The organism is Methylobacterium sp. Leaf85 (assembly GCF_001422125.1).
GTDB classification, from domain to species: Bacteria; Pseudomonadota; Alphaproteobacteria; order Rhizobiales; family Beijerinckiaceae; genus Methylobacterium; species Methylobacterium bullatum.
The window spans coordinates 281,644-338,676 of the sequence record NZ_LMME01000001.1 but is presented as its reverse complement, the minus strand read 5'-3'; the positions used below and the strand labels follow the sequence as shown (position 1 = coordinate 338,676).

The window sequence follows — 57,033 nt, the reverse complement described above, 5'->3', positions numbered from 1 at the left end:
TGCGGCAGGCGATAGAGGATTTCCCGCAGGCCCTGAGTCGTGAGGCTCATGGCCGAGACGGCGATCCCGGCGATGGTTCCAACGCAGGCGGCCAGGATCACGAGGCCGAACTCGCTGCCGCGCACCAGGGCGCGCAATCGGCCGGGCACGTGAACCAGCATCTCGCCAGCGGGAAATCCACGGCGCGGCACGCTTCTTGGCTTCATCGACCGATGGGAAAGAGTGAGACGAAAGGGGTGGGAAACAGCCGCCACCTTAGGGGGCAAAGGCCGGAGGCGTCGACCGGTTTCCGGTGCGAGCCCGCCTGCGCGCGACAATGAGTTTTCCCCATTCTGCATTCCCTGCGCCGCAGGCGCTTGAAATGCCCGCGGCCTCGGGATACATCGCAGCCCGAGTGCCGCTGTAGCTCAGTTGGTTAGAGCGCTTGATTGTGGATCAAGAGGTCCCCCGTTCGAGCCGGGGCAGTGGTACCATTCGACCTTCCGGGCGCGTATGACGACGCCCGGCAAGGCATCGGGCACGGGTTCGCGTCACGGACTTCCATGAGGTCCGACGGCCGAGACGCCATCCCTCCATCGAAAGTCTGGAATCGGCGATGTCGTAAGTGTCCGATGGACACGGAGCGGGTCCGATCGAGCGCGCGATAGCGCGGCCGTTGCCTCGACTTACGGCCAAGCTGCCTCAAAGCGGCCATCGACGCCACGGGATGAGCACAAGCCTAGCCGTTTTGTCGCCACAACTGTCCTCGTAAATGCCGATGTGCGCCACCACACGGAGACGAGTCGATCAGATGCGGGTTCAGAAGGTCGGATCATCACGAATTTCCCCTCCCTCGCGCCGCTTCGGCGCTGGCGGTGACGTCGCGACATCGTCCGATGCTCTGACCCTCAAGAATCGCGTCGGCCGCGATCATGGCAGCCGCCCCGCGCTCACGCGCTCCGTTATCGCGATGATGCTGGTCGCCGGCGGCCTCAGCGCCGTCGTCCTCAACGGCACGGGCACGAGCGGCTTTGGCGCCGTGGTGCAGTCGGCTCAGGCGATGACCGAGCCGTCGATGCCCAAGCCCAGGATTCAATCGTCGGTACCGGCGGTCCTCGATGCGGCGCCCACCGTGCTCACGGCGTCCTCGGCCTTCGCTGCCGTCCACGACCTCGACACCGAGATCGGCTCCAATGCGGTCGACCGGGTGTCTTACGATTATCTGCTCACCGAGAGCGCCGTCGGCGACCCGAACGACATCCTCGAATTCGGGCCGATGAAGATCCGGCGCCACCTCGTGCAGAAGATCGTCCGCGCGGCACAGGCCGTCCAGACCGACCCTGTCCTGCTGATGGCGGTGGCCGACAAGGAATCGAGCTTCATCACCGAAGTGCAGGCCAAGACCTCCTCTGCCACCGGTCTGTTCCAGTTCATCGAGCGGACCTGGCTCGGCGTCGTGCGCGATTTCGGACCGAAATACGGGCTGACGCAGGAAGCGGCCCTCGTGGTCTCCGGCGACAATGGCAAGCCGAGCGTCGCCGATGCCGCCGAGCGGACCCGCATCCTCGAATTGCGGCGCGATCCCTACCTCGCTGCCCTGATGGCGGGCGAGATGCTCAAGCGCGACGCGGCGCGAATCTCCCTGCGCATCGGTCGCGAACTCACCCTCGGCGAGGTCTACCTCGCGCACTTCCTCGGGCCGGACGATGCCGAGGAATTCCTCGCCAGCGTGGTCGACAAGCCGAAATCCGCCGCGGCACAGATGCTGCCCGGCCCGGCACGCGCCAACCGTACCATCTTCTTCGCGGCGCAGCGCGGTCGTCGCAAGGCCGCAAGCCTGTCGGTGGCCGAGGTTCACGAGAAGTTCGAGACCATGATGAGCACCCGCGGCGCCCGCTACCGCGATGTCCGCTCGCTTTCGGGCGTGATGGCCTATGCCGACGCGTCGGCCGAGTAGGCGCACGACACCGATTTCCATCTTCATGCTGTCCGTCGCCGGCACGGATCACGCGCCTTGCGGCCGCGTTCGCCGCATGCCGGCCCCTCTTGTTGTCCATTGGGGCAACTGACGCCGAACTCCCGACGTTGAGCTTGCAGTCGCGCATGTCGTGCGGGGGCGGATTACGAAAGTCGGAGGGATGACGTGCTCGATCCAAAAGGCCCGTTGAAGGATCGGTCCCCCACGCCGTTCAAGGCCGCTCCCGCCAAGCGCGCCGGTCACGATACGCTCGCGCCCAGCCTCGCTCTGGATCAGATCGGCGAAGCGCTCGCTTCCTTCTATGACGACCTGATCGCCGAGGGCATCCCCGAGAATCTGGCCGCCCTCGTTCGTCAGGTACCTTCGCCGGACGCTGCGGCCGAGCCGGAGCCCGTCGTCTCCGCACCGGTGCGCAAGTCCGGTCGCCTCGCTTTGGTGGTGGAAGACGACGCGTCGACGCAAGGTCTGGCGGTCGCCCTTCTCGATGAGACCGAACTCGACACGATCGGCTGCAGCTCGGCGGAAGAGGCGCTCGCCGTGATGCGGGATCGGGGTGGGGACGTCGCTCTCGTCTTTGCCGATATCCAGCTCTCCGGTGTCATGGACGGCCTGCAGCTCGCACGGGCCGTGGCCATGCTGTGGCCCACGGCCCGCATGGTCGTCACCTCCGGCCGGCGCGCCCCGCGACCGGATGCGTTACCCGAGAGAGTGGTGTTCATCCCTAAACCCTGGCGACCGCAGGACGTTCTGGTGGAGGCCGAGCACGCCACGAGCAATCCTCCGCCGGCCGTACCCTGATCGACGGCTGCGCACCGAGACATCGACTCGGGCCGCACGGTCCTTCATCCAAAAACATCCCTGTCGAGCAGGCTCGCCGACCATTGCCCCGGCGATGATATCCAGGACAATGCTGCGCAGGCGTGGCAGCGGAATCCTGCTCCGCCACGGAGTTGGGCGCACCTCTTGCATTGCGTCGATCCAAGAGAGTGGTACCGACCGGTGCCGCGGAGCCCGTCAACGTGCCGATACTGTCCGTCCGACACATCACCACGTACCGCTACCGCCAGCCCGTCGGGTTGGGCGAGCATCGAATCATGTTCCGGCCTCGCGACAGCTACGACCAGCGCTTGCTCGCCGCGACGTTGAAGATCACGCCGGAGCCCTCGTCCCTGCGCTGGCTTCACGACGTGTTCGGCAATTGCGTCGCGGTGGCCACCTTTCAGGGGCGGGCCTCGTCCCTCATCTTCGATTGCTCGATCACCCTCGACCACACGCCTGAACTGGCGCCGGAATTCCCCATCGCGCCGCATGCGGCCTTCTACCCCTTCGGCTACGGCGCCGACGACATGCCCGATCTCAGCCGTTCCATCGAGCGCGAGCATCGCGACCCGAAGAACGAGGTCGATGCCTGGGCGCGCAGCTTCGTCCCGCCCGCCGGCCGCGTCGGCACGCAGGAATTGCTGGCCGACATGACGCGCCATGTCCGACGCAATTTCGCTTATCTCGCCCGCTCGGAAAAAGGCGTTCAGGATCCCGTCACCACCCTGCGCCTCAAGCGCGGAAGCTGCCGCGATTTCGCGGTGCTGATGATCGAGGCCGTGCGCGCTCTCGGAATGGCCGCCCGCTTCGTCTCCGGCTACCTCTACAACCCGCGCGGGGACCGCAACCGCCATGTGGGCGGCGGCTCGACCCATGCCTGGGTCCAGGTCTACCTGCCGGGCGCGGGCTGGATCGAGTTCGACCCCACCAACGGCATCGTCGGCAACCGCGACCTCATCCGCGTCGCCGTCGCGCGCGACCCGCGCCAGGCGGTGCCGTTGCACGGCTCCTTCTTCGGGTTTCCCGCGGACGATCTCGGCATGTCGGTGAGTGTCGAGGTCGACGAAGTCGAACCGGGTTCCATCGAGCAGCGCACACCGGATCCGATCCTCGTGCGTTGACGACGATCACGCCCCTGTCGTCGGACGACGACCGGGTTCAGACCAGATTTTTACAGACATGGGGCCATTACGATGAAGATCAGGACTGGGTTCGACATCGCCTTCGAATCGGTTCAGCCGACGCCCATGATCCTCGAACTGAGCGTGCACCCGTCACGCATGCCGGATGTGATGACGCCGCATGTCATCAGCTTCAATCCGCCCATCCCCTTCCAGGAATACCGGGACGTCTACGACAACATCTGCACCCGCATCGTCACGCCGGTGGGGCGTCTCGACATCTCGGCCGACTTCACTGTCTATGACACGGGAATGCCGGACGAATACGCTCCCTACGCACAGCAGATCGATGTCCAGAACCTGCCGAGCGACGTGCTGGTCTACCTTCTCGGCAGCCGCTACTGCGACACCGACAAGCTCTCGGAGACCGCATGGTCGTTGTTCGGCGGGACGATGCCGGGCTGGTCACGGGTCCAGGCGATCTGCGACTACGTCCATGACCGCATCCGCTTCGACTATATGCTCGCCGACGCCACGCGCACCGCATGGGACGGCTTCATGCAGAGGCAGGGCGTGTGCCGCGATTTCGCGCATCTCGCCGTCGCCTTCTGCCGCTGCATGAACATTCCCGCGCGCTACTGCACCGGCTATCTCGGCGATATCGGCATCCCGCCCGTCCCCGACCCGATGGATTTCTCGGCCTGGTTCGAAGTCTATCTCGACGGGCGCTGGTACACGTTCGACGCCCGCCACAACACGCCGCGCATCGGCCGCATCGTCATGGCGCGGGGTCGCGACGCCACCGACGTCGCGATCACCACCAACTTCGGATACTCGCACCTCGCCCGCTTCGACGTGCATACCGACGAGGTGTACTGATTTTGGAAGCTCACGTTAACGAGATGTGAAATCTGCATCGGGGGGTGGAACCACCGGCCTACGCTTACGCTTGTATAGCAAAGGTTACCGTACAGCCAAGGCATCCGACCATGAAGACGTTGGCGACCGCTCTTGCAGGCATCATGGGTGCTTGCATCCTCGCTTCCACCCCCGCCCTCGCCGCCTCCTCCTACGATCCGTTCGGAACGGGTGGCGACGATTACTACCCCGAGACCGAGTACGCTCAGCCCTCCTACGATCCCTATGGCTATCAGGGCACCGTCGGTCAGGGCGCTCAGGCCGCTCCCCAGGCCCAGGTCGCGCCGATCCCGCGCGAGATCGTCGGCTTCAACGGCGCATACAAGCCGGGAACCATCGTCGTCTCGACCGCCGAGCGGCGTCTCTACTTCGTCCTGCCGAACGGCGAAGCCATCCGCTACGGCGTCGGTGTCGGCCGCCCAGGCTTCACCTGGTCGGGCACCAAGACTGTCACCGCCAAGCGCGAGTGGCCGTCATGGACTCCCCCGGCCGCGATGATCGCTCGTCGCCCCGACCTGCCGCGCTACATGGCCGGTGGTGTAGAGAACCCGCTTGGCGCACGTGCCATGTATATCGGCAACACCGAGTACCGGATCCACGGCTCGAACGAGCCCGACACGATCGGTCAGGCCGTTTCCTCCGGCTGCATCCGCATGACCAACGACGACGTCACCGATCTCTACGAGCGTGTGAAGGTCGGCGCCAAGGTCGTCGTCCTCAACTGAACGACATCCGGCTCAAGATACAACGCCGCGTCATCGCAGGATGGCGCGGCGCTCTTCGTCGTCGGCTCGACCCTTACGGGACGACGCGCCCCACTGCCGTCTGAGGTGCGCTGAAGGACGCGATTGGCATGTCGCAGAAGCAGCGGGCGCCGAGCGGACGTGGCCCCGGCAGGGGACAGGAATAAGGCTGCGGCCCGGTGATGCCCGATTGAACCGCATCGCAGTTCAGGCCCACGGCCCGGCGGGGCGGGGGGCCGCGATCGTCGTAGTAATCACGGCGCGGCGGCGGACGGTAATAGCCCTCGTCATCGTATTGCGCGCTGGCGGCGCCAGCGGAGAGCACACCAGCCAGAGTGAGGGCCAACAGGCCGAAACGCTGGGCGGAGCGCGAAAAACCAGGTCGCATGGAGGATCGCCCTCTTCGACGAGCCCGAAATCCGGGCGGGGCGCCAGGGTTAGGAGACCGCTCGCCGCGGTGCAAGCGCCGTGTCGCACGTCGTTCGCTGCCGTCGCCGACGGGACTACGGCACCGGCGATCGCGCGCCTTTCAAAGAACCGTGAGGGAGGCGATCGGCAGCCACGCTTCCAGTTCGTCGCCGTCGACGTCGCCATCCACGAACCAGCGGCACAGGGCCTTGTCGTCCACGATTTCGACGACGGTCATGGTCGCCTCGTTGTCGTCCGACCCTACGTAATCACCCGGCTTGATGGTCATCGATCCCCATTCCCCCGATCTGCGCCGCCTGTCGATCCTGAGCTTTAGTCTAGAGGCTCTCGAGCAAGGCTCCCGCACCGCACCGGGCATGGCCTCTGGAGCGATGCGGGAGTTTCTTATGCCGTGCCGGCTCGTCTGAGAACCTGCCTCAGCCTTCGTTGGCTCGATCCGGATCGTCCTTCCGGACATCTGATGTTTGTAGGCCGGGGCGGGCGTCAGGCTGATCTAACCAGGAACCCGACGATCCGGCGGACCAGGGGCAGGACCAGCAGAAGCGTCGGGAACGCCACCACCCAGGACAAAGCCCAGGCCGGCGGCCAATGGTCGAGGAAAGCCGCGTCGGCCCCCAAGGTCTTGTAGGTGGAGATCGCCGAGACGACGAGCGTCATCAGCAGCGAAAGTACCAGCGGCATGATGAGCCACTGACTGCTCTGTGGCAGGCATCCGCGGAGACGGAACGATTGCAGGCGGTTCATGATAACCCGACGTCTGGACCGTAATCCGGGGCAGCACTGACACCGACCGGATGACGGATCGGAAAATGCGTTGCTTGACGTCAGACGCTTACGGCACGCGCTCGGCGCGGCGAAACTTGACTAGGACAGCTTGGCCGGGACCGTCAACAACCGAATATCGAGCCGGATCATCGAGCCCGTCTTCCGAAAAACAGCGAGGCCCGCCTCACCGTGCGGGCGGGGCGGGCCTCTATCGTCGGACGGATCAGATCCGTCGCATTTCGAAACTATCAGGAATTAGCGTTGCGAATGGCCTGCTCGGCATCGGCGCCGGCCTTGCGAGCGGCTTCCGTACCCTGTTCCATCGCCTTGCGGGTGTTCTCGGCAGTCTCCTGCATAGCGGCCTTGGCCTTCTCGGCACCCTGCTGCATGGCGCTCTGCGCCAAGCCACCGAACTCCTTGGCCTGGGCCTGGATCGCAGCGAACTGGCTGCGGACGAACTCGGCCTGATGCTGCATGGCCTCCTGCAGGTCGCGCGAGCGAACCAGCTTCTGGGCGAGGTCGAAGGCGGCATTCACGTTCTGCTCGGCGAACTCGAAGCCGCGAGCGGAGACGTCATGCGCGCTCGTGCGGGCCGTATCGGCCGAGCCATGAACCGTGTCGGCGGTGCGGCGGGCCGCACCGATGAACGAATCGAAAGCCTTGCGGGCCTGATCGACGCTCTTTTCGGCAAAATCGCGCATTTCAGCAGGCACTTCATAGTTCGGGGTGTTGCTCATGTCCGTCTCCTCTGAACTTGCTTGTTGATCGTTTGTTGTGCGCTGCACAATAACACATCGCCTGCCCTATGCCACCCTCGTGCGTGGCATTAAGGATGACAAAAGGTAAACGCGCACCGGCAGCGCTTGGTGTCTATATCGGCGGCGCGTTGCGGGTAAAAAAGGGCGCGAATCACTTACATGCCAGGCGAAACGGGTACGGATGTTCGAAAAAGGGGCTGAAGAACCGACGTCCGGCCCCGAACCGGACCTCGGCGACCTCGTCAGACACTGGAGTGGTGATTCGCGGTTCGGGCTTCGCCTGAGCGCCCCGGATGCCGTTTGGCTCGTGCTGGACGGGACAGCGGAGCGAGTCCTGCTGGCTTCGACGGCGGCGGACGGCCTCGGCCGCGCGATCGGCACCGACGAATCGGGCCGGGTCGATGCAATTCGCCTGTGCGACCAGGTTCGCCCGCGCCGTCTCCCATTGGATCGGCCGACGCTGATGAAGCTTCGGTTCGAAACGCGCCGTCTCGGAGCGGCCACGACCTGCCTCGTATTGCGGACGAAGGACAAGTCGGGGCGCAACCTGCTGATCGTGGCGCTTCTCGACCGCTTGCCGAACCACCGCGCATCGCCACAGAAAGCCATCGTGGAGCCCGCCCTCCCGCAGGCCGCGGAGGCGCCAGATCCCGCGGGCCTGTCCCCGGTCGCGGAAGGCGTGCCTTCGCCGCAGGACACTCCTTCGATGCAGACCGGCCGCCTGGTATGGCGCAGCGATGCCGACGACAGGCTCACCGACATTTCCGGCGCTGCCGCCGCGTCGGTCAAACCGGCGATGCTCGGCCGGACATGGTCCGCCCTGTCACAGACCCGTACGCTCCTCGATGCGGAGGGGCTCCTGCTCGCCCTCGCCCAGCGCCGCACCTTCCGGGCGATCTCCGTCACCCTGCAGCCGGACGGGGCGCCGGATGCGATGGATCTCGACATCTCCGGTACGCCGACCCGGCGCGCCGGAGACGAGTTCTCCGGATTCAACGGCTTCGCCATGGTCCGCCCCTCCGTGTCCCCCTCGGCACAGGATGTCGTGGCGAGCACGGACGATGTGGAAGCGTCCCCCGATCAGTCTCCGAGCGAGCGACCCGTCCCGGAGGCGGCAGGCGGTATCGGCACCTTTGCCGATCCGGCCGAGGTGACGGCCCCCGTCACCTCTCTGTCCAAGAGTACCGGATCGCCCGTTTCCTCCGGGGTTCCGGCAATCGAGGCGGCGGCGCTCCCGCCCGTCGCCGAACCCTCCCCCTTTCTCATCGCAGACGCGGCGAGCCCGGTGGTGGAGGCGGATGCTCCCCCTGCCCCGCCGCCGCTCGTTTCGGAATCCGACGCGCCGCCCGAACAGGTCGAGTTCGCCACCGAGCCTTCGTCCGACGCCCAGAGCGGTTGGCCGACGCTCCAGGACTCTCATCTGTCGAGCCACGAGCATGCGGCGTTCCGCGAGATCGCCCGCGCCCTGGGCGCGCGCTTTGCCGGCGATTCCGAATCCGATGAAGAGGTCACGACGGACGACGAACGCCCGGCCAGTGGATCGGTGACCCAGTTCCCCTCCGCGATGGCGCGCAATGTAGAACCGGCTCCGGAAGGCCCGAACGCCGCCGTGGCGGCGACGCTCGAACGGTTGCCAGGCGGCGTGATGATCTATCGCGACGACAGCGTCCTGTTCGCCAATGGTCGCCTGCTGACCATGGCCGGGTTCGCCGATCTCGCCGAGCTCACCGCGTCGGGTGGCCTCGACAGGCTGTTCGGAGGGCTCATCCCACACGAGCGGTCGGCGGATGGCGCGCCCGCTCTGCTCACCACCCGGGCCGGTGACCGCCTGAGCGTCGATATCCAGGCGTCCGAAGTCGACTGGACCGGCGCGCCGGCCCAGCTGCTCCTCGTCCGCGATGCGGTCGCGGGGGAGCCGGCCCGCGAGCGCGCGGCGATGCAGATCGCCGACGCCTTCGCCGGCGCCCGCGCCGCCGACGCGCAGGCCGTGCTCGACAGCCTGGAAGACGGCGTCGTCACCCTCGACCGGAATGCCCGGATCATCGGGCTCAACCGTAGCGCGGCGGCGACGTTCGGTCTCGACCCGCGCGAGGTCGTCGGTGCCGGCATTCTCAGCCTGTTCGCGCCGGAAAGCGCCGTGGCCGTGCTCGCCAGCGTCCATGGCATCGCCGGCCCGGCACAGGCGGCTCAGTCGCAACCGGTGCCCGATGTCATCGCCCGGGCGGCCGCCGGCATGCTGCCGATGCTGATCCAGGTGGCGCCTCTCGCCGGGCGGGACGACGGCCGCATGGTGATGACCGTCCGGGACGTGCGCGCCACCAGAAGCGTCGAAGCCGAATCCTCGAACGCCCGGCGCGCGGCGGAATATGCCAGCGCGCGCAAGTCGGATTTCCTCGCCCGGATCAGTCATGAGATCCGGACGCCAATGAACGGCATCCTCGGCTTTGCCGACATGATGCTGGCCGAGCCGTTCGGCCCCATCGGCCATGAGCGTTACCGCGACTATCTCGGCGATATCCACGCCTCGGGCACCCACGTCCTCAGCCTCGTCAACGACCTGCTCGACCTCGCAAAGATCGAGGCCGGGCGCCTCGACCTGTCCTTCGAGGAGGTGCCCCTCAACGACGTCGTCACCCATTGCGTGGCGATGCTGCAGCCGCAGGCGATGCGCGACCGGATCGTCCTGCGCACGAGCTTCTCCCACGACCTGCCGCCCCTGGTCGCCGACGAGCGCTCGTTGCGGCAGGCCGCCCTCAACATCATCGCCAACGCCATCGCCTTCACCGAGGCCGGCGGGCAGGTCATCGTCTCCACCACCCTGGCGGACCGGGGCGAGATCGCCCTCCGCGTGCGCGACACCGGGATCGGGATGAGCCCGGACGAGGTGGAGACCGCCCTCGAACCGTTCCGGCAGATCGCCGTGGCGGCCTCGCCCAAGGGGCGGGCGGATGGGCGAAGCACCGGCACCGGCCTCGGCCTGCCGCTCACGAAGGCCCTGGTGGAGGCCAATCACGGAAGCTTCCGCATCGAGAGCCGGAAGGACGAGGGCACATTGGTGGAAATGCTGTTCCCGCCTCAGGCGGTGGTCAGGACCGCCTGACCGTCGAGGCGGGCGCGGACTCGTCTCACGGCCGGGCATCTGCCATCATCGGCGGGCCATGCGGCGTGCCTCGCGCCTGCGACGCGCGGCCTGCGGAGGACCGGGCCCCATGCACTCTCCATGACGAGACGCCTGCCTCCGATGGCCGTGACGGCCCTGATCCTGGCGCTCTGCCTGTCGGCCGAAGCCGCCGAGCCCGTCCGCATGACCCTCCTCACCAACCGCACGGGTCCCGGCGCCGCCATCGGCGCGCGGGTGGCCAATGGCGTTCACGATTACCTGGAGATGCTGAACCAGCGCGATGGCGGGATTGGCGGCGTGCCCTTGCAGGTGGAGGAATGCGAGGTCGCCTCGGAGGTCGAGCGCGCCCGGGCCTGCTACGCCGCCGCGCAGGCGTCCGGAACGGTCCTGATCACGACGCCGGACCGGGGCATCACCCAGGACCTGCTGGAACCGGCCGCGCGCGACAGGATCCCGATCCTGTCCCTCGCCGACGGCTTCCCGGCCGGAACGCGCGGCGACCTGCTTCCATGGGTGTTCAACCCCTCCTCCACCGTGCTCGGCGGCATCACCATCGCGATCCGGTATCTCGCCAATAGGCTCGGCGGCCTGTCCGAACTGCAGGGCCTCTCCATCGGCCTCGTCTACAGCCATGCGGGCGCCGACCCGTCCGCCCTCGTCATCCTGCAGGAACTCGGCGCCCGCTACGGGTTCTCGGCACCGCTCTTCGCCGACGACGAGACCGAGGCCGGCAAGGCCGCCCTGTGGACACGCATCGCCGCCGCGCGCCCGGACCATGTCATCCTCCTCGGCCAGGGCACGCGGAGTGGAGCTTCCATCGAGGAGGCCCTGAAGGTCGGCTTCCCGCCCGACCGGATGATCGCCCTGCGCTGGCCCGATCAGGACGGCATCCGCCGTACCGGCTCGGCGAGCCGCGGCTTCAAGGAGGTGAGCCGCCACGCTTTCGGCGATGCTTTCCCCGCCTTCGATGCCATCGACACCTTCGTCGCCGATCGCGGATTGTCCTCGACGCCGAAGGACGGTTCGGGGGAGACCCATTACAACCGGGGCGTCTACAACGCGGTGCTCGCCGCCGAAGCCATCGCGGAGGCCCAGAGAGCGCGGCGCGGCGCACCGTTGCGCGGCGCGGACGTGCGCCTCGCCTTCGAGGGCCTCTCGATCGACGACAGCCGCTGGAAAGGACTCGGACTGGCGGGCTTTGCCCATTCCCTCACCTTCACCTGCCGCGATCACGGCGGACGGCCTTCCGGCTTCGTGCAGGTCTGGGATGGCGCCAAATGGCTCCGGGTGGCCGAGGGGGTTCCGCAGATGAGCGACATCGTGGATGCGCGCCTCGATGCGGTCGTCGCCGAGTTCCGGACGGCCAACCCGTCGCTGCCGGCCCGCGCCGAGCCCTGCGGGTCGCTTCCCTGACCCGCCCTGGCGTGGCCTACCCGTGCCGACACAGTGTTCGACGACGCCGCTCTTCGGCCGTAAGCAACCCCGGCGCACCCCATCCGTTCTTCCGCGACAGATGGAGAAGCGCGATGCGTACAACCCTGAGACTTCTGGCCGCCGGACTTTTCATGGCCGGAGCGACCGGCGTCCTGGCCCAGACGGCCGGCACCTCGACGACCGGGCAGAACCTCGACTCGGCCGGCGCCTTCCGCAACATCACCCCCACCGGCGTCACCAAGCCCCCCGGCGCCGCGGCCGCGCCCGACACGCCGGTGAAGCGTGACGACGGCGGCAAGCGGCCCAAACCGGAAGGTTCGGGCATCAAGGGGATCTGTATCGGCTGCAACTGACCTGCAGGCCACCGCTGGCGAGGAGTATTCCCCCAATTGGGGGGTGCCGGCGCTGTTGGATCATGCCCCTTCGCGCTTGCGGTAAATCTGCTCCTGCGCATAAGAACAAGGTGGAAGTCCCGGCTGCGCGGTTTTCGCGATACGATCGGGCACCAGCAGGGAAAACGTCATGGACGAGAAGGTGGTCGACGTCCGCGCGGCCTGGATCGACGGCGCGCATGTGGACGATGCCGGGTATCAGGCGATGTACAAGGCCTCGGTCGACGATCCGGCTGCGTTCTGGGGCGAGCACGGCAAGCGGATCGACTGGTCGACGCCATACTCCACCGTGAAGAACACGAGCTTTGCTCCGGGCAACGTCTCGATCAAATGGTTCGAGGACGGCAAGACCAACGTCGCCTACAATTGCATCGACCGCCACCTCGCCACCCGTGGCGATCAGGTGGCGATCATCTGGGAAGGTGACGACCCCAACGAATCCAAGCACATCACCTACCGCCATCTTCATGCGGAAGTCTGCCGGATGGCGAACGTGCTGCGCAACCGCGGCGTCGGCAAGGGTGACCGCGTCACCCTTTACCTGCCGATGATCCCGGAAGCGGCCTATGCCATGCTGGCCTGCGCCCGGCTCGGCGCGATCCACTCCATCGTCTTCGGCGGCTTCTCCCCGGATTCCCTGGCCGGCCGCATCGAAGGCTGCGCCTCGAAGCTCGTCATCACCGCCGACGAGGGTCTGCGCGGCGGGCGCAAGGTCGCGTTGAAGGCCAATGTCGACGCCGCCATCGCGCGGCTCGGCAAGGATGCGGTGGACCATGTGATCGTCGTGCGCCGCACCGGCACTGCCGTGCCGATGGAGCCCGGCCGCGACGTCTATTACGACGAGGCCGCCGCCCAGGTCACCGATGATTGCCCGGCCGTGGCCGTGGAGGCGGAGCACCCGCTCTTCATCCTCTACACATCAGGCTCGACGGGCCAGCCCAAAGGCGTGGTCCACACCACCGGCGGCTACCTCGTCTACGCCGCCATGACGCATCAATACGTCTTCGATTACCGCGAGGGCGAAGTCTACTGGTGCACGGCCGATGTGGGCTGGGTCACGGGCCACAGCTATATCGTCTACGGGCCGCTGGCCAATGGCGCCACGACCCTGATGTTCGAGGGTATCCCGACCTACCCGTCGACGTCGCGGTTCTGGGACGTGGTGGACAAGCACAAGGTCAACATCTTCTACACCGCTCCCACGGCGATCCGCTCGCTCATGGGCGGCGGCGAGGGCCCGGTGAAGAAGACCTCGCGGGCCAGCTTGCGCGTCCTCGGCTCGGTGGGCGAGCCGATCAACCCGGAAGCCTGGGACTGGTACTACCGCGTGGTCGGCGACAGCCGTTGCCCCATCGTCGACACCTGGTGGCAGACCGAGACCGGCGGCATCCTCATCACCCCGCTTCCCGGCGCCACCAGGCTGAAGCCCGGCTCGGCCACGCGCCCGTTCTTTGGCGTGCAGCCGCTGATCGTCGATGCCGAGGGCAAGGAACTCGACGGCCCCTGCGAGGGCAACCTCTGCATCAAGGATTCCTGGCCGGGCCAGATGCGCACGGTCTATGGCGACCACGAGCGGTTCGAGCAGACCTACTTCTCCACCTATCCGAACCTCTACTTCACCGGCGACGGCTGCCGCCGGGACGCTGACGGCTATTACTGGATCACCGGTCGCGTCGACGACGTCATCAACGTCTCGGGCCACCGCATGGGCACGGCGGAGGTCGAATCCTCCCTCGTCGCCCATCCGAAGGTGTCGGAAGCGGCCGTCGTCGGCTACCCGCATTCCATGAAGGGACAGGGCATCTACGCCTACGTCACCCTGATGGAGGGCGAGGACGGTTCGGACGAGTTGCGCAAGGAGCTGGTGGCCTGGGTCCGCAAGGATATCGGCCCCATCGCCTCGCCGGACCTGATCCAGTTCGCCCCCGGCCTGCCCAAGACCCGCTCCGGCAAGATCATGCGCCGCATCCTGCGCAAGATCGCCGAGGACGAGTTCTCGTCGCTGGGCGACACCTCGACCCTCGCCGAGCCGGCCGTGGTCGACGACCTGATCGAGAACCGGCAGAACCGCGCGGACTGATCGTCAAACTCCCGCAACGAAGCGGCGCATCTCGAAGGAGATGCGCCGATCGCGTCCTGGCCGGATCCCGAGCCGTCGCTTCCGTTCGACCTGACGATATCGTGACCCTGCGACGCTTGCGCTGACGCGCCTCGGGACATGAGACAGGATCGGCAGACTTAAGCGCACCCGCTCCTTCATCGCTACAGTATTCGTCGAGACCGAGACCCCGTTCAGAAGGGTCGACGCTCCAGGGAAAGGTACGCCATGTCCGATATCGAGACTGCGCGGATTGCGCAGAACCCGCGGTTCAAGGAGCTCGTGCACGAACGCACCCGCTTCGGCTGGACGCTGACCATCCTGATGCTGCTGGTCTATTTCGGCTTCATCGGCCTCATCGCCTTCGACAAGTCTTTGCTCGCCCTGAAGATCGGGAGCGCCACGACGTCCCTGGGCCTGATCCTCGGTGTCGCCGTGATCGTCTTCGCCTTCATCCTCACCGGCATCTACGTCCAGCGCGCCAATGGCCGCTTCGACGAACTGACCGCCGCGCTCAAGCGGGACCTCGGCCGATGATCCGCTCCGCCCACCCCATCGCCCTCGGCACCACCCTCGCGGTCATTCTCGCGGGTGCCGCCTATGCGGCCGGCCCGGATATCGGCGCCGTCACGAAGGCCCAGACGAACTGGCCGGCCATCGGCATGTTCGCGTTCTTCGTGCTCTTCACCCTCGGCATCACCTACAAGGCGGCCAAGGGCACCAAGTCGGCTTCCGACTTCTACGCCGCAGGCGGCGGCATCTCGGCCGGCACCAACTCGCTGGCCATCGCCGGCGACTACATGTCGGCCGCCTCGTTCCTCGGTATCTCCGGCCTCGTCTACACCTCCGGCTTCGACGGGCTGATCTACTCCACCGGCTTCCTCGTGGGCTGGCCGATCGTGCTGTTCCTCATCGCCGAGCGCCTGCGCAACCTCGGCAAGTTCACCTTCGCCGACGTGGCGAGCTTCCGCCTCGACCAGACCTCGATCCGCATCATCTCGGCGGTGGGCACCCTCGTCGTCGTGGCCTTCTACCTGATCGCCCAGATGGTCGGCGCGGGAAAGCTGATCCAGCTCCTGTTCGGGCTCGAATACCTCTACGCCGTGGTCATCGTCGGCGTGCTGATGATCGTCTACGTGGCCTTCGGCGGCATGAAGGCGACGACCTGGGTCCAGGTGATCAAGGCCTGCCTGCTGCTGGGCGGCGCCACCTTCATGGCCGGCGCGGTCCTCTACAAATACGGCTTCAACCCGGAGGCCCTGTTCTCGGCGGCCGTCGCCACGCACCCGAAGGGCGACGCCATCATGGCGCCCGGCGGCCTCGTCTCGAACCCGATCGAGGCGATTTCCCTCGGCGTCGGCCTGATGTTCGGCACCGCCGGCCTGCCGCATATCCTGATGCGGTTCTTCACGGTCTCCGACGCCCAGGCCGCCCGCAAGTCGGTGTTCTATGCCACCGGCCTGATCGGCTACTTCTACATTCTCACCTTCATCATCGGCTTCGGCGGCATCGCCCTGCTGATGTCCGACCCGGCCTATTTCAAACTCGATCCGGCCGGCGCCTTCGACAAGCTCAAGGGCATGGTCGGCGGCACCAACATGGTCGCCGTGAACCTCGCCAATGCCGTGGGCGGACCGTACTTCCTCGGCTTCATCTCGGCGGTGGCCTTCGCCACGATCCTCGCGGTGGTGGCCGGCCTGACCCTCGCGGGCGCATCGGCGGTGAGCCACGACCTTTACGCCAGCGTCATCGCCCGCGGGCGCAGCAACGAGACCTCCGAGGTCCGGCTCTCGAAGATCTCGGCGGTCGTCATCGGCATCGTGGCGATCTATCTCGGCTACGTCTTCGAGAACCAGAACGTCGCCTTCATGGTGGGCCTCGCCTTCTCGGTGGCGGCGAGCTGCAACTTCCCGATCCTCACCATGTCGATCCTGTGGCGGGGCACGACCACCTGGGGTGCCCTCATCGGCGGCTTCGTCGGCCTTTTCGCGGCGGTCGGCATGGTGATCCTGTCGAAGGCGGTGTGGGTGACGACCTTCGGCAATCCGGTGGCGATCTTCCCCTACGACAACCCGGCCCTGTTCTCGATGCCGCTCGCTTTCCTCACGATCTATGTGGTGTCGAAGCTCGACAATACTGCAAGGGCCAAGCGCGAGCGCGCATTGTTCGAACAGCAGTTCGTGCGCTCGGAGACCGGGATCGGAGCCGACGGCGCTCACGCTCACTGACGGTTTCAAGATCATTCGACAAATGCTTGAAAGGGCGCGGCGGAAGCCGCGCCCTTTCTCATTCATGGCATCCCGCCGGGCGGCGGCCCGATCAATCGGCACCAAAGTGACACGTTTGCATAAAAACGTGAGTATCCTTGTGCCGTACAGCTTTTTCACTCTTGGGCGAAATCATGGCGTGAGGTAGCGTCGATCGCTCTCTTTTCCGTGAGCGGTCAGACCAGCGCGCGCCAGGACTAGGGCGACTGCGAACGCCGACGCAGTGCCCAAGTCTCTGAAGTGTTGAAAGCCAGGCCTGCAAAAGCCTGGAAGTATAAAAAATTTTGGAGGTTCCCCCCATGTCTGCAACGTCAGCGGTCTCATTACCAAAGGATGCCGCACGGCCCATGAGTGCCGGCGAGAAGAAGGTCATCCTGGCCTCCTCGCTCGGCACCGTGTTCGAGTGGTATGATTTCTATCTCTACGGATCGCTCGCCGCGATCATCGGCGCACAGTTCTTTTCGGCCTACCCGGAAGCCACGCGCAACATCTTCGCCCTGATGGCCTTTGCCGCCGGCTTCCTGGTCCGCCCCTTCGGTGCGCTGGTGTTCGGTCGTCTCGGCGACCTGGTGGGCCGCAAGTATACCTTCCTCGTCACTATCCTGATCATGGGCATCTCGACCTTCGTGGTCGGCCTGCTGCCGTCCTACGCCACGATGAACGAGTACGGCGTCGGCTGGGTCGCACCCGTGGCGCTGCTGGCGTTGCGCATGCTCCAGGGCCTCGCCCTCGGCGGTGAGTACGGCGGCGCGGCGGTCTACGTGGCCGAGCACGCTCCCCCCGGGCGTCGCGGCTTCTACACCGCCTTCATCCAGACCACGGCGACCCTCGGGCTGCTGTTGTCGCTGATGGTGATCCTGTTCACCCAGATCTACGTCAACGCGAACTACGCGCCCGTCGCCACCACCCTCGCCGATGGTTCGGCCGGGACGATCACGCCCTTCGCCGCCTGGGGCTGGCGCATTCCGTTCCTGGTCTCGATCGTGCTGCTCGGTGTCTCGGTCTGGATCCGTCTGCAGATGCAGGAGAGCCCGGCCTTCAAGAAGATGAAGGACGAGGGCACCGGCTCGAAGGCACCGTTGTCCGAGGCGTTCGGCCAGTGGCGCAACGCCAAATGGGCGCTCCTCGCGCTCCTCGGCCTCACCGCCGGCCAGGCCGTGGTCTGGTACACCGGCCAGTTCTACGCGCTGTTCTTCCTCCAGACGATCCTGAAGGTCGATCAGTTCACGGCCAACGTGCTCATCGCCTGGTCGCTCATCCTCGGCACCGGCGGGTTCCTGTTCTTCGGCGCACTCTCCGACAAGATCGGCCGCAAGCCGATCATCCTCGGCGGTTGCGTGATCGCGGCACTGACCTTCTTCCCGCTGTTCAAGGCGCTGACCGCGGCCGCCAACCCGGCCCTGCACGCGGCCCAGCAGAGCACGCAGGTGGTGGTCAAGGCCGATCCGGCGGATTGCTCGTTCCAGTTCAATCCGGTGGGAACGGCCAAGTTCACGAATTCCTGCGACATCGCCAAGGCGCTGCTCGCGCGCTCGGCCGTGAACTACACCACCGAGCCCGCCGCTCCCGGCACCAAGGCCACCGTCACCGTCGCCGGCAAGGAGTTCGCCGCCGCCGATCCGACCTTCGCCAAGGATATCGGCGCGGCCCTCACCGCCTCCGGCTACCCCACCGCCACCAACCCGAGCATCGTGAAGATCGCCATCGAACCGAAGGACGGCCTGTCGAACTTCGCCAAGATGATCGACATCTTCTCGGTCCAGAAGCTGACGATCATCGGTATCCTGACGATCCTCGTCCTCTACGTGACGATGGTCTACGGCCCGATCGCGGCGGCCCTCGTCGAACTGTTCCCGACGCGCATCCGCTACACCTCGATGTCGCTGCCCTACCATATCGGCAACGGCTGGTTCGGCGGCCTTCTGCCGGCCACGGCCTTCGCCATGGTGGCCCAGACCGGCGACATCTATTTCGGCCTCTGGTACCCGATCGTCATCGCCCTCGCGACGGCCATCATCGGTGCCCTGTTCATCCCCGAGACCAAGGACAGGGATATCTTCACCTGGGACGACCGCCCGGCGCGGTAGTCCTCGATCGGGGGCGTCGGACCGGGCTCTCCGCCACGGTCCGACGCCGGACGTGAAGCCCCCGATGTTCCGCCATGAAAAAAAAGGGCCCCGGATCGCTCCGGGGCCCTTTCTCGTGTCGTCCGCGCGCGGAGCCCGTGTGCCGTCAAGCAGCCTCGACGGTCTCCGCATGGGCCGCCTGCAGGGCGTGATGATCGGCCATCGTCTGCCAGGCATAGCGCATGGCGAACTCGGCCACCGCCTCGTCGAAGGCGTCGCCCTTGCCGAGATAGCCGGCGATCATCGCCGCGTCCCCGGAGCGGGCATGGGCACGGGCGAGCGTGGTGCCGCAGAGCCGGGCATAGGCTTTGGGGCCGCTCTCGGCGAGGATCTCGGCGACGGCCGAGAGCTTCTTGTTCTTGAGCTGTCGCACGTAATAGGAGCGCCCGCTCACCTCGGAATGAGCGGTGCCGAGGAACATGTCGCTGGCCGCCTGCATGATGCGCTGGCCGTCGATCACCCGCTGACCCTCGGATGCGAGGAAGAACGGGCTCAGGGCGAGCTGACCCAGGACCGAAGGCCGGGCTTCCTTGATCTGCAGGAACAGCGGCGCGCCATCCGCGTCGGAGTAGAGCCCCACGGCGCAGACCGTGCCCACCGAGCCGATGCCCACCACCTTGAAGGCGACGTCGCGCTGCATGTAGCGCAGGGTCAACAGGTTGCGGTCGGCCTGGAGGCTCTGCGGATAAGCGAGCAACGCGGCGGCCGCTTCCTGCACCGCCTCGGTCAGGCCGTTCGGACCTTCGTGGAAGATCGTCGGGTCCTTGTCGGCGATGCGCCACTGGGCCGGGTCCGAATGGAAGGTCGCCGGGTCGAGGTCCGGGGCGTCGCCATGGCTCAGACCGTCGGCGGTCTCGGAGGCCGCATCGGCCAGGAGGCGCCGGCACAGGTCCCCATCGCCGAGGCGGCCGATCTCTTCATCGAGGTCGATGCGGCTGTGCCAGATCGCCAGGGGCGAGAGATAGGACAACTCGCGAATGTGCTCGCGATAGGCGCAGACGCTGGCGCGAGCCGCGCGATACGCCTTGTCCTCGCCCTGGGCGAAGGCGGCGACGGCGACGCTGGCGGCGAGGCGCTTCACGTCGATGGTGAAATCGACGTTCCAGAGCGTCTCGTCGAAGTCGTTGATGTCGAACAGGGTCTGGCCCTCGGCGCTGCGATACACGCCGAAGTTGCCGATGTGGCAATCGCCGCAGGCCTGGACCGGGATGCCCGGAACCGGAACGCCGGCGAGATCGGAGGCCATCACGGCGGCGGCCCCGCGCAGGAAGGCGAACGGACTGGCCCGCATCCGCTCGTGGCGCAGGGGGATCAGCTCGAGCAGCCGGCCCGCATCGTTCGCCCGCAAGACAGCCAGCGGATCGCGGTTTTCGGCCGGGTACCAATCGGCATGCGACTCCCGGGGGACCGAATCGCGCAGGCGCTTGCCGGCCGCCCGGCGCTCCGCGCGATTGGAGGAAAGATACGTGTTGGTCATGGAAGATAGCCTCGACAGGGCGATGCGCGCAGGCCGTTCGCCGCACACCGCGCGGCATCAGTGCCGGAAGTGGCGATGTCCTGTAAACACCATGGCGAGCCCGGCCTCGTCGGCGGCCTTGATCACGTCGGCGTCCCGCATCGATCCGCCGGGCTGAATCACCGCCGTGGCGCCGGCTTCCGCCGCCGCGATCAGGCCGTCGGCGAAGGGGAAGAAAGCGTCCGAGGCCACCACCGAGCCCTTGGCGAGGCTCTCCGCCGCGCCGATGCGCTTGGCGCCCTCCGCCGCCTTCCAGGCGGCGATGCGCGAGGAATCCACCCGCGACATCTGCCCGGCGCCGATGCCCACCGTGGCACCGTTCCTGGCGTAGACGATGGCATTCGACTTGACGTGCTTGGCGACGCGGTAGGCGAAGCGCAGGTCGGCATATTCCTGCGCCGTGGGCTCGCGCTTCGTCACCACCTTCAGCGTCATGTCGTCGACCACGGCCGCGTCGCGGCCCTGGACCAGGATGCCGCCGGCGAGGTTGCGCATGGAAAAGCCCTTGGCGCGCGGGTCGGGCAGGCCGCCTGTGAGGAGAAGGCGCAGGTTCTTCTTGGTGGCGACGAGGGCGATCGCCTCCTCGGTGGCGTCCGGCGCGATGATCACCTCCGTGAAGATCTCGACGATCCGCGCGGCCGATTCGGCATCCAGCGTGCGGTTGAGGGCGACGATGCCGCCGAAGGCCGAAGTGGGGTCGCAAGCCAGCGCCCGCTCGTAGGCCTCCGCCAGGGTGTCGCCTTCGGCGACGCCGCACGGGTTGGCGTGCTTGATGATCGCCACCGCGGCGGCGCGGGCCGGGTCGAACTCGGCGACGCATTCATAGGCCGCGTCGGTATCGTTGAGGTTGTTGAAGGACAGTTCCTTGCCCTGGAGCTGGCGGGCGCTGGCCACACCGGGCCGAACGAGGCCGGGCGTCCGGTAGAAGGCCGCCGATTGGTGCGGGTTCTCGCCATAGCGCAGGGATTGGGCGAGCGTGCCGCCGAAGGCGCGGAAGGCCGGGGCCGCCTCCATCTCCACATGGTCGGCGAGCCAGGAGGCGATGGCGGAATCGTAGGAAGCGGTGCGGGCGAAGGCCTTCTGCGCCAGCCGCCTGCGGGTCGCGGCCCCCAGCGTGCCGTTGCCGGCTTCGAGCTCCGAGAGGATCGCGCCGTAATCGGCCACATCCACCACCACCGCCACGTCGGCATGGTTCTTGGCCGCCGCGCGGATCATCGCCGGGCCGCCCACATCGATGTTCTCGACCGCGTCGTCATAAGCGCAGGGTTTCGCGATCGTCGCCTCGAACGGATAGAGATTGACCACGAGCAGGTCGATGGCGCCGATGCCGTGGGCGGCCAGCGCCGCCTGATGCTCGGGATCGTCGCGCACGGCGAGGAGGCCGCCATGCACCGCCGGGTGCAGGGTCTTCACCCGCCCGTCCATCATCTCGGGAAAGCCGGTGATCTCGGCGACTTCCGTGACCGGCAGTCCCGCCTCGCTCAAGGCCCGGTGCGTGCCGCCGGTGGAGACCAGGGCGACGCCGCGCTCGGACAGCGCGCGGGCGAAATCCACGAGGCCCGTCTTGTCGGAGACGGAAAGGAGTGCGCGGGCAACCCGCGCCTGATCATGCGACATCGTCGAGAACCGTCCGGCACAGGGCAGAATCTGCCCCTGAAACGCGGCGGGTACCACAGATGCCGCCCTATCGGCTACCGCGCCGCCTCATCGGCCACCGGCGCCTCGCTCCGGGCGGGATCGTTCCGCCCCGGCGCCTGCGCGAGGTGCAGGAAGCGCCATCGCACCCGCGTGCCCTCCCCCGCTGTCACGTAGAGGACGATCTGGTCGGTCCGCCGCGCACCCGTCAGCCCCGCGAAATACACGCTCTCCTCCAGGGCCAGGGCCGCGCCGTCGGCCTCGAACCGCCAGACCTCTCCCAGGGGCGAGGCCAGGTCGACCCCTCCGCCCTCGGCCGCATTGGCCGCGATGGCGGGATGGAGGTGGAAGCGGATCGCCGCCTCCGGCGGGCGCAGCCGGATGCGATTTCCCTTGTGGGCCACCGACACGAAGGCATCCTCGCCTTCGAGCCCGGCGCCGTCCGGGAGGAGGCACCAGCGCCGCTCGTGGACGATCCCGAATTCCGCGGCATAGCCGTCATGGCGGCCGGCGAGGATCAGCGAGCCGCCATCGGTCGTCCGCTCGGATTTGACCGCGCGCGGGCCGCGCACCAGCACGGGTCCGATCCGCCCGATGAGCCAGTCCGACGCCCAGCGACTTCCCACCCCCTCGCTGGCGCCGAGGAACCGGCAGGACGAGGAATCTCCCACCGTCGCGGTGGAATGGGCGGCGGTGCTGCGGGCAAGGCGCCGCAGCTCCGGGCCGCTCGCCGGCAGGCCGCAATTGATCACCACCCGCTGGGGGCCGCTCGACATCTCGAAGGAAAGGCAGCCGGCCCCGGCATTCATCGAGAAGGGCAGCGGCGGCGGCGCACCCACATCGGCGACCACGACGACCCGGCCGCTCTCCAGCCGCTCGTAGCCGGAATTCGGCGCGTGCATCATCGGCTGCGCCAGGGCGCCGTCATAGACCAGCAAGGTGGCGAGATGGTCCGCCGCCGTGGCGCCCATGCCGTTGAAATGGCTCAGGGACGCATCGCCGTGGCGCAGGAGGCGCAGCAGGGGCAGCATGCGGTCGATGGCATGGAGCAAGGCCACCGGCGGATCGAGGCTGCGGCTGAGGAAGCTCTGGCGCAGGGGCAGAAGGTCGAGGAGGAGCTCCATGGCGAAGCGCGGGTCGCGGCTACGAGGGCCGCCATCCGCCATGATCTGCCGGTCGAGCTCGCGCGACAGGATGCGCGTGGCCCGGCGCAGGATCGGTTGAATGCCCTCGCAGCACAATCCGGCATAGCACAGGGCCACCACCGCCAGGAGCCGCGATTGCGGTGGCAGGCCCCGGCGCAGGGAGCGTTCGAGGTCTCTGGCGCCGCGCCCCACCGCCTTGAGGAAGGCCTGGTAGAAGGCGTGGTCCGCCCCTTCCAGCACGAGGGGCGACTGGCACAGGAAGGAGATCAGCCGCCGTGCCGCCACGGGCACGGGCGCGGCCAGGGCCTCGTCGCCACGGCCGGCGATGAAATCCGCCACGAAGGCGCGGGCATTGGCGCGCGCCAGCGCCGTGTCGGCGGCGCGCAGGTGGCGCAGCCAGCCGAAGCCGTAGAACGCATCCGCCCATTCCGGCGAGGGCGGCGCGTAATCGAAGGGCGAGCGGCCGCTCACCGAGAGCGAGCGCCCCGCGAAGACGAACAGGCCGGCATAGATATCGTCGGCGAAGGTGGCGTCGCTGGTGCGCAGATCGTGCGGGGCGATCACCAGAGCGCTGACACGGGCGCGCGCGAGCAGGTCCGGGCTCGCGGTGAGGCGTGCGGAGACGCCCCGCGCCGAGCGCGCGATCTCACGCCCGACGAGCCGATAGAAACGCCAACGATCAGCCCCCCAACCCACGCACGCCTTTCCTCCAGCACCGCGACCCGGATGGCCATCGTGCCGGATGTCGTCCCATCTGAAAGCTAAGCCGTGCCTATTAACCAACAATTAAGGATGCCGATACTCATCGCGCCGCCTCGTGGCCTCTCCGCTCGGGATTTCCCCCTCCGGAGTGGCGCCGCGAACAGGGGAAAGGTTGGGCACCACCACGGCCCGGCAAACTGTATTTTTTGGCGAACTCGGCCGGAACGGTTGAATGCTGCACAGGTTATACACAGCGCCAGCGAGTTTCGTTCCTGCAGCCTCCAGCAATGGCAGTGTGCCTGTGACTGTCATCCCCGTCTTCAAGCGCGCCGGTCTCTTGATGTCCGCCGCGGCGTTATTGTGCACGTCTGGCGCTGCGATGGCCCAGAACGTTCAAGACCGTGGCCTCGGCGGCCTGTTCGAGGCTTTGTTCTCTCCGGCCCGCCCAGCGGTGGAAGCGCAGCAGCCCGCTCCCGCGATCGAGTTGCCGCAAAGGTCCCTGACGATCCGGCGCGAGGCGAACCGCCCGCGCCCGAAGATCCGTTACGCCGCCCTGCCGAAGAGCGAGCCGCTGCAGCTGCAGATCGGCGACCGCCAGACGCCGATCCCGCTCTCATCCGGGCCGATGGCCGCCCTCCTCAAGGATCCAACCCTGCGCCCCGGCGACATCGTCGTGCTGAAGGACGGCGCCCGCGTCTTCACCGGCAACGAGGACAAGACCCATACCGCGCGGGATTTCGAGCCGGTGAGCCGCTCCGCTTCGGTCGATCGCAAGACCAAGGCGCTCCTGTCCATGATGATCGCCCCGGTGGGCGCATTGCCGCCCGACGAGGTGCGCAAGTTCATGGCCCGGCTGAAAAAGGCGGCGCCCGCGAGCGACGTGAACGGCGCGGCGCAGATTCAGACGGTCTCCATGCGGGTGATCACGCCGTAGGGCGGGCGCCTACCGAAGATACGTCACGCTATACAAAGTCCGTCGCAACTCGCTCTCCGTCACCCAGATGCGACCATTGTCGCAGCGCTCGCGGATGCCGTCGCGCATGCGGCCGCAATATTCACCGGTATTGTCCTGGATTCGATACTGGCAAACATCGCCCGCCTTGCGGCGGCCGATGACCGGGCTCGCATGGTCGGCGAACAGGTCGGGATCCTTCGGGTCGCGGTCCTCCAGGAGATACCAGCTGTAGCCCACGGTCGGCACGCGGCCATGGTCGAGGGCGTAATCCACCATGGCCAGGATGCGGTCGAGCTTCGGCCTGCTCGGATGGCGGCCGGATTCGATCATGTCGGCGAAATCGGCCTGGCTCGCCGCCACGCGGTAGGAGACCGGCAGGAGCGGCACCGGCAGCGGCGTCCGGCGGCAAGCCGTCTCCACATGGGCGATCCAGGCCGCGTTGAACGGATCGGCCCATCGCCCGCGCAGATGGGTCGCGGTGGCGGCTACAGCGCGAAAGCTCTGGCGCGTCGGGCGAAGCTTCGTCCGGTAACGCAGCGCGCGTAACGCCGGCATCACGTAGCGATAGCCGTCGTTGGACGGCAGGTCGCGGTCCTCGCAATACCCGCCGATATTGTAGAGGAGCGCTGCCGTATCCTCCTCGCCGCCCTCGATCTTGTCGAAATACGGTTCCAGGCTCGGATTACCGTCCTTGGTCACCTCCGCATTGTTGCGGCTCCAGGCGATGTCGGCCCGGTAGGCAGGGTGCGCGCGAAGATGGCGTTTCAGATGCGGGTCCGCGATCGCCTCCAGGCGCGCAGGGTCGGCGAAGTAGAATTTCGTCGCCACGTCGAGGGGCGAGACCGATTTGCCGACTCGGTGCGAGATCATGTCCGCCGTGGCGTAGGCAAAGCAGATCGCGCTCTCGCCCTGGTTCAGGGGCAGGTCTTTCGGCGAGGGCGAAATCCCCACGTCGCGGGTGCCGGTATGGATCTCGAACGGGATCGTCAGCGAGACAGGGGCGCAGGCGGGATTGCGGGCATAGGCCGGCGCCACCGGCAGGATGCGGCGGTCGGTCCCGTCGGCCCCGGCCTGTCCGACGAGAGGCAAGACCGCGAACAGTCCGGCAATGGCATGGCGGAAGCCCCGCACCGTGCGCCTTAGGCTTTCCGAACCAGACGGCTCGCGAAGAACCCGTCGATCCCGCCACGGACCACCGCAGGGGCACCTTCGCCATCGACCCTATCGCCGGACAGATGCGAGGGCAGCGTACGAAGATCACCGTCGCCGTTGATGAGCTCGCCGAGGCCGCCAACCTCTTCGGGGCGGATCGCGAGCCGTTCGAAAGCCGGATTGCGGGCGAGGAAGGCGGCGACCTGCCCCTCCCCCTCCTCGGGCTCCAACGAGCAGGTGCAGTAGACGAGACGCCCCCCCGGCTTCACCAGGGTGGCCGCGCGGTCGAGGAGGCGGCGCTGCAGGCCGCCGAGGCGCCCGACATCCCCGCCGGCCTTGGTCCAGGCGACATCGGGATGGCGGCGGATGGTGCCGGTGGCCGAACAGGGCGCGTCGAGGAGCACGGCGTCGAACGTGCCGGCGTCGGTCTCGGGCAATTGGGTGGCATCGCCGACGCGGATCTCGGCCTTCAGCCCGAGGCGGGCGAGGTTCTCGGACAGACGTTCGAGGCGCGGGGCCGAACGGTCCACGGCCACCACCTCCGCCCCCGTAGCGGCGAGCTGGGCGGTCTTGCCGCCCGGCGCGGCACAGAGATCGGCCACGCGCTGCCCCGGCCCGACCGCGAGCAGGCGGGCGGGGATGGCGGCGGCGGCGTCCTGCACCCACCACGCGCCCTCGCCGTAGCCGGGCAGGTCCGAGACCGCCGAGCGCACCTCGTGCAGGCGGATGCTGCCGGTGGGCAGGGCGACCCCGCCGAGGCGCTCGGCCCATTCCGTCGCGCTGCCGCGCGGTGTGATGTCGAGGGCAGCGCCCGAGAGATGGGCCGAGGCGATGGCCCGTGCCGTGTCGGGTCCATAAGCGGCGCTCCAGCGGGCGGCGAGCCAGTCCGGGGTGTTCTGCGCCAGGGGATCGGACGCCTCGGCCGCGATGGCGTCCCGCTCACGGATGACCCGGCGCAGGATGGCGTTCACGAGGCCGGGCGTGTGCTGCAGGTAGGGGTCGCCCTTGGCGAGGCGGACCGAGAGATCGACGGCGGCATGGTCCGGCACGTTGAGATCGAGGATCTGCACGGCGCCGGTGACGAGGAGGGCCACCAGCCTCGGCTGGTCCGGCGGCAGGCCCTGAGTCATGCGGGCGGCCAGCATCCGCCGCAGGAAGCCGAGGCGGCGGAAGGTGGCGGTGGCGATGGCCCGCGCCAGCGATGCGTCGGCGGCGTCGAGGCCGGCGTCGACGCCCGCCTTGGCCAGGGCGTCCTCGAGGGCGAAGGCGCGGCCCTGCACGAGGAGATCGGCTACGGCGGCATGGGCCACCTGCCGGGCGGCGAGGCCCGGAACCGTGCGGTCGATCGTCGTCGCCGGCCCATCCGCGTTGCGGCGTGTCGCCATGAATGCCACTTTCCGTGTCCGAGGCCCGGTCACCCGGAGCCAATCCCAACGGATGCCCTCCCATCCGGCCCACCGAGATGCAAGCCATGACGACATCCGACGACGCGGAAAACGCCGAGATCCCGCCCCGCCCCGCCTTGACGCCCGCCGCAGAGCGGGCTCTGGCCGAGGCCGCCGACCGACGCGCTGCCATCGACGCGAAGGCGGCGGAGATCTCCGCCGCCCGCGAGCGCCAGGGCCGTGGTGGCCTGGAGCCCGTCCGCTACGACGATTGGGAAGTCAAAGGCATCGCCGTCGACTTCTGAGAGCGGGCTCAGCGCGTGACGTAGACCTGCGTGCCCACCGAGACGCGCCCGTAGAGATCGACCACGTCCTGATTGTACATGCGGATGCAGCCATAGGACGCGTAGGTGCCCACCGAATTCGGACGGTTGGTGCCGTGGATGGCGTACTCACCGCCCGCCAGGGTCATCGCCGCCGCGCCCATCGGGTTGTGCGGCGAGCCGCCGGCGATCACGTCGGGCAGGCGCGGGTTGTCACGCTTGACCTCGCGCGGCGGCGACCAGGCCGGCTCGACATATTTGCCGTCGATCTTGGTGGCGCCGGTCCATTGCTTGCCGGGCTTGCCCACCGCCACGGGATAGCGGATCGCCGTGCCGTCGCCGTTGACGAGGTAGAGCCGGCGCTCCGAGGTGCGGACCACCACGGTACCGGGCATGACGGCCTGGTCGAAGGCCACGAGTTCGCGGGACGCGGCCGGTGTCGCGGCAACCCCCACACTCAAGACTGTTGCGGCCAAACAAGCGGCGAACCCATTACGCGCGAACATCTGTCGTCATCCCCGAAAGCGTGACCGTGAGCTTCACGATAAGCAGCGATCGAGATTGCCGTTCCGGTTACCGGTGGGGGTCATCGGCCGGATACGCACCGGAATGATGGAGCGCGGTTAAACGGCGCCCCTCACACTCGCGCTAAAGGCGAGCAGTCCTATTAGGCTTTGATAAAGGCTTGCCTCGCTCACCGCTCCAGCAGGACGGAAGCCGTCTCGTCGCGCTCCTGCCAGCCATGCCGGACGAGTTCGGGATCGTCGTGCTCCTCCACCGGATAGCCGACGCAGAGATAGGCGACGAGGCGCCAGGAGGCGGGAACGTCGAGATGCGACGTGACGCAATCGGGCTCGATGATCGACACCCAGCCGACGCCAAGCCCGTGCGCCCGCGCGGCGAGCCAGAAGGTGTGCACCGCCGTGACCACCGAGTAGCGCAGCATTTCCGGCATGGTGGCGCGGCCGAGGCCGAACCCGTTCGTCGTACCCTCGTCGCAGAAGATCGCGAGATGGATGGGTGCCTCGCGCAGGCCCGCGAGCTTCAGGCGGGTATAGGCTTCGCGGCGCTCGCACTCGTAGGTCTCGGCCGCCGCATCGTTGCAGCGCTCGAAACTCGCGGTCACCGCCCCGCGCCGCGCCGGGTCGGCGACACGGACGAAACGCCAGGGCTGGCTGTTGCCCACGGACGGGCTCAGCATCGCCAGGGCCAGGCAGCGCTGAAACACGGCCTCATCCACGGGATCGCTGCGAAAGCGGCGCACGTCGCGACGCCAGGCGAACAGCTCGCCGAGCGTCTCGCGAAAGCCGGGATCGAACCTCACCAAGTCCTGCCGTGCAATCACTGCCATCCCTTGTCGACGAGGCCGCCTTGGCCGCTCGCCCCTGTCAGCCGCCGCCGGAATCCGGCAGTCCACCAAAGTGGCGGTAGAATGCGAAGGGCGGCCGAGGCCATCGAAAAGGATTTTTAGACCAGAGCGGACCGTCATGGCAGAAAAAAAGGCCGCACTCCGGAGAGGCGGCCTGAAGTCCTTGGGTCTCGAAACCTCTGGAGTGTCGCTCCCGTGACATCGGTAGACTCCCGAAAGCTGGGGAGCATGGATATCGGCCGCCCGACCGAGCACGGGACCGACGAGGTTCGGCAACAGGTATCATCTTCTATCGCGGCCGACGATGGGCGATAACGGGGCGAAATCGTGACGTTGTGTTGCCAGTCCGTGGCTGGTGCCGGTGCGCACGCGGCGGTCGACCGGGCTTGCAGGCTCGGAGTGGGAGGCCCATCATTCCTCCTTTGCGGCGATCGTCGAGTCGCCGGAACCGAGGAGCGAGGATGGACGAGGGGACCGGAGCCGAGCCGCGATCGAAGGATTCCACGAGCCGCGTCGTGCCGTTCCCGACGGCTCCGGTGGTGCCGCAGGTCGCCTTCGACCGTTCCGAACTCAGGACCCTGTTCAACCTCTACGGCCGCATGGTCTCGGCCGGCGAATGGCGTGACTACGCCCTCGACTTCCGCCGCGACAAGGCGGTGTTCTCGATCTACCGCCGCTCGTCCGAGACCCCCCTGTTCCGGGTGGAGAAGGATCCCAAACTCGCCCGCCGGCAGGGCGCCTTCGCGGTGATTTCCGCCGCCGGCATCGTGCTCAAGCGAGGGCACGACCTCGCCCGTGTCCTGGCGGCGCTGGAAAAGCCTCTTCGCGTGGTGTGATCGCCCCGGTCACGGGATGAAGAACGGGAGCGCCTCCCAACGGATCGGAGGCCAACCCCATCGCCGCGCGCCGATGGAATACAGGGCGCCGAGCACGAACAGCGTGGCGATGCCGGCAATGATGGCCGCGCCGAAGCCGGCCCATGCGCCGGCGCCGATCGCAGCGGCGACGCTGACGCCGACGATGGCGTAGGTCGGCACGTCGCTGGGCGGCGGCGTCTCCCGCCCTGGGCCACGCCCGATTTTCGGCACCACCGGTTTACCCACCGCGATATCCTCGCAGGTTCGCAGCAGCGGAAACGAAAAAGGCCCCGGCGTTTCCGCCGAGGCCTTTCGATCCGCGTTCCGATGGCTCGCTTAGCGGCGATCGCCGAGCAGCTGGAGCAGGAACTGGAACATGTTGATGAAGTCCAGGTAGAGGGTCAGAGCGCCGTTCACCGACAGCTTGGCCGCACCCTCGGCATCGGCACCGCTGTAGAGGAACATCTCCTTGAGCTTCTGCGTGTCGTAGGCGGTGAGGCCTGCGAAGATCAGGACGCCGAGCACCGAGATGGCGAACTGAAGCGCGCTCGAGGCCAGGAAGATGTTCACGATCGAGGCGATGAAGAGGCCGATCACGCCCATGATCAGGAACGAGCCCATCCCCGAGAGGCTGCGCTTGGTGGTGTAGCCGTAGAGGCTGAGACCGCCGAACGTCGCCGCCGTGATGAAGAAGACCCGGACCACGCTGGCGCCCGTGAAGGCGAGCAGCATCGACGACATCGAGGCACCCATCACCGCCGCGAAAGCGAAGAACGTGAGGCGTGCCGCAGAGGCCGACATCCGATCCATGCGCATCGTGAAGATGAAGATGAAGGCGAGCGGGGCCAGCATCAGAACGTACTTGAACCACGTGCCGTAGATGAAGACGCCCGCCTGGTTCAGCGGAACGCCCTTGTAGTTGGCGACGATGGTGCCGGTCTGGACGGCCATGTTCAGGCCGAGGGCCACGAGGCCGGAGATCCCGAGGCCGACGACCATGTTGTTGTAGACGCCGAGCATGAAGCTGCGCAGCCCCTGATCGACATCGACCTGGGAGCCGGCATAGCCCTGGGGCTGGGCGCCGTAGCGGAAGGGACTGTTATCGAATGCCATGGGAGATTCCCTTGGAAGCTCTCTCAGCGTGTGATTTGGAACCGAGGCTCACGCACAGGACCTCTGGCACGTGACCGCGCCTTGAGCCGAAATATGTTCCGTCATGCCGCTCCGCACAAGGGGGCGGCCGAGCTTTGCGGCCCGGGAATCACCGCTTCTGACCTCTATCTTTATTTGGATGAGGGCGGATTAAATCTCGTTCATCATCCGCGCGGCGCACCAGAGCTATAGTGACAAGTCATAAACCATGACTTCGGCGTCGTCTTTCTCCGTCGATGGGGAGGCGGACGACCGTCCGGCCTCAGAATTGACGCAGGTAGGGAGCCGGTTTCTGGCCGAGGATGCGCCATGTCCCGGCCAGTCCGAGGACGATCGCGAAGACCACCGCGAGGGTGGATGCGACGAGGGCACCGGAGAGGTCCAGGGCGAAGTCGAGCTTCATCACGCGGGTCACGATGGTCCAGCCCGCGAGCGTGCCGGCGAGAAGCCCGAACAGGGCGGTGGCGATACCCAGGGCGCCGTATTCCAGCGTGTAGGCCAGGAGCAGGCGCCCGCGCGTGGCGCCCAGGACCTTCAGCACGACGGCATCGTACAGCCGGGCGCGGTGCCCCGCCGCGATGGCGCCGGCGAGCACGAACAGGCTCGCCACCACGGCGACGCCACTGGCGGCGCGAATCGCCAGGACCAGCTTGCCGACGATGTCGTTGACCGTGTCGAGGGCGTCCTTCACCCGCACGCTGGTCACCGACGGAAAGGCACGGGCGACGTCGCGCAGGATCAGAGCCTCGGTCCTGGCGTCGGGTCCGCCCGCCAGGGTGAGGGTGGCGAGGTCCGAATGCGGCGCACCCCGGAACGTGCCGGGCGAGAAGACCATGACGAAGTTGATGCCGAGGTTGCGCCATTCGACCTTGCGCAGGTTCGCGACTTTCGCCGTCAGATTCCGCCCCAGGACGTTGACCGTGACGGTGCCGCCGACCCCGAGATTCAGCGCGCGGCCGAGTTCCGCATCGAAGGACACCAGGGGTTTCGCCCCCTCCTCCGCATTCCACCACGAGCCGGCGACGAGGTTCGATCCCTCCGGGAGATCCTCGGCATAAGTGATCCCGCGGTCGCCATCGAGCACCCAGGCGGCATCCTCGGGCGGCTTGATCGCGGCGGCGGGGGTGCCGTTGATGGCGACGATGCGCCCGCGCATCATCGGCACGCGCTCGATCTTGCCCCCCGGCGTGAGCTTGCCCAGCTCCGCATGGAACCCGTCCGCCTCCGCCGCCGGGATATCGAGGAAAAACAGGTTCGGTGCACGGGCCGGCAGCGAGCTCGTCAGCGTCCGCCGGACATTGGCGTCGATCAGGCTCAGCGTCACCAGCAGGGTCACCCCGAGGCCAAGCGACAGGACGATGGCGGGAGTGAGCGCGCCGGGGCGATGGAGGTTGGCCAAAGCCATGCGGGGTGCCGCCGAACGCGGCCGGGGCAGGCGCCGCGCCCCGGCCATGAGGCCGAGGGCGACGAGACGCAGAAGCCCGAAGGCGAGGCCGGCCGCCACGATGAACATCAGCGCCACCCTGCGGTCGAACGCCGTGGCTAGCGCAAGCGCCACCAGGGCGGCAAGCGCCGCGACGAGGATCAGCCGGTAGCGCAGCCGCGTCTTGCGGGTGTCGGGATCGACCACGTCCCGGAACAGGCCGGAGACCGGAACGTCATGGGCGTGGCCCAGGGGAATGATGGCGAAGGCGAGGGCCGTGAGCAGGCCGTAGGCGGCGGCGAGCAGCAGTTCCGCCGGCGCCAGGGTCGGGTTCAACGGCAGCGGAAGCGCATCGTGGAATAGGGCATCGAGGAGGAATGGCAGGCCCGCCCCGATCGCGAGTCCGATCACGGTGCCGAGCCCGGCCACCAGCATCACCTGCGTGAGATAGATGGCGACGACCTGCCCTCCCGGCGCACCGACGCTCTTCAGGGTGGCGATGGACCCGCGCTTCCGCGCCACGAAGGCATTGACCGCATTGGCGACCCCGACCCCGCCGACGATGAGCGCCGTGAGCCCGACCAGGGTGAGGAACTGGGTGAAGCGCTCGACGCTCTTGGCGAAACGCGGATCGGCATTGGACCGCGAGCGCATCTCCCAGCCGGCATCCGGCGCCGCACGGGCGACGGCCGCGATCCGCCGCTCCAGCTCCGCATCGTCGGCGGCGGGCGCCTGGATGCGATAGCTCCACCGGTTGAGGCTGCCCGGCCGGATCAGCCCCGTCGCCTGAAGCGTCTCGGCGGAGACGAGGAGGCGCGGGCCGAAGCCGATGCCGTTGGCGATCTTGTCCGGCTCGGAGACCAGCGTGGCCCGGATGGCGATCGGCTTGCCGGCGATCTCGATCCGGTCGCCGACCGTGAGGTCGAGGCGCGTCAGCAGGACCGGATCGGCGACGGCGCCGAACACGCCATCCTTCTCGGCCAGCAGATCGTGGAGCGGCACGGCCGGGTCGGTGACGAGGTCCCCGGCGGCGGGATAGGCAGAGTCCACCGCCTTGAGTTCCACCAGGGCCGCGCCCTTGTCCCCGGCCAGCGCCATGGCCCGCAGGGTCGTGACCACGGAGACCTTGCCCTGCGCGTCGAGGGCGGCCCGCTCGTCGGGCGTCGCCTCGCGGTTGATCAGACTGTAGGTGAGATCGCCGCCGAGGATGCGCTTGCCCTCTCGGCCGAGACCATCCGTGAGCGAGCGCGAGATCGAGGCGACCCCGGCAATGGCCGCGACGCCGAGCGCGATGCAGGCGAGGAACACGACGAAACCGCCAAGCCCGGCGCGCAACTCGCGGAAGGCGAGGCGCAGGGTGAGCGGGACGCGGCTGGGGCGCGGAGTGGGACGAGGCAGGGTGCCATGCATGGGGTCAGGCCTTCCGCCAAACGCGCGGGTTCAGCCGGATCACGCCGCCACCGCCTCGTCCACAAGCCCCGAGCGCAGGCGCACGGTGCGGTCGCAGAGCTTGGCGAGGCCGGGATCGTGGGTGACCAGAACGAGGGTCGCGCCGCGATCGCGCTTCAGGGCGAAGAGAAGGTCCACGATCTGCCGGCCCGTGGCCTCGTCGAGATTGCCGGTGGGTTCGTCGGCCACCAGGATCGCCGGGTCGGGCGCGATGGCGCGGGCGATGGCGACGCGCTGCTGCTCGCCGCCCGAGAGCTGGGCGGGGTAGTGGTGCAGCCGGTGACCGAGGCCGACCGCTTCCAGTTCCGCCCGCGCCCGCTCGTGCGCACCCGGCTTGTCGGCGAGTTCGAGGGGCAACGCGACGTTCTCCAGGGCCGTCATCGTCGGCACGAGGTGAAAGGCCTGGAACACGATGCCGATGCGCCGGCCGCGAAACCGCGCCAGGGCATCCTCGTCGAGCGCGCCGAGATCGGTGCCCTCCACATGGATCGCTCCCGATTCCGGCCGCTCCAGGCCCGCCATCACCATCAGCAGGGTCGACTTGCCCGAGCCGGAGGGGCCGACGAGGCCGACCGCCTCGCCGCGCGCCACGTCGAGGGAGATGCCACGCAGGACATGGACCCGCGCCGCCCCCCGGCCGAGGCTGAGATCGATCCGCGACAGGGCGATCGCGGGAGCGTCCACCTTGCCGGGCATCACGGCAGGACCGATCTGTGTGAGACCATCGTCATGAACACCATAGGTCGAGGCTGTGCGGGAATGGGTCTGTGTCATACGTCACGCGACGAGGTCGATATGGTTCGTCTCGCCCCACCACGCCAGCATTCCCGCCGGGCGACGCTGGTAATGGCACTCTTTGCCGCATTGGGTACGGGAATCGGCCATGCCGCCGCACGCCCCCTCAACCTCGTGGCCTTCGGCGACAGCCTGACCGCCGGGTACCGCCTGCCCTCGGCCGCGGCCTTCCCCTCCGTGCTGGAACGCGAACTGAAGGCCAGGGGCCGCGCCGTGTCGATCGCCAATGCGGGCGTTTCCGGCGACACCAGCACCGGCGGGCTCGACCGGCTCGACTGGTCGGTCCCCGACGGGACCGACGGGGTCATCCTCGAACTCGGCGCCAACGACATGCTGCGCGGCACCGACCCCGCCGTGACGAGAAAGGCCCTCGACACCATCGTCTCCCGGCTCAAGGCCCGTAACATCCCGGTCCTGCTCGCCGGCATGAAGGCCTCGACCAATCTCGGGCCGGACTACGTCGCGCGGTTCGACGCGATCTATCCCGATCTCGCCCGGCAACACGGCCTCGTCCTCTACCCATTTTTCCTTGAGGGCATCCTCAACGACCGGCGCTTCAACCTGGAGGACGGGCTCCACCCCAACGTGAAGGGCGTCGAGACCATCGTCGCCGGCATCCTGCCCACGGTGGAGACCTTCCTCGACCGGCTCGGCACGGCGCAGAAGTAGAGCGATGCCGCGCCTGTTCACCGCCCTCGAACTCCCCGACGACATCGCCGAGGCCGTGTCGCGCTATCAATGCGGCCTGCGCGGCGCGCGCTGGATCGAGCGCGGCGACCTCCACATCACCCTGCGCTTCCTCGGCGACGTGGACGACGAAGTGGCCGAGGCGTTCCATGCCGGCCTCGTCGAAGCGCGCCCGCGCCCGCCTCTCGACGTGACACTGACCGGACTCGACGCGTTCGGCGGAGACAGGCCTCGCGCGATCATCGCAGGCGTGACTGCCGGCCCCGACTTGCTCGACCTGCAGGAGGAGCACGAGCGCATCGCCCGCGCCGCCGGTGCCGAGCCGGAGCGACGCAAGTTCACGCCCCACGTGACCCTGGCTCGTCTCGCCAAGCGCGACACCCAGGCACCGGACGTGGCGGAGTATTTCGCCGAGAGAGGCCTGTTTCCGGCTTTGCGGTTCACCGCGACGCGGGTGGCGCTGTTCTCGGCGCGGGAATCGCGGGGCGGCGGGCCGTATGTGGTGGAGGCGGCGTATCCGCTGGGCTGAGGGATACGCTCCGGCTCACAGCCGCCGCAGCGCCACGCTCTCGATTCGATGGCTCGCGCCCTTGGCCAGGATCAGGCTCGCGCGCTGGCGCGTCGGCAGGATGTTGTCGCGCAGGTTCGGCAGGTTGATCGTGGTCCAGAGGTTGTCGGCGATCTCCAGGGCCTCGGCCTCCGTTACTTCGGCGTATTTGCGGAAATACGAGAGCGGATCACGGAAGGCGGTCTGGCGCAGGCGCAGGAAGCGGTTGACGTACCAGCGGTGCAGGTCGTCCTCGTGCCCGTCGAGATAGATCGAGAAATCGAAGAAGTCGGAGACGAAGGGGATCGCGGTGCCGTCGCGCGGCAGGCGCGCCGGCTGGAGGACGTTGAGCCCCTCGACGATGAGGATGTCGGGGGATTCCACCACCCGCTCCTCGCCCGCCACCACATCGTAGACGAGGTGGGAATAGAGCGGCGCCGCCACGCTCTTCTTGCCGGCCTTGATGTCGGTGAGGAAGCGCAGGAGGGCGGCGGTGTCGTAGCTCTCGGGAAAGCCCTTGCGCTCCATCGCGCCCATGCGCTTCAGCTCGGCATTGGGCAGCAGGAACCCGTCGGTGGTGATGAGGTCGACCTTCGGCGTGTTAGGCCAGCGGGCGAGCAGCGCCTTGAGGACGCGGGCGGTGGTGGATTTGCCCACCGCCACCGAACCGGCCACCCCGATGATGTAGGGGACCTTCGCCTCGCGCTCTGCCAGCAGGAAGCGCTGGGTCGCCTTGAACAGCCCCTGCGTCGCCGCGACGTAGAGGGAGAGCAGCCGCGACAACGGGAGATAGATCGCCACCACCTCCTCGATGGAGATGGGATCGTTGAGCGATTGCAGGCGGCTGACATCGTCCCCCGTCAGCGTCAGCGGGGTGTCGGCGCGCAGCTGAGCCCATTCTTCACGGGAAAACAGGCGATAGGGCGATAGGCGCTCGGGGCCGATCCCCGTCACCGGGTCCTGGCCGAGGGCGGGATCGCGCTCGGATACGATGGCGATGGGCCGTGACGGCTCGACGGTCACGGGTGCCTCCGGGCCGCTTTCTCGGCGATGCCGCTCTGGGCGGTGCGGCGCTCGAGTTCCGCCATCACCTCCGGCAGGGCGACGCCGCCGGCGCGCAGCAGCACGAGGAGGTGGTAGAGCACGTCCGCCGCCTCGCTCACGAGCCCTTCGCGATCGCCCTGCACGGCGGCGATGGCGGCCTCGACCGCTTCCTCGCCAAGCTTCTTGGCGGGCTTGGCCGGCCCGCCGGCCAGGAGCTTGGCCGTGTAGGACTGGTCCGGCGGCGCGGCGGCGCGGTCGGCGATGAGGGCGTCCAGGTCGCTCAGGGTGAAATCGGTCATGCGATCCTAGCTCTCGGCAGGCCGGACGATGCACGCAACGGCGACGAGCCTGCGGCACGGGAAGGGATTGGGCAAGGGTCGGACCTCGGCGCCGTGACCCGTCACGGGTCGAGCCGCATGTGCAAGCCGGCCTTCGCCATATGCGCCTTGGCCTCGGCGACGGTGTGCTGGCCGAAATGGAAGATCGAGGCGGCCAGCACCGCGCTGGCGCCACCGTCGCGCACGCCTGCCACGAGGTCGTCGAGGCCACCGACGCCACCCGAGGCGATGACCGGCACCGAGACCGCGTCCGAGATCGCCCGCGTCAGGGCGATGTCGTAGCCGGAGCGCATCCCGTCCCGGTCCATGGAGGTGACGAGGAGTTCGCCGGCGCCGCGCGCCGCCACGGTCCGGGCGAACTCGATGGCGTCGAGCCCGGTGGGCTTGCGCCCGCCATGGGTGAAGATCTGCCAGGCATCCGGCTCGCCCGGGGCGGAGGTCCGCTTGGCGTCGATGGCGACGACGATGCACTGGCTGCCGAACTTGAGGGCGCCGCGCTCCACGAAGGAGGGGTCGTTCACCGCCGCCGTGTTGATCGAGACCTTGTCGGCCCCGGCGAGGAGCAGGGTGCGGATATCCTCCACCGTGCGCACGCCGCCGCCCACGGTGAGCGGCATGAAGCAGGCCTCGGCCGTGCGGCTCACCACGTCGAGCAGGGTGCCGCGGGCCTCGTGACTCGCGGTGATGTCGAGAAAGCAGAGTTCGTCGGCGCCGGCCGCGTCATAGGCCTTGGCCGCCTCCACCGGATCGCCGGCATCGCGCAGTTCCAGGAACTGGACGCCCTTGACGACGCGCCCGTCCTTCACGTCGAGGCAGGGAATGATTCGGGTCTTCAACATGGTGGACCTGTCACGCTTGCGGCCGATCCGGGTCGCACGCATCGGGCCATGCCCGTCCCTGCACCATTCCGTCAACTCGGCGACGGGGATCGGCACCATTTTGCAGGGTCGTTCGCCGAGATTTGAAACCCGAACCGGGCGTCGAGAACTCTCGGCCCTATCCCCACAGATCCGGCGTCGGCGGATGGATCAGGCTGCCGTCGAAGCGCAGGGCCGGCTCGCGGTCCCGCGCCAGCAGCAGGGGCCCGTCGAGATCGACATAATCGGCGTGGTGGGCGAGCAGCATGGCGGGCGCCATGGCCAGCGACGTGCCGACCATGCAGCCGATCATCAGCGAGAGCCCCCGCGCCTTTGCCTCGTGCGCCAGCATCACCGCCTCGGTGAGGCCGCCGGCCTTGTCGAGCTTGATGTTGATGGCGTCGTAGCGGTCGGAGAGCGCGTCGAGGCCGGCGCGGTCGTGCAGGCTCTCGTCGGCGCAGATCGGGATCGGCCGGGCGATACGGGCGAGCAACGCGTCCTCGCCGGCGGGGAGCGGCTGCTCGATGAGGCCGACCCCCGCGGCGAGGCAGGCGGCCAGGTTCGCCTCGATGGTCTCTCCGCGCCACGCCTCGTTGGCATCGACGATCAGGCGCGATTCCGGCGCGCCGCGACGCACGGCGGCGATGCGCTCGGGATCGCCTTCTCCGCCGAGCTTGACCTTGAGCAGGGGCCGGTGCGCCGCGCCGCGTGCGGCCTCCTCCATGCTCTCCGGCGTGCCGAGGCTCAGCGTATAGGCGGTGGTGGCGACCTGCGGCGGGCTCAGGCCCGCGATTTCCCAGGCCGGGCGGCCGCGCTGCTTGGCCTCCAGATCGAGCAGGGCGCAATCGACGGCGTTGCGCGCCGCTCCCGCCTTCATCAGCGTGAGCAGATCGGTGCGCGTGGCCCCCGCCGCGATCGCGTCGGCCTGTTCGGAAATCAAGGCGCAGACGCTCTCGGGGGATTCGCCGTAGCGCGGATAGGGCACGCATTCGCCCCGGCCCAGATGGCCGTCGGCATCGTCCGTGATGGTGGCGAGCACCACCACCGCTTCCGTGCGGCTGCCCCGCGCGATGGTGAAGGCTCCGGCGATGGGGAAGCGCTCCACCGCGACCGTGAGGCGGCGGGTCATGCGGCGCTCCCGGCGGGGAACTCCGCCAGCAGGCGGTCGATGATCCCGTCGACCCCGAAGCGGACCGGATCGGTGGCGGGCAACCCGTGCTCCCTGGTGAGGTCCTGGAGCAGGGTACGGGCCTCGTCCTCCCCGAGCTTCTGCGTGTTCACCGCGATCCCCACCGGGCAGATGCCGGGATTGGTGAGGCTGCCGAGCTGGATCGTGAGGTCGATCACCTGCTGGATCGACGGCAGCGGATGCGCCACGCCGCGCATGGCTTTGCGGCTCGGCTCGTGACAGACGACGAAGGCGTCGGCCTGGGCGCCGTGGAGCAGGCCGAGGCTGACGCCGGCGAAGGACGGGTGGTAGAGCGAGCCCTGACCCTCGATCAGGTCCCAATGGTCCGGGTCGGCCGCGGGAGCGATCCATTCCACGGCGCCGGAGATGAAGTCGGCCACCACCGCATCGATGGCGACGCCTCGGCCGGAGATGAACACGCCGGTCTGGCCGGTGGCTCGGAAATCCGCATCGAGGCCGCGCTCGCGCATGCCGCGCTCCAGGGCGAGGACGGTGTATTTCTTCCCCACGGAGCAATCGGTGCCGACGCTCAGCAAGCGACGTCCCGGCCGCCGGATGCCCTTGCCGGTGTCGAAGGTCTCGGTGGTGTGGCGCACGTCGTGCAACTGGCGGCCGTTCTTCTCGGCCGCCTCGGCGATCTCCGGCAGCGAGCCGAGGCGCACGTGAAGGCCGCTGGCGATGTCGAGCCCCGCATTCAGGGCGGCCACGACCTCCGACACCCAATGCGTCGGGAGCACGCCGCCGGCATTGGCGACACCGATGACCATGGTCCGGCAGCCCTTGGCCACGGCCTCGTCCAGGGTCAGGTCCGGGATGCCGAGATCGGCGGCGCAGCCGGGCAGGCGCCACTGGCCGACGCACCAGTCCGGCCGCCAGTCGGCGATGCCGTAGGCGGTCTTGGCCGCCAACGTATCGGGCACGTCGCCGAGGAACATCAGGTAGGGCGTTTCGATCTGCATCTCGCGGGCACCCATCGCAATCGCGGTCTTCCGAACCGTTCCCGCCGTCTATGCGCGAAGCGGGCGGTGCTGCCAAATGCCGGACGACGACCGACCGCCACGGGCGGAGTTCCGCGAAACGATCTGGCGCCGACGAGGCCGCGTCAGTCCTCAGCGAGGATGGCGAACGAAGCGGATCGGGACCGTGATCACCATGTGGGACATCGGAGCGCCTTCGGGGAACGGGATGTAACGCGCGCCCACTCGAAGGATCTCCTTGGCAAGGGAGTCGATATACGGAGACCCGGAACTCTCCTTGATATGAAATTCCTCGATGATTCCCGAACGGTTTATCGTGAACATCACCGTCGTCATCCCACTGAATTGGGAGCGGTAGCCGGTGTTTCGCGCACGAACGAGGATAATCTTTGCAAGCTCGATCTGATATTCGCGCATCGGGCCGGAAAATTGGTCCGGATCGAGCCTCCAGGCAAACGAGGAGGGGATCGACACGAATATCAGACAGATTGCGACGGCGATTCTCAAAACATAGAGTTTACTCATTGATAGCGCCACGGCTCTCGCCAATCTTGAATACTAATTCTGTGAAACATAGCCATTAGAAGATCGCCGCCGCAAGCCTTCCGTAACGGCCCGTCGTTGGCCGCCCCCCGGCAGGCATTCCATCACGCGGTGACATCCGGCGAGCGCTCGTCCGACCGGCGCGGTGCACTGACGGAATCGGCACTTGCGGTCGGCATCGTTGTCGGGTGTGGTCCCCGGCGATCAAAGGCTGAAGGGGAGACGGCCATGAAGATGTACGGCAACTGGCGCTCGGCCGCCGCTTTCCGGGTGCGCATCGCCCTCAACCTCAAGGGCCTCGCCTGCGAGGAGACCTTCATCGATCTCGATGCCGGCGACCAGTTCAAGCCCGAGTATCTCGCCATCAACCCGCAGGGCGCCGTGCCGGCCTTCTTCGACGGCGACGGCCCTCCCCTCACCCAATCGCTGGCGATCCTCGACTATCTCGAGGACATCCATCCCGAGCCGGCCCTGCTGCCGAGCGATCCGAAAGCCCGGGCGCGCGCCCGCTCCCTGGCGCAGGTGGTCGCCTGCGATACTCATCCGCTCTATGTTCCGCGGGTGCGCAACTACCTGATGTCGGCCTACGACATCCCGAAGGACGGCATGATGGGGTTCGTGCGGCACTGGTTCGAGACCGGGCTCAAGACGCTGGAGACCCGCCTCGCCCACGAGCCCGGCACCGGCCGCTATGCGCAGGGAGACGCGATCAGCCATTCCGATCTCTGCCTCGTGAGCCTCTGGGTCGGCACCGGCATCTTCAGCGTCGAGACCGCGCCCTATCCCACCGTGAGGCGGATCGCCGAGGATTGCCTGGGGCAGGAGGCGTTCGCCAGGGCGCATCCCCTGCGCCAGCCCGGCGCGCCCGCGTGAGAATATCGGCCGGGCTGCGTAGCTGAGGCTGCCGTTCAAAAAAGATTTTGCCTATAAGACCCGAGCGGAGAAAAAGGCGGGCTGCCTGCCGCTCAAGTTTAAGGGACGAGGGACGCATGGTACCGGGCGAAACCGTGGACAACCTCCACCGCATCGTGGTCGTCGGTGGAGGCGCGGCTGGGCTTCAGCTCGCCACCAAGCTCGGCGACACGCTGGGCCGGAAGGGCAAGGCGCACGTCACCCTCGTGGACAGGGCACGGACCCATATCTGGAAGCCGCTGCTGCACGAGGTCGCCGCGGGCAGCCTCGATGTCGGCCACCACGCCGTGGACTATCTCCACCACGCGCATCAGCATCATTTCCGCTATCGCATCGGCTCGATGACGGGGCTCGACCGGACCGCGCGCACGATCCAGCTCGCCGCGAGCCACGATGCCGAGGGCCGCGAGGTCACACCCGTCCGCTCGATCCCCTACGACACGCTGGTCCTGGCGGTGGGCTCGACCACCAACGATTTCGGCACGCCGGGGGTGAAGGAGAACGCCATCGCCCTGGACACGCCGGACCAGGCGGTGCGGTTCCACCAGCGCCTCGTCAACGGCATGCTGCGCGCGCACACCCAGGTCGGGCCGGTGCGCCCCGGCCAGCTCCACGTGACGGTGATCGGGGCCGGCGCCACCGGCACCGAACTGGCGGCGGAGCTTCATCGCACCACCCGCGACGTGGCCTCCACCGGCCTCGACAAGATCGACCCCGCCAAGGACCTGAAGATCACCCTCGTCGAGGCGGCGAGCCGGATCCTGCCGGCCGTCCCCGAGCGTCTCTCGGCGGAGGTGATGGCGCTGCTGAACAAGATCGGCGTCGAGGTCCGCACTCAGGCACGGGTGACGGAAGTCCGAGCCGACGGCGTCCAGCTCGCCGATGGCGGGTTCATCCCCTCCGAACTCGTGGTCTGGGCGGCCGGCGTGAAGGCGCCGCCGTTCCTGCAGGAGATCGGCGGCCTCGAGACCACGCGCAACAATCAGCTCGTGGTCACGCCGACGCTCCAGACCACGCGCGATCCCGACATCTTCGCCATGGGCGATTGCGCCTATCTGGTGGAGCAGGGCTCGGACACGCCGATCCCGCCGCGTGCGCAGGCGGCGCACCAGCAGGCGAGCCATCTCATCAAGCAGATCCCGATCAAGATGGCCGGGGAGCCCCTGAAGCCGTTCAAGTACCGGGATTTCGGCTCGCTGGTGTCCCTCGGGGAATATTCCACGGTGGGCAACCTGATGGGCTTCATCCAGGGAAAGAACATGTTCATCGCCGGGCTGTTCGCGCGGATGATGTACTGGTCGCTCTACAAGATGCACGAGCGCGCCCTGCACGGCACGATCAAGACCGCCCTCGACGCCACGGCCCGCGCCCTGACGCGGCGCACGGAGCCGCGGGTCAAGCTTCATTGAACGACCGGATTCGCCGGGGGCCGTGCCGCGCCCCCGGCAGGAACGTGACGAGACACGATCATGATCGACATCATCCAGGGCCTGCAGCAGCGTAATCCGACGCTCGGCCCCTACGTCCTCGTGCTGCGCTCGGATTCCCGCGCACGAGATCCCTCCGACCCGGCACGTCTCTGCGCCGAGGCGGAGGCCTGGATCGCCGAGAAGACCCCCGGCGCGCGTCTGTCCCAGGAGACCGTCCTGATCGCTCCTTATCCGGGTGGAATGCCCACCGAGCGCAGTGTCTCGGTCATGGCCTTCAAGGATGCCATGCAGCTCGCCGCCTTCGCCACGGCCTGGACGGCGGAACCCGAGCCGGAAGACGAGCCGACACCCGAGACCGAGTGATACCGAACATCCCTGATCCTATGGGGTCAGGGAGACCCGGTATGGGATCTTGCCGAACGGTCAGGCGGCTTGCAGCATCCTGATCGTTCCGAGGGTACCGTCCCGGACGACGACGAGGCGCTGGACCAGCAGAGCGAGGTCGTCCCCGTTGCGGCAGGCTGTTTCGATCTCGCGGCAGAGATCCGACAGACCGACGAAGCCGAGCAGCCCGGCGGCCGACACCATGACGTGCGCGTCGTAGGCCAGATCCGCCGGCTCCATGCCCGACAGATCCACGGCCTGCGGCGACGATCCGAACCGGTCGATGAGTTCGTCGGCCAGCATCGACAGCAGGACCGTCGCCCGCTCCGGCCCCACCATGTCCCTCAGCGACTCGTAGACCTCGCGATCGAGAATGGTCGGTAGGGCCGGCGCGTCGCCGGCAGCCACGGGGCCGCTCCAACGGGCGATGGCCGCGTAGAGCGCATCGCGCTTGAACGGCTTGCCGACATGATCGTCCATGCCGGCGGCCGTCAGCGAGGCGACCTTCTCGGGCAGGACGTTGGCGGTCATGGCGATGATCGGCACCGCGCAGGCGGGGGCAGGCAGGGCGCGGATCAGGCGCGTGGCGGCGAGCCCATCCATGCCGGGCATCTGGACGTCCATGAGGACGAGGTCGAAAGCGAGCGGTCCGCCCGCACGGGCCTGGATCGCCGCCACCGCCTCGGCACCGTTGCCCACCACGTCGACGCTGTGGCCGGCGAGTTCGAGGACCGCCCGAGCCAGGGCCTGGTTCACCGGCACGTCGTCGGCGACGAGGATCCGCACCGGTCTCGGCACCATGGCCTCCCTCGCCGCCCCGGCCTCAGGGGGGCCGCTCGCCGCCTCCGCGCGCGGCAGGGCGAGGGTGAACCAGAAGGTCGATCCTTCGCCGGGACGGCTCGTGACCCCGATCTCCCCATCCATCATCGAGACGAGGCGGCGGCAGATGGCGAGGCCGAGTCCGGTGCCGCCGAAGCGACGGCTGATGGAGGAATCGACCTGGCTGAAGCGCTGGAACAGATGGATCTGCTCCTCCTCCGAGATGCCGATACCGGTATCCACCACCTCGAAGCGCAGGACGGGGCCGCCGGCCTCCTCGCCGCATTGGCTGACGTTCAGGGTGACGGAACCCGCAGGGGTGAACTTCACCGCGTTGTTGAGGAGATTGAGCAGCACCTGCCTGAGCCGGTTCGCATCCCCCAATGCCCAGGGCGGCAGCGCGGGGTCGAGCCGCGAGAGGATGGTCACGGGGCTCTTGAGCGCGCTGCCGCGCACGATCTCCACCGTATTCTCGATGAGGTCGCGCAACGGGAAGGGGAGCAGTTCCAGGGTGAACTGCCCCGCCTCGATCTTCGAGAAGTCGAGAACGTCGTTGACGATGGTGAGAAGCGCGGCGCCCGCCCCTCCGATCAGTTCGAGGCGGTGCCTGTCGTCCGGCGTCCGGCTCGGCTCCTCCAGCAGGAGGTCGGCATAGCCGAGGATGCTGTTGAGCGGCGTCCGGATCTCGTGGCTCATGGCGGCGAGGAATTCGCTTTTCGCAGCGCTGGCCTGCTCGGCCCTGACTGTGGCCGCCTGCAACGCGGCCTCCACCGTCTTGCGCTCGGTGATGTCGAAATGCAGGCCCACCATCCGATAGGGCGCGCCGGCCGCGTCGTAGAGCACGCGACCGCAGGTCGAGATCCAGCGCTCCTCCGCGTCCACGACAATGCGATACTCGGCGACGTAGTTGGTCCGGTTTCGGATCGCGTTGGCTGCTTCCTCTCGGACCGCCTCCCGGTCATCGGGATGGACCAGCGGGATCCAATCCTGGACGGGCATGGCCCGGGCGCCCTCGCAGGGGAGGCCGAACAGGCCGACGGCTTTCGGGCTGAGGGTGATGGTATCCGTCCAGAGGTCGAGATCCCAGGTGCCCGCATCGGCCGCGTCCTGGGCGATGCGCAGCAGGTCGGTGGTCTCCTCCAACCGCTGGCGTGCAGTGATGATGTCGTCGATGTCGAGGGCGGTGCCGAGCCATTCGGCGGCATCGGGCGCCCGGTCGTCATGGGTCGGGATCGGGATCATCACGATCTTGTGCCAGCGGTAGACGCCGTCATGGCGGCGCAGGCGTCCCTCAACCGTGAAGGTCCGCCCCCAGGCATGGGCGTTCCGCCAGGCGACCGCCATGCGTTCGGCATCGTCGGGATGGTTGCGCGCCGTGCGCTCGGTCCGCTCGGGACCGATATCGCCGTAGAAAGCGGTGAAGGCCGGATTCACATAGGTCGCCGTCCCGTCCGGCGGGCGGGTCGTCCAGATCAGGGCGGGCAGAGCCTCCGCGAGGGTGCGGTAGCGATCCTCGCTACGCTGGAGCTCGAGTTCCGCAGCGCGGCGCTCGGTGATGTCGCGGGTGATCTCGGCATAGCCGACCACGGCCCCCTCGTCGTCGCGGATGGCGTCGATGGCGACGCTGGCGAAGAATTGCGAGCCGTCGCGGCGAACTCGCCAGCACTCGAACTTGAGCCGCCCCTCATAGGCGGCGGTGGCGAGCGCGATGCGCGGCGCCCCCGCTTCGAGCCCCTCCGTCGTATAGAAGCGCGAGACGTGGCGCCCGATGGCGTCCTTCGCGGAATAGCCGGTGATCCGCTCCGCCCCGCTGTTCCAGTTGGCGACGTGGCCGGTCCGGTCGAGGGTGACGAAGGCGCAATCGCTCACCGCGTCCACGAGACGGCGGAACTGACTCGTCCGCTCCCGCAGGGCGGCGTCGGAATTGCGGGCGTCCGTCACGTCGATGGCGGTGCCGACCAGACCGACGGCCAGACCCGCCACGTCGCATTCGCAGATGCCGCGAACGACCATCGTCCGGACCTCCCCGTTCGGACGAACCATCCTCGCTTCGAAGGCGAAAGCACCTCTTCGCTCCAGCGCATCGGAGATGCTGGAGCGAACCAGCTCACGGTCGTCGGGATGATGCAGATCGATGGCCCGCTCGAAGGACGGGGCGAAGGTCGCGGGATCGAGCCCGGAGATCACGTAGATGCCCGTGGACCAGAAGGTATGGCCATCGGCGAGCCGGACGCGCCAATGGCCGATCCCGGCGACCTCCTCCGCCATGGAGAGCAGGTGATGCGCGCTGGCGAGCGCGCTCTGGCGCTGCTGCAACTCTTCCCGCTGGTCGGCGATGGTCGCCTGGTGGGCCGCGCGTTCCTCGGCCTCGCGGACCAGCCTCACATGGGCGTCCGCGAGGCGAAGATGGGCGGTGACGGTGGCCGCGAGGTCGTGCAGAGCCGCTTCATCCTCCACGCCGAACGGGCGCGGCGTGCTGTGCATGAGACAGAACGAGCCGACGCGGAAACCCGATTCGAGGCACAGCGGCACGCCGGCGTAGAAGACGATGGGATCGGGGCCGGTCACCAAGGGGTTTCTGGCGAAGCGCGGATCGAGGCGCGCATCCGGCACCACGAGCATGTCGCCACCGGCGATGGTGTGATGACAGAACGATTCGAGGCGCGGCATCTCCTTGTGGCCGAGATCGCAGTCCGACTTGATCCACTGCCGGTCGGAATCGATGAGGGCGACATAGGCCTTCTCGACCCCGAAAAGGCGTTTGGCCGTGCGCGACACCGCCTCGAAATGCTCTTCGGGAGGCGTATCGAGGATACCCAGGCCGTGAAGCGCGGCGACGCGCTCGGCTTCATGAGACGGCGTGATCAAGGATCTGGCCTCGTTGAGCTGCGGTGGCAGCCTTGCGGAGCATCACATATGCAGGCCGCTAGGATAACGTTCTATGTCTCACATGAGAATTTCGCCCTCCGCCGCGTCATTCGCGACGGCACACAGCATCATTCCTTCGCCGGCGAGACGTCGCCGCCACGGCGATGGACCCAGCGTGAGATGTCAGGTGGTCGATCGCTGTCGAAACACCCAGCGAACGCGTGCGGCCTCGAGCCCCCATACCATTCCAAGCATCATATAGAGGTGACGCCACTTCTCGATATCGATCTGAAATGCCTGGAGGAAGAACATCAGAAGGGCCGGAAACACGATCTGGGCGAGCCCCTGATAGGGTGACGGTTTGAGGCACAGGCGAAACCCGACGAAGATCGATGTCAGGACGATGGAGACGAACGCGAAACCTCCGAGCCAGCCGCCATTCGCGAAACTGCCGATGTAGGAATTGTGCGGCTCCAGATCGAAGACCACGCGCCATCTCAGCGGCCCGAAACCGAGGGGGCGATCGATGAGCATCGGGATGCCGCGGCGCTGATTGCCGAACCGTCCGGTCTCGCCTTCGTCGTAATCCTTCGTGACCTGCGCCCGGTCGGTGAACCGCTCGGAGACACCCTCCATCGACAGGAGGCCGCCGATCAGGAGCGCGCCGACGAGGACGGTGAGGGCCGACAACCGGGCGATGCGCCGCCGAATGGCCCGCGACGGAGAGGTTGCCCATGTGAGGCCGATCGTCAGGCAGATGCCGAGGAGGCACGCTCCCCAGGATCCGCGCGAGAACGAGAGGAAGACGCAGGCCAGCAGGACGAGAAGCGCCATTGCCGACAGGAACACCTGTCGCGTCTCCCCCACCAGCATCCTGCGGATGAGATACAGCACCGACAGGATGAGGAAGGATCCGAGCAGATTGGGGTCCTGGAACACGCCCGAGGCGCGTCCGTCCATCTTGAACAGCACGTCTTCGCCGAGCACGTCGAAATAGCTGAAGATGCCGCAGATCGCGGCAAAGAGCGCTCCCGCGAGGTACGCCTTGAGGACGAAACCGACTCTGTCGGACGTATCGTCCGAGAAGAACATCACGAAGAAGATACCGGTCAACCCGAGATAGACGGCCTGATAGGTCCAATCGACCGAATTGCTCTCGTCGAGATAGGGGATCAGCGCGATGACGATCGCCACCAGATAGATCAGCAGAAGTGCGACGATGACGATCGTCGAGCGGTAGAACCTGATCCCCAGCAGGAACCACAACGCGATCGTCGGCAATGCCAGAAAATCATAGGGCGACGGCTTCATGAAGGTGAAGCACGTGAAGAAGATGACCAGCGCCAACAGCGCGTAGCCGAGGGTGTGAAGCGAGCCCGACGAGACGCGGCGAGGAACAGCCGACGCCATAGCGACGCCCGCCTCACTCGCGCTCCATCTCCCGCCTGCCGCCATTCCGCCCGTCCAACCCACCTCAGGATATGCGCCCGGCCTCAGCATGAGGCAGTCCCGTCAGCGAAGGCTTAAGCAGGCGGCGTTGCATCCCTCGCATGCTGAGGACTGTCGCCCAAGCGTCAGGCTGTCGCTGTCCTGGGAGGCCGGGGGCGGACCAGGATTCCCTGGATGAAGCGGGTCACCGGCCGTTCCACGAACCGGTGCACGAACACGGCAAAGACACAGCAGGATACGACCGTGAAGGCGAGCATCGGCCACGCCCTCGTCGTTTCATCGAGGCCTGCCCATTGCATGGCCTTTCGGATCCCGACGATCACGAAAGGATGGCTCAGATAGAGCGCATACGATGCGTCGCCCAGATGGACCCCGAGCTTGGAGAGACGGGAAGGCTGCCCCTGACGGCCGAGGACGGCTGCGCAGACGATCAAAGCTGCGGGGAGTCCCCAGCCGAGGACGCGCCAGGCGTCGTTGGGCGTCGTCCAATCGATGGCCTGATGCGACGAGTCGATTGGGTCGGCTATCAGGATGGCGACCCCGCCGACGAGAAAGGCTCCCCGGATCAGTCCCGATAAAACCACACCATGGCGGAGGAGCAGAGCGATCCCCATGCCGAAGACGAATTCGAGTACGATCGGGCGGGTCCAGAAGAACGGGGCGGCGGCACTAGGCTGCAGGACGAATCCCATGAGAACGAGTCCACCGAGCAGGGCCGCCACAGCGATCACCGTTCGACTGCGTCGCAAGGCGATGAAGACCGCGAAGACGACATAGAAAAACATCTCGTAATTCAGCGTCCATCCGAGTTCGAAGACGGGCATTGGAGCCTCATGCCCCGTGGCATAGGCTGGCCAGAAGGCAAAGGATGCGACGATGCTCGGCCAGCCGGGAAATTCCTTGGTCGTGCCCACGAGCGCGATCACGAGAAACAGGGTGTAGAAGGCTGTGAACATCCAATAGAGCGGGACGATCCGCGCCACTCGCCGCGCCAAAAACTCGATCGATGCACCCTTTCGTCCAAATAGATCTTCGGACGCGTAGACCATGATGAAACCGGAGATGACGAAGAAGATATCGACACCAGCGCGCCAAGGTAACAGATGAACACGCTCGAACGAACCGCCGAGCTTCAACGTCTGCACGAGGGTGTGATGCTGGGCATGGCCGAAAACGACCATGAATGCCGCCAGTCCTCGCAGGATCTGAACGGAAACGATCTGTTTCACAGGGCGCGGCCTCGCCAGCGGCATGATGCCGGTCGCAGCGGATGATGAGTCCGGGCCGGTTAAATCCCGATAAAGCCGGTCGCGGAAAACGGGGTCCGGGGTCGGATCATCCGATCAGCCCCCGCACGAGCGCGCGGAACTGGTCGCCCCGATCTTCGAAACTCTTGAACTGGTCGTAGGAGGCACAGGCCGGCGAGAGAAGGACCACCGGCTCCGGCGCTTCTGATCTCGCAGCAGCCTCCGCCGCCTGCTTCGTCGCCACGTCCAGGGTGCCGCAGCGCGTGTAGGGCACCCTCCCCTCCAGCGTCGCGGCGAAGGCGTCGCTCGCCGCGCCGATGAGGTAGGCGTGGGCGACGCGGTCGAACAGCGGTGCCAGCAGGTCGATGCCGCCCTCCTTCGGCTTGCCGCCGAGGATCCAGTGGATGTCGCGGAAGGCCGTGAGGGCCTTCTCGGTGGAATCCGCGTTGGTCGCCTTGGAATCGTTGACGAACAGAACCCGCCCGCGCCGGCCGACCTCCTCCATCCGGTGCGGCAGGCCAGGGAAACTCACGAGTGCCGATGCGATCTGCCCATCGGTCACGGCGAGAGCCTGGGCCACGGCGATGGCGACGGCGGCGTTCTGCCAGTTATGCGCGCCCCGGAGCGAGCCGATGCCGGAGACATCCGCGATGGCCTCCCCGGAGCGCCCGGCCACGATCCCGTCGCGGACGGTCAGCCCATCTACGTCCTGTTGCGCGACACCGATCCGTACGAGGGGTCCCCGATGCCGGTCGGCGATGGCGCGGCTCGGCTCGTCGTCGACGCCGACCACCGCGAGGGCGGAGCCCCGGATCAGCCGTTCCTTGATCGCCGCGTAGTTTTCCATCGTCCCATGCCGGTCGAGATGGTCGGGCGTGATGTTGAGGAGCACTCCGACGCTCGGGTTCAGGGACGGCGTCAGGTCGATCTGGAACGAGGACAGTTCGATGACATGGTAGCGCCCCGGAGCCGGCGGCTCCAGCGACAGGATCGCCGTGCCGATATTGCCGCCCATCTGAACGTCGAGGCCCGCGTCGCTCAGGATATGCGCGATCAGCGCCGTGGTGGTGGACTTGCCGTTGGTGCCCGTGATGGCGACGAACGGCGAATTAGGCGCGATCTTGGCTCGCTCGCGGCAGAACAGCTCCACGTCGCCGACGATCTCGATTCCGGCCGCCTTGGCGAGATCGACGGTCCAATGCGGCGCGGGATGGGTCAGCGGTACGCCGGGGGCCAGGATCAGGGCGGAGAAGCCCGACCAGTCGGCGCTGCGCAGATCCGCGACGCCGATGCCCCGTTCGCGCGCCCTGGCCCGGCTCTCGGGGCTGTCGTCCCAGGCGACGACGCGGGCGCCCCCGGCCTGGAGCGAGACCGCCGTGGCGAGGCCGGAGCCGCCGAGGCCGAACAGGGCGACCGTGCGGCCGGCGAAGGTGGTGGCGGGGGTCATGCGGGTCTCGAACTCGCCAATGCTCTGATCTCTGTCCCCCTCCCTCTACCTCATCCTGAGGCGCCCGCGCGAGCGGGCCTCAGGACGAGGTGATCGGCGGGAGGAAGACCGGTTGTGGCGGACCATCATACGACGCTCAGCGCAGCTTCAGCGTCGCGAGGCCGGCGAGCGCCAGGATCACGGCGATGATCCAGAACCGGATCACGACCTGCGGCTCCTTCCAGCCCTTCTGTTCGAAATGGTGGTGGATCGGCGCCATGCGGAAGACGCGCTTGCCGGTGAGCTTGAACGAGGCGACCTGGATGATCACCGACATGATCTCCAGGACGAACAGGCCGCCGACGATGGCCAGCACGATCTCGTGCTTCGTGGCGACAGCCACGGTGCCGAGGAGGCCGCCGAGGGCGAGCGACCCGGTATCGCCCATGAAGATCTGCGCCGGGGGGGCGTTGAACCACAGGAAGCCGAGCCCGGCGCCGATCACCGCGCCGCAGACGACGGCGAGCTCGCCGGTGTCGCGGACGTAATTCACCTGGAGGTAGTTGGCGGTGAAGACGTTGCCGACGAGATAGGCGATGACCCCGAACGTGCCGCAGGCGATCATCACCGGCACGATGGCGAGGCCGTCGAGGCCGTCCGTGATGTTCACCGCGTTGCCGGCGCCGACGATGACGAAGCCGGCGAACAGCACGTAGAACCAGCCGAGGTTGAGGAGCGCATCCTTGAAGACCGGGAAGGCGAGCTGGTTCTGGAGCGCGGGCGCCGAATAATACGAGATCAGGGTGCAGGCCGAGATGGCGATGGAGGCTTCGAGCAGGAGCCGGAACTTGCCCGAGAACCCCTTATGCGACTGCTTCGTCACCTTGAGGTAGTCGTCGTAGAAGCCGATGGCGCCGAATCCGAGGGTCACGGCCAGCGTCACCCAGACGAAGTGATTGCGCGGATTGGCCCAGAGCAGGATCGCCACGATGGCGCCGGCCAGGATCATGAGCCCGCCCATGGTCGGCGTGCCGCGCTTGGTCAGGTGGGTCTGAGGCCCGTCCTCGCGGATCGGCTGCCCCTTGCCCTGGCGCAGGCGCAGCAGCGAGATGATGAGCGGCCCGAACCAGAACACGAACAGGCCCGCCGTGAACAGCGCGCCGCCGGTCCGGAAGGTGATGTAGCGGAAGACGTTGAGGGGCGAGAGCGTGCCGCTCAGGTCCGACAGGAGATACAGCATCCGACACCCGGTCGCGGTTTGTCTGGGAATGGATCGTCGGGGTTGGAGGAGGCCGCGCGCCTTTCCATCCCCGCCATGCCGCCCGGCTCGCGGGCTCTCCCGGCGAGCCGGGCCTGACACGGAGGTCTATTGGCGGATCGCGGCCTGCGCCGACTCGACGCGGTCCACGGCGCCCGCGTAGCGGGCTTTGAGGGCTTCGACAATGCGGCCCATGCGGATGCTGTTCGATCCCTTGACCATCACGGCGTCTCCGGCGCGCAGGGCACCCAGGAGCGGATCGACGAGATCCGACGACGCTCCGGCCGAGACGCCGCGCCGGCTCACCGGCAGCGCCTCGAACAGGTGGCGCATCATCGGGCCGGCGGTGAAGACGAGATCGATCCCGGCCTCTTCCACGGCCGAGGCGAGGCCCCGGTGGTGCTCTTCCGCCGCCGCTCCGAGTTCCAGCATGTCGCCGAGGACCGCGATGCGGCGCCCGCGCGATCCGGTCTCGATGCCGGACAGGGTGGCCAGGGCTGCGCGCACCGAGGCCGGGTTGGCGTTGTAGCTCTCGTCCACCAGGAAGGCCTCGCCATCCTTGAGCTTGAGCGCCGTGCGCTCGCCGCGCCCGACGGGGGGCTTCAACGCGGCCAGGGACAGGGCGGCTCGCGCCAGGTCGGCGCCCAGGGCATGGACCACCGCCATGACGCCCAGCGAGTTCATCGCCGTGTGCCGGCCGGGCGTTCCGAGCTGGTACGTCACGGGGATACCCATCACCGATGCGTCCACCACGGAGAGATCGGGCCGCATGACGATACGAAGGGCGCGGACATCGGCCTCCTCGTGCTCGCCGAAGGTGACGACGCGGCCAGCCTGCGAGGCATGGGCATGGGCGAGCAGGCGCGAAAAGTTCGGGTTGTCGCGGTTGATGATGGCGGTCCCGCCGACGCTCAGCCCGGAGAAGATCTCGCCCTTGGCATCGGCGATGGCCGAGAGCGAGGCGAAATGCTCGATATGCACCGGCTCGACGGTGGTGATCAGCGCGATGTCCGGCCGGACCATGGCGGTCAGCGGCACGATCTCGCGCGCGTGGTTCATGCCGATCTCGAACACGCCGTAATCGCTGTCGGCGGGCATCCGCGCCAGGGTCAGCGGCACGCCCCAATGGTTGTTGTAGGAGGCGATGGACGCATGGGTCCGCCCCTGCGCGGACAGGACGTGGAGCAGGGCCTCCTTCGTGCCGGTCTTGCCGACGGAGCCGGTGACGGCGACGATGCCGGCATCCGTGCGCCGGCGCGAGGCCGCCCCGAGGGCACGCATGGCCTCGAGGATCGGATCCTCGCCCGCTCCCGACACGGCGAGGACGCCCCCCGCCCCGGCGAATTCCCCGGCCCGGTCGGCGGCGACCACGGCCGCTCCGGCACCGCGCGCCAGGGCATCGCGAACGAAATCATGGCCGTCCCGCGCCTCGCCGCGAATGGCGAAGAACAGGTCGCCCGGCTGCAGCGTCCGCGTGTCGATGGAGGCACCGGTGATCGGCTTCGGATTGCCGAGCAGGCTGCCGCCGGTGGCGGCTTCCAGGGCCTCGGGGGTCCAGAGGGGCGAGGCAGTCATCGGCGAGTCACTCGTAATGAACGGTCGGACGCATCCCCTCTCCCCGCCTGCGGGGAGAGGGCCGTGTCTCCCCCCTGTCGGGGAGCACGGCGAGGCGGCAGCCGATGGTGAGGGGGCGACGACGGACGAGTCTCCTCCGGAGATCCCCCCTTACCGTCGCTCCGCTTGCTTCCTGCACGGCGAGGTGCAGGAAGCCCTCTCCCCGCCTGCGGGGAGAGGGGGACGCACACCCTTCGCATCGGATCGACCGACGACCGTTTCACGCCCCCACCTCCGCGATCGCAGACCGGATCACCTCGTGATCCGAGAACGGGAGCACCTGTGCGCCCACGATCTGGCCGGTTTCATGACCCTTGCCGGCCACCACCAGCACGTCGCCGGGCCGGAGCCCGCGCATGGCGGTGCGGATCGCCTCGGCCCGGTCGCCGATCTCGATGGCGCCGGGAGAGGCGGCGAGGATGGCGGCGCGGATCGAGGCCGGATCCTCGCTGCGCGGATTGTCGTCGGTGACGATGACGAGGTTGGCTTTGCGTGCCGCGATGGCGCCCATGAGCGGGCGCTTGCCGGTGTCGCGGTCGCCGCCACAGCCGAAGACGCAGGTCAGGCGACCTGTCGCGAAGGGGCGGAGCGCGTCGAGCACGCTCTCCAGGGCTTCGGGCTTGTGGGCGTAATCCACGAGGCAGAGGGCGCCATTGACCTCGCCGATCCGCTCCATGCGGCCGGGCACGCCGGTGAGGTGTTCGAGGGTGGCGAGAACGTCCGCCATGCGGTCGCGGCCGATGGCGGCGCCGACGAGGCCGGCGGCCAGGAGCGCGTTCTCCACCTGGAACGCGCCCACGAGAGGCAGGTCGACCCGGTGCGTCCCTGCCTCGTCTCCGAGCCGGATCGTCAGGACTTGGGCGAAGCCTTCGGTCCGGGCATCGACGAGGCGGATGGCGTCGCCCTTCATGCCGGTCGTCAGGACATCGTGCCCGGCGGCACGCGCGGCCTCGATGACCCGGTCGGCATAGGGACCATCGGCATTGACGATCACGGGCCGGCCGTCCGGCAGGAGCGTCGTGAACAGCCGCAGCTTGGCCTGGAGATACTCCTCGATGGTGGCGTGATAATCGAGGTGGTCGCGGCCGAGATTGGTGAAACCGGCCACAGTGAGTGTCACGCCGTCGAGGCGGCGCTGCTCGATCCCGTGGGACGACGCCTCCATGGCGAGATGGGTGATGCCGTCATCCGCCAGCCGCGCCAGGGTCTCGTGCAGCGAGACCGGATCGGGCGTGGTCAGCGAGCCGTATTGCGCGCCGCGATCGGTGACGATGCCCACCGTGCCGAGGCTCGCCGAGGCGAATCCCAGACGCGACAGGATCTGGCGGACGAAATCGGCCACCGAACTCTTGCCGCTGGTCCCGGTGACCGCGATCACGGTCTGCGGCTGGCGGCCGGAGAAGCGCGCGGCGGCGAGCGCCAGGACACGGCGCACGTCGGGAACGGCAATCCAGAGAGCCTCTGCCGGCAGGTCGGCGGGCCGGTCGCCCTCCCCCAGGATGGCGACGGCGCCATCCGCGAAGGCCTTGGCCGCGAAGACCTTGCCGTCCACCCGCGTTCCCGGCACCGCCACGAAGACGCCGCCGGGAACGACCCGGCGGCTATCGGCGGTGATGCCATGCACGGCGTTTCCCGCCGCAGCACCGAGGTCGGCCTCGGGAAACAATCCGCCGAGGGTCATGCCGCTCATCGCCCGTCGAGCATCGTCGCGTGATACGCGCCGAGCTTCACCATGAGGGGGAACGGCTTCACCGGCGGATCGAATTGCGGCGGCAGACCGATGATCGGGGCGACGCGCTCGATCACCCGCCCGGTGACGACGCCCGAGTTCCAGGCGGCGGTGGCGTAGCCGCCGGATTCCGGCAGGCCCTGCGGCTCGTCCATGATGGTGACGAACAGGTATTTCGGGTTGTTCATGGGTGCGGCGGCCATGAAGGTCGTGAACAGGCGGTTCTTCACGTAGCGGCCGTGGATCACCTTCTCGGCGGTGCCGGTCTTGCCGCCGACATAGTAGAGCGGGATCGACGCCTTCTTGGCCGAGCCTTCCACCGCGTTGAGGCGCATGATGAAGCGCATCGCCTCACTGGTCTCGGGCTTGAGCACGCGGGTCGCCTTCTTCAGCGCCTCGGCCTCGGTGGTCTTGAGGAAGGTCGGCACGATGAGGTTACCGCCATTGGTGATGGCGCCCACCGCCGCCGCCGCCTGGAGGGGGGCCACCGCGAGACCGTGTCCGAAGGCGATGGTGATGGTGTTGATCTCGGTCCAGCGCGAGGGAACGATGGGCTCCGCGCTCTCGGGCAGTTCCGTCCGCATCCGGTCGGTGAGGCCCATCTTCTTCAGGAAGGCCTTGTGGCCGGGCACACCGATGCCGAGCGCCATCTTGGCCGAGCCGATGTTGGAGGAGTGCGTGAACACCTCCGGCATGGTGATGGTGCGGTTGGTGCCGTGATATTCGTGGATCTTCTGCCGGCCCCAGGTGAGCACGCCGCCGCGGGTGTCGAAGGTGGAATTGACGTTGTACTTGCCGGAATCGAGCGCCATGGCCAGCGTCATCGCCTTGAAGGTCGAGCCCATCTCGTAGACGCCGACATTCATCCGGTTGATCCGGTCGGGATTGTTCGCCTCGGCCGGGTTGTTC

50 protein-coding genes and 1 tRNA gene (2 of these 51 cut by a window edge) are annotated in these 57,033 nt (G+C 67.7%); 21 read left to right on the top strand and 30 right to left on the bottom strand.

Going from position 1 to position 57,033, the window contains the following annotated elements; genetic code table 11:
- A protein-coding gene (locus tag ASF08_RS01530) for a chloride channel protein (RefSeq protein ID WP_056140354.1) crosses the window boundary here: on the bottom strand, positions 1-161 show its beginning. The gene continues 1,672 nt to the left of window position 1, outside the view; the window shows 161 of its 1,833 coding nt (coding positions 1-161); its start codon is at positions 159-161; its stop codon lies off the left edge, out of view.
- 235 nt (positions 162-396) lie between these two features.
- Between ASF08_RS01530 and ASF08_RS01525 the strand changes: the two genes are divergently transcribed.
- From ASF08_RS01525 to ASF08_RS01500, 6 genes are all read left to right on the top strand, one after another.
- A tRNA-His gene (locus tag ASF08_RS01525) sits at positions 397-473 on the top strand.
- A 317-nt stretch (positions 474-790) separates the two neighbouring features.
- Complete coding sequence (locus ASF08_RS01520; protein ID WP_018045134.1) at positions 791-1,936, top strand: transglycosylase SLT domain-containing protein; 1,146 nt, start codon at positions 791-793, stop codon at positions 1,934-1,936.
- Between the two features lie 207 nt (positions 1,937-2,143).
- Positions 2,144-2,755, top strand: a complete 612-nt coding sequence (locus ASF08_RS01515) for a response regulator (protein ID WP_018045135.1) — start codon at positions 2,144-2,146, stop codon at positions 2,753-2,755.
- 221 nt (positions 2,756-2,976) lie between these two features.
- Positions 2,977-3,897 (top strand): transglutaminase family protein, encoded by a 921-nt coding sequence (locus ASF08_RS01510; RefSeq protein WP_056140840.1) that lies wholly within the window; start codon positions 2,977-2,979, stop codon positions 3,895-3,897.
- Positions 3,898-3,969: 72 nt separating this feature from the next.
- Entirely contained in the window at positions 3,970-4,776 is an 807-nt protein-coding gene (locus ASF08_RS01505) for a transglutaminase-like domain-containing protein (protein ID WP_018045137.1), read from the top strand.
- A 110-nt stretch (positions 4,777-4,886) separates the two neighbouring features.
- Positions 4,887-5,540, top strand: a complete 654-nt coding sequence (locus tag ASF08_RS01500) for a L,D-transpeptidase (RefSeq protein ID WP_056140351.1) — start codon at positions 4,887-4,889, stop codon at positions 5,538-5,540.
- Between the two features lie 73 nt (positions 5,541-5,613).
- Here ASF08_RS01500 and ASF08_RS23610 read toward each other — a convergent pair whose 3' ends face one another.
- The 4 genes from ASF08_RS23610 to ASF08_RS01490 all read right to left on the bottom strand — a co-directional run bounded on the left by ASF08_RS23610 (position 5,614) and on the right by ASF08_RS01490 (position 7,489).
- Positions 5,614-5,946 carry a hypothetical protein gene (locus ASF08_RS23610; protein ID WP_018045139.1) on the bottom strand — a complete coding sequence of 111 codons (333 nt, stop codon included), beginning with the start codon at positions 5,944-5,946 and terminating at the stop codon, positions 5,614-5,616.
- Between the two features lie 141 nt (positions 5,947-6,087).
- A complete protein-coding gene (locus ASF08_RS25235; protein WP_187273350.1) occupies positions 6,088-6,255 on the bottom strand; it encodes a hypothetical protein in 168 nt (55 codons plus the stop codon).
- Positions 6,256-6,470: 215 nt separating this feature from the next.
- Positions 6,471-6,668 carry a DUF2798 domain-containing protein gene (locus tag ASF08_RS01495; protein WP_373321320.1) on the bottom strand — a complete coding sequence of 66 codons (198 nt, stop codon included), beginning with the start codon at positions 6,666-6,668 and terminating at the stop codon, positions 6,471-6,473.
- A gap of 332 nt (positions 6,669-7,000) precedes the next feature.
- Positions 7,001-7,489, bottom strand: a complete 489-nt coding sequence (locus ASF08_RS01490) for a phasin (protein WP_026176167.1) — start codon at positions 7,487-7,489, stop codon at positions 7,001-7,003.
- A gap of 328 nt (positions 7,490-7,817) precedes the next feature.
- Here ASF08_RS01490 and ASF08_RS01485 point away from each other — a divergent pair, with 328 nt between their 5' ends.
- From ASF08_RS01485 to ASF08_RS01455, 7 genes are all read left to right on the top strand, one after another.
- Positions 7,818-10,610 carry an ATP-binding protein gene (locus tag ASF08_RS01485; protein ID WP_162238933.1) on the top strand — a complete coding sequence of 931 codons (2,793 nt, stop codon included), beginning with the start codon at positions 7,818-7,820 and terminating at the stop codon, positions 10,608-10,610.
- 141 nt (positions 10,611-10,751) lie between these two features.
- Complete coding sequence (locus ASF08_RS01480) at positions 10,752-12,044, top strand: ABC transporter substrate-binding protein (RefSeq protein ID WP_056140340.1); 1,293 nt, start codon at positions 10,752-10,754, stop codon at positions 12,042-12,044.
- Positions 12,045-12,157: 113 nt separating this feature from the next.
- Positions 12,158-12,418, top strand: a complete 261-nt coding sequence (locus ASF08_RS01475; RefSeq protein ID WP_056140337.1) for a hypothetical protein — start codon at positions 12,158-12,160, stop codon at positions 12,416-12,418.
- Between the two features lie 169 nt (positions 12,419-12,587).
- Positions 12,588-14,537, top strand: coding sequence for an acetate--CoA ligase (acs, locus tag ASF08_RS01470; protein ID WP_056140334.1), 1,950 nt, complete (start codon positions 12,588-12,590; stop codon positions 14,535-14,537).
- A 246-nt stretch (positions 14,538-14,783) separates the two neighbouring features.
- Positions 14,784-15,092, top strand: a complete 309-nt coding sequence (locus ASF08_RS01465) for a DUF485 domain-containing protein (RefSeq protein WP_018045146.1) — start codon at positions 14,784-14,786, stop codon at positions 15,090-15,092.
- Positions 15,089-16,783 carry a cation acetate symporter gene (locus tag ASF08_RS01460; protein ID WP_056140331.1) on the top strand — a complete coding sequence of 565 codons (1,695 nt, stop codon included), beginning with the start codon at positions 15,089-15,091 and terminating at the stop codon, positions 16,781-16,783. The genes ASF08_RS01465 and ASF08_RS01460 overlap by 4 nt, the downstream gene beginning before the upstream one ends.
- A gap of 386 nt (positions 16,784-17,169) precedes the next feature.
- The gene (locus ASF08_RS01455) at positions 17,170-18,909 is read left to right on the top strand and encodes an MFS transporter (protein ID WP_082473001.1); all 1,740 of its coding nucleotides are present in this window, start codon (positions 17,170-17,172) and stop codon (positions 18,907-18,909) included.
- A gap of 145 nt (positions 18,910-19,054) precedes the next feature.
- On the opposite strand, the gene ASF08_RS01450 is transcribed toward ASF08_RS01455, so the two are convergent.
- The 3 genes from ASF08_RS01450 to ASF08_RS01440 form a co-directional block, all read right to left on the bottom strand.
- A complete protein-coding gene (locus tag ASF08_RS01450; protein WP_056140324.1) occupies positions 19,055-20,425 on the bottom strand; it encodes a DUF2252 domain-containing protein in 1,371 nt (456 codons plus the stop codon).
- A 57-nt stretch (positions 20,426-20,482) separates the two neighbouring features.
- Positions 20,483-22,081, bottom strand: coding sequence for a bifunctional phosphoribosylaminoimidazolecarboxamide formyltransferase/IMP cyclohydrolase (purH, locus tag ASF08_RS01445; protein ID WP_056140322.1), 1,599 nt, complete (start codon positions 22,079-22,081; stop codon positions 20,483-20,485).
- A gap of 74 nt (positions 22,082-22,155) precedes the next feature.
- Entirely contained in the window at positions 22,156-23,940 is a 1,785-nt protein-coding gene (locus ASF08_RS01440) for a heparinase II/III family protein (RefSeq protein ID WP_056140317.1), read from the bottom strand.
- Positions 23,941-24,325: 385 nt separating this feature from the next.
- On the opposite strand from ASF08_RS01440, the gene ASF08_RS01435 reads away from it, so the two are divergent.
- Positions 24,326-24,880 carry a hypothetical protein gene (locus ASF08_RS01435; RefSeq protein WP_056140315.1) on the top strand — a complete coding sequence of 185 codons (555 nt, stop codon included), beginning with the start codon at positions 24,326-24,328 and terminating at the stop codon, positions 24,878-24,880.
- A 9-nt stretch (positions 24,881-24,889) separates the two neighbouring features.
- On the opposite strand, the gene ASF08_RS01430 is transcribed toward ASF08_RS01435, so the two are convergent.
- Together ASF08_RS01430 and ASF08_RS01425 are read right to left on the bottom strand one after the other, a co-directional pair.
- Positions 24,890-25,990: a hypothetical protein gene (locus ASF08_RS01430; RefSeq protein ID WP_244474417.1), complete on the bottom strand. Its 1,101-nt coding sequence runs from the start codon at positions 25,988-25,990 to the stop codon at positions 24,890-24,892.
- 50 nt (positions 25,991-26,040) lie between these two features.
- On the bottom strand, positions 26,041-27,438 hold the full coding sequence (locus tag ASF08_RS01425) for an RsmB/NOP family class I SAM-dependent RNA methyltransferase (RefSeq protein ID WP_056140311.1): 1,398 nt from the start codon (positions 27,436-27,438) through the stop codon (positions 26,041-26,043).
- 86 nt (positions 27,439-27,524) lie between these two features.
- Here ASF08_RS01425 and ASF08_RS01420 point away from each other — a divergent pair, with 86 nt between their 5' ends.
- Entirely contained in the window at positions 27,525-27,743 is a 219-nt protein-coding gene (locus tag ASF08_RS01420; RefSeq protein ID WP_018045155.1) for a DUF1674 domain-containing protein, read from the top strand.
- Between the two features lie 8 nt (positions 27,744-27,751).
- On the opposite strand, the gene ASF08_RS01415 is transcribed toward ASF08_RS01420, so the two are convergent.
- Together ASF08_RS01415 and bluB are read right to left on the bottom strand one after the other, a co-directional pair.
- Positions 27,752-28,267, bottom strand: coding sequence for a L,D-transpeptidase (locus tag ASF08_RS01415; protein WP_056140310.1), 516 nt, complete (start codon positions 28,265-28,267; stop codon positions 27,752-27,754).
- A 188-nt stretch (positions 28,268-28,455) separates the two neighbouring features.
- On the bottom strand, positions 28,456-29,112 hold the full coding sequence (gene bluB / locus ASF08_RS01410) for a 5,6-dimethylbenzimidazole synthase (protein ID WP_056140308.1): 657 nt from the start codon (positions 29,110-29,112) through the stop codon (positions 28,456-28,458).
- Positions 29,113-29,591: 479 nt separating this feature from the next.
- Between bluB and ASF08_RS01405 the strand changes: the two genes are divergently transcribed.
- Positions 29,592-29,966, top strand: a complete 375-nt coding sequence (locus tag ASF08_RS01405; protein WP_056140307.1) for a DUF2794 domain-containing protein — start codon at positions 29,592-29,594, stop codon at positions 29,964-29,966.
- 9 nt (positions 29,967-29,975) lie between these two features.
- Here ASF08_RS01405 and ASF08_RS01400 read toward each other — a convergent pair whose 3' ends face one another.
- The 4 genes from ASF08_RS01400 to ASF08_RS01385 form a co-directional block, all read right to left on the bottom strand.
- Entirely contained in the window at positions 29,976-30,233 is a 258-nt protein-coding gene (locus tag ASF08_RS01400; protein ID WP_244474416.1) for a hypothetical protein, read from the bottom strand.
- A gap of 90 nt (positions 30,234-30,323) precedes the next feature.
- Positions 30,324-31,100 (bottom strand): Bax inhibitor-1/YccA family protein, encoded by a 777-nt coding sequence (locus ASF08_RS01395; protein ID WP_056140296.1) that lies wholly within the window; start codon positions 31,098-31,100, stop codon positions 30,324-30,326.
- 301 nt (positions 31,101-31,401) lie between these two features.
- Positions 31,402-33,972 carry an ABC transporter permease gene (locus ASF08_RS01390; RefSeq protein WP_056140294.1) on the bottom strand — a complete coding sequence of 857 codons (2,571 nt, stop codon included), beginning with the start codon at positions 33,970-33,972 and terminating at the stop codon, positions 31,402-31,404.
- A 39-nt stretch (positions 33,973-34,011) separates the two neighbouring features.
- Positions 34,012-34,707, bottom strand: coding sequence for an ABC transporter ATP-binding protein (locus ASF08_RS01385; protein WP_056140836.1), 696 nt, complete (start codon positions 34,705-34,707; stop codon positions 34,012-34,014).
- A 99-nt stretch (positions 34,708-34,806) separates the two neighbouring features.
- On the opposite strand from ASF08_RS01385, the gene ASF08_RS01380 reads away from it, so the two are divergent.
- Together ASF08_RS01380 and thpR are read left to right on the top strand one after the other, a co-directional pair.
- Entirely contained in the window at positions 34,807-35,475 is a 669-nt protein-coding gene (locus ASF08_RS01380; protein ID WP_422395311.1) for an arylesterase, read from the top strand.
- 4 nt (positions 35,476-35,479) lie between these two features.
- The gene (thpR, locus tag ASF08_RS01375; RefSeq protein ID WP_056140286.1) at positions 35,480-36,022 is read left to right on the top strand and encodes an RNA 2',3'-cyclic phosphodiesterase; all 543 of its coding nucleotides are present in this window, start codon (positions 35,480-35,482) and stop codon (positions 36,020-36,022) included.
- 15 nt (positions 36,023-36,037) lie between these two features.
- Here the strand turns inward: thpR and coaA are convergent, their stop codons facing one another.
- The 6 genes from coaA to ASF08_RS01345 all read right to left on the bottom strand — a co-directional run bounded on the left by coaA (position 36,038) and on the right by ASF08_RS01345 (position 40,970).
- The gene (gene coaA, locus ASF08_RS01370) at positions 36,038-37,033 is read right to left on the bottom strand and encodes a type I pantothenate kinase (protein ID WP_056140833.1); all 996 of its coding nucleotides are present in this window, start codon (positions 37,031-37,033) and stop codon (positions 36,038-36,040) included.
- 26 nt (positions 37,034-37,059) lie between these two features.
- Positions 37,060-37,383, bottom strand: a complete 324-nt coding sequence (locus ASF08_RS01365; RefSeq protein WP_056140283.1) for a phosphoribosyl-ATP diphosphatase — start codon at positions 37,381-37,383, stop codon at positions 37,060-37,062.
- A 101-nt stretch (positions 37,384-37,484) separates the two neighbouring features.
- Entirely contained in the window at positions 37,485-38,261 is a 777-nt protein-coding gene (gene hisF / locus ASF08_RS01360; protein ID WP_056140829.1) for an imidazole glycerol phosphate synthase subunit HisF, read from the bottom strand.
- Between the two features lie 157 nt (positions 38,262-38,418).
- Entirely contained in the window at positions 38,419-39,408 is a 990-nt protein-coding gene (dgcA, locus tag ASF08_RS01355; RefSeq protein WP_056140280.1) for an N-acetyl-D-Glu racemase DgcA, read from the bottom strand.
- Positions 39,405-40,427, bottom strand: a complete 1,023-nt coding sequence (gene dgcN / locus ASF08_RS01350) for an N-acetyltransferase DgcN (RefSeq protein WP_056140825.1) — start codon at positions 40,425-40,427, stop codon at positions 39,405-39,407. The genes dgcA and dgcN overlap by 4 nt, the downstream gene beginning before the upstream one ends.
- Positions 40,428-40,577: 150 nt before the next feature.
- Positions 40,578-40,970, bottom strand: coding sequence for an energy transducer TonB (locus ASF08_RS01345; RefSeq protein ID WP_056140272.1), 393 nt, complete (start codon positions 40,968-40,970; stop codon positions 40,578-40,580).
- 246 nt (positions 40,971-41,216) lie between these two features.
- Between ASF08_RS01345 and maiA the strand changes: the two genes are divergently transcribed.
- The 3 genes from maiA to ASF08_RS01330 all read left to right on the top strand — a co-directional run bounded on the left by maiA (position 41,217) and on the right by ASF08_RS01330 (position 43,693).
- Entirely contained in the window at positions 41,217-41,861 is a 645-nt protein-coding gene (gene maiA / locus ASF08_RS01340; protein WP_056140269.1) for a maleylacetoacetate isomerase, read from the top strand.
- A 116-nt stretch (positions 41,862-41,977) separates the two neighbouring features.
- The gene (locus ASF08_RS01335) at positions 41,978-43,309 is read left to right on the top strand and encodes an NAD(P)/FAD-dependent oxidoreductase (protein WP_027172039.1); all 1,332 of its coding nucleotides are present in this window, start codon (positions 41,978-41,980) and stop codon (positions 43,307-43,309) included.
- A gap of 60 nt (positions 43,310-43,369) precedes the next feature.
- Positions 43,370-43,693, top strand: coding sequence for a hypothetical protein (locus tag ASF08_RS01330; protein WP_018045172.1), 324 nt, complete (start codon positions 43,370-43,372; stop codon positions 43,691-43,693).
- A gap of 60 nt (positions 43,694-43,753) precedes the next feature.
- Here the strand turns inward: ASF08_RS01330 and ASF08_RS01325 are convergent, their stop codons facing one another.
- From ASF08_RS01325 to ASF08_RS01290, 8 genes are all read right to left on the bottom strand, one after another.
- Positions 43,754-47,401: a PAS domain S-box protein gene (locus ASF08_RS01325; protein ID WP_056140267.1), complete on the bottom strand. Its 3,648-nt coding sequence runs from the start codon at positions 47,399-47,401 to the stop codon at positions 43,754-43,756.
- Between the two features lie 183 nt (positions 47,402-47,584).
- Positions 47,585-48,811, bottom strand: a complete 1,227-nt coding sequence (locus ASF08_RS01320) for an O-antigen ligase family protein (RefSeq protein WP_056140264.1) — start codon at positions 48,809-48,811, stop codon at positions 47,585-47,587.
- 164 nt (positions 48,812-48,975) lie between these two features.
- Positions 48,976-50,079: an acyltransferase family protein gene (locus ASF08_RS01315; RefSeq protein WP_056140260.1), complete on the bottom strand. Its 1,104-nt coding sequence runs from the start codon at positions 50,077-50,079 to the stop codon at positions 48,976-48,978.
- Between the two features lie 106 nt (positions 50,080-50,185).
- The gene (gene murD / locus ASF08_RS01310) at positions 50,186-51,544 is read right to left on the bottom strand and encodes a UDP-N-acetylmuramoyl-L-alanine--D-glutamate ligase (protein WP_056140257.1); all 1,359 of its coding nucleotides are present in this window, start codon (positions 51,542-51,544) and stop codon (positions 50,186-50,188) included.
- 136 nt (positions 51,545-51,680) lie between these two features.
- Positions 51,681-52,763 (bottom strand): phospho-N-acetylmuramoyl-pentapeptide-transferase, encoded by a 1,083-nt coding sequence (gene mraY, locus ASF08_RS01305; protein ID WP_018045176.1) that lies wholly within the window; start codon positions 52,761-52,763, stop codon positions 51,681-51,683.
- Between the two features lie 126 nt (positions 52,764-52,889).
- A complete protein-coding gene (locus tag ASF08_RS01300) occupies positions 52,890-54,356 on the bottom strand; it encodes a UDP-N-acetylmuramoylalanyl-D-glutamyl-2,6-diaminopimelate--D-alanyl-D-alanine ligase (protein WP_056140256.1) in 1,467 nt (488 codons plus the stop codon).
- 259 nt (positions 54,357-54,615) lie between these two features.
- Complete coding sequence (locus ASF08_RS01295; protein ID WP_056140251.1) at positions 54,616-56,085, bottom strand: UDP-N-acetylmuramoyl-L-alanyl-D-glutamate--2,6-diaminopimelate ligase; 1,470 nt, start codon at positions 56,083-56,085, stop codon at positions 54,616-54,618.
- On the bottom strand, positions 56,082-57,033 hold the 3' portion of the coding sequence (locus ASF08_RS01290; RefSeq protein WP_056140249.1) for a peptidoglycan D,D-transpeptidase FtsI family protein. 881 nt of this gene lie beyond the right edge of the window; the window shows 952 of its 1,833 coding nt (coding positions 882-1,833); the start codon falls outside the window, past its right edge — the gene reads right to left on this strand; it ends in the stop codon at positions 56,082-56,084. The genes ASF08_RS01295 and ASF08_RS01290 overlap by 4 nt, the downstream gene beginning before the upstream one ends.

Excerpts from the sequence above, each read along its gene's own strand:
- ASF08_RS01520 (WP_018045134.1), top strand. The coding sequence starts at position 791 with ATGCGGGTTCAGAAGGTCGGATCATCACGAATTTCCCCTCCCTCGCGC.
- ASF08_RS01505 (WP_018045137.1), top strand. The coding sequence starts at position 3,970 with ATGAAGATCAGGACTGGGTTCGACATCGCCTTCGAATCGGTTCAGCCG.
- ASF08_RS01500 (WP_056140351.1), top strand. The coding sequence starts at position 4,887 with ATGAAGACGTTGGCGACCGCTCTTGCAGGCATCATGGGTGCTTGCATC.
- ASF08_RS23610 (WP_018045139.1), bottom strand. The coding sequence starts at position 5,946 with ATGCGACCTGGTTTTTCGCGCTCCGCCCAGCGTTTCGGCCTGTTGGCC.
- ASF08_RS25235 (WP_187273350.1), bottom strand. The coding sequence starts at position 6,255 with ATGACCATCAAGCCGGGTGATTACGTAGGGTCGGACGACAACGAGGCG.
- ASF08_RS01495 (WP_373321320.1), bottom strand. The coding sequence starts at position 6,668 with ATGCCGCTGGTACTTTCGCTGCTGATGACGCTCGTCGTCTCGGCGATC.
- ASF08_RS01490 (WP_026176167.1), bottom strand. The coding sequence starts at position 7,489 with ATGAGCAACACCCCGAACTATGAAGTGCCTGCTGAAATGCGCGATTTT.
- ASF08_RS01480 (WP_056140340.1), top strand. The coding sequence starts at position 10,752 with ATGGCCGTGACGGCCCTGATCCTGGCGCTCTGCCTGTCGGCCGAAGCC.
- ASF08_RS01475 (WP_056140337.1), top strand. The coding sequence starts at position 12,158 with ATGCGTACAACCCTGAGACTTCTGGCCGCCGGACTTTTCATGGCCGGA.
- acs (WP_056140334.1), top strand. The coding sequence starts at position 12,588 with ATGGACGAGAAGGTGGTCGACGTCCGCGCGGCCTGGATCGACGGCGCG.
- ASF08_RS01465 (WP_018045146.1), top strand. The coding sequence starts at position 14,784 with ATGTCCGATATCGAGACTGCGCGGATTGCGCAGAACCCGCGGTTCAAG.
- ASF08_RS01460 (WP_056140331.1), top strand. The coding sequence starts at position 15,089 with ATGATCCGCTCCGCCCACCCCATCGCCCTCGGCACCACCCTCGCGGTC.
- ASF08_RS01455 (WP_082473001.1), top strand. The coding sequence starts at position 17,170 with ATGAGTGCCGGCGAGAAGAAGGTCATCCTGGCCTCCTCGCTCGGCACC.
- ASF08_RS01450 (WP_056140324.1), bottom strand. The coding sequence starts at position 20,425 with ATGACCAACACGTATCTTTCCTCCAATCGCGCGGAGCGCCGGGCGGCC.
- purH (WP_056140322.1), bottom strand. The coding sequence starts at position 22,081 with ATGTCGCATGATCAGGCGCGGGTTGCCCGCGCACTCCTTTCCGTCTCC.
- ASF08_RS01435 (WP_056140315.1), top strand. The coding sequence starts at position 24,326 with ATGGCCCAGAACGTTCAAGACCGTGGCCTCGGCGGCCTGTTCGAGGCT.
- ASF08_RS01425 (WP_056140311.1), bottom strand. The coding sequence starts at position 27,438 with ATGGCGACACGCCGCAACGCGGATGGGCCGGCGACGACGATCGACCGC.
- ASF08_RS01420 (WP_018045155.1), top strand. The coding sequence starts at position 27,525 with ATGACGACATCCGACGACGCGGAAAACGCCGAGATCCCGCCCCGCCCC.
- ASF08_RS01415 (WP_056140310.1), bottom strand. The coding sequence starts at position 28,267 with ATGTTCGCGCGTAATGGGTTCGCCGCTTGTTTGGCCGCAACAGTCTTG.
- bluB (WP_056140308.1), bottom strand. The coding sequence starts at position 29,112 with ATGGCAGTGATTGCACGGCAGGACTTGGTGAGGTTCGATCCCGGCTTT.
- ASF08_RS01405 (WP_056140307.1), top strand. The coding sequence starts at position 29,592 with ATGGACGAGGGGACCGGAGCCGAGCCGCGATCGAAGGATTCCACGAGC.
- ASF08_RS01395 (WP_056140296.1), bottom strand. The coding sequence starts at position 31,100 with ATGGCATTCGATAACAGTCCCTTCCGCTACGGCGCCCAGCCCCAGGGC.
- ASF08_RS01390 (WP_056140294.1), bottom strand. The coding sequence starts at position 33,972 with ATGCATGGCACCCTGCCTCGTCCCACTCCGCGCCCCAGCCGCGTCCCG.
- ASF08_RS01385 (WP_056140836.1), bottom strand. The coding sequence starts at position 34,707 with ATGCCCGGCAAGGTGGACGCTCCCGCGATCGCCCTGTCGCGGATCGAT.
- ASF08_RS01380 (WP_422395311.1), top strand. The coding sequence starts at position 34,807 with ATGGTTCGTCTCGCCCCACCACGCCAGCATTCCCGCCGGGCGACGCTG.
- thpR (WP_056140286.1), top strand. The coding sequence starts at position 35,480 with ATGCCGCGCCTGTTCACCGCCCTCGAACTCCCCGACGACATCGCCGAG.
- ASF08_RS01365 (WP_056140283.1), bottom strand. The coding sequence starts at position 37,383 with ATGACCGATTTCACCCTGAGCGACCTGGACGCCCTCATCGCCGACCGC.
- hisF (WP_056140829.1), bottom strand. The coding sequence starts at position 38,261 with ATGTTGAAGACCCGAATCATTCCCTGCCTCGACGTGAAGGACGGGCGC.
- dgcA (WP_056140280.1), bottom strand. The coding sequence starts at position 39,408 with ATGACCCGCCGCCTCACGGTCGCGGTGGAGCGCTTCCCCATCGCCGGA.
- dgcN (WP_056140825.1), bottom strand. The coding sequence starts at position 40,427 with ATGCAGATCGAAACGCCCTACCTGATGTTCCTCGGCGACGTGCCCGAT.
- ASF08_RS01345 (WP_056140272.1), bottom strand. The coding sequence starts at position 40,970 with ATGAGTAAACTCTATGTTTTGAGAATCGCCGTCGCAATCTGTCTGATA.
- maiA (WP_056140269.1), top strand. The coding sequence starts at position 41,217 with ATGAAGATGTACGGCAACTGGCGCTCGGCCGCCGCTTTCCGGGTGCGC.
- ASF08_RS01335 (WP_027172039.1), top strand. The coding sequence starts at position 41,978 with ATGGTACCGGGCGAAACCGTGGACAACCTCCACCGCATCGTGGTCGTC.
- ASF08_RS01330 (WP_018045172.1), top strand. The coding sequence starts at position 43,370 with ATGATCGACATCATCCAGGGCCTGCAGCAGCGTAATCCGACGCTCGGC.
- ASF08_RS01320 (WP_056140264.1), bottom strand. The coding sequence starts at position 48,811 with ATGGCGTCGGCTGTTCCTCGCCGCGTCTCGTCGGGCTCGCTTCACACC.
- murD (WP_056140257.1), bottom strand. The coding sequence starts at position 51,544 with ATGACCCCCGCCACCACCTTCGCCGGCCGCACGGTCGCCCTGTTCGGC.
- mraY (WP_018045176.1), bottom strand. The coding sequence starts at position 52,763 with ATGCTGTATCTCCTGTCGGACCTGAGCGGCACGCTCTCGCCCCTCAAC.
- ASF08_RS01300 (WP_056140256.1), bottom strand. The coding sequence starts at position 54,356 with ATGACTGCCTCGCCCCTCTGGACCCCCGAGGCCCTGGAAGCCGCCACC.
- ASF08_RS01295 (WP_056140251.1), bottom strand. The coding sequence starts at position 56,085 with ATGAGCGGCATGACCCTCGGCGGATTGTTTCCCGAGGCCGACCTCGGT.